At 67.2% G+C, this 57,289-nt stretch carries 50 protein-coding genes and 2 pseudogenes (1 of these 52 cut by a window edge); 22 read left to right on the top strand and 30 right to left on the bottom strand.

Going from position 1 to position 57,289, the window contains the following annotated elements; all coding sequences use genetic code 11:
* On the top strand, positions 1–845 hold the 3' portion of the coding sequence (gene ahpF, locus ACFYWJ_RS20120) for an alkyl hydroperoxide reductase subunit F (protein ID WP_355272896.1). Its footprint begins 775 nt before the window's first position; the window shows 845 of its 1,620 coding nt (coding positions 776–1,620); the start codon falls outside the window, past its left edge; the stop codon is at positions 843–845.
* A gap of 131 nt (positions 846–976) precedes the next feature.
* On the opposite strand, the gene ACFYWJ_RS20115 is transcribed toward ahpF, so the two are convergent.
* On the bottom strand, positions 977–1,975 hold the full coding sequence (locus ACFYWJ_RS20115; protein WP_355272899.1) for an alpha/beta hydrolase family protein: 999 nt from the start codon (positions 1,973–1,975) through the stop codon (positions 977–979).
* Positions 1,976–2,158: 183 nt separating this feature from the next.
* Between ACFYWJ_RS20115 and ACFYWJ_RS20110 the strand changes: the two genes are divergently transcribed.
* On the top strand, positions 2,159–3,094 hold the full coding sequence (locus tag ACFYWJ_RS20110; RefSeq protein WP_355272902.1) for an SDR family NAD(P)-dependent oxidoreductase: 936 nt from the start codon (positions 2,159–2,161) through the stop codon (positions 3,092–3,094).
* Positions 3,095–3,121: 27 nt separating this feature from the next.
* Here the strand turns inward: ACFYWJ_RS20110 and ACFYWJ_RS20105 are convergent, their stop codons facing one another.
* From ACFYWJ_RS20105 to ACFYWJ_RS20050, 12 genes and pseudogenes are all read right to left on the bottom strand, one after another.
* Positions 3,122–3,943 carry a YceI family protein gene (locus ACFYWJ_RS20105; protein WP_355272904.1) on the bottom strand — a complete coding sequence of 274 codons (822 nt, stop codon included), beginning with the start codon at positions 3,941–3,943 and terminating at the stop codon, positions 3,122–3,124.
* Positions 3,943–4,761, bottom strand: coding sequence for a carboxypeptidase-like regulatory domain-containing protein (locus tag ACFYWJ_RS20100; RefSeq protein WP_355273067.1), 819 nt, complete (start codon positions 4,759–4,761; stop codon positions 3,943–3,945). The genes ACFYWJ_RS20105 and ACFYWJ_RS20100 overlap by 1 nt, the downstream gene beginning before the upstream one ends.
* A gap of 198 nt (positions 4,762–4,959) precedes the next feature.
* Positions 4,960–6,474 (bottom strand): annotated as a pseudogene (locus ACFYWJ_RS20095) (MDR family MFS transporter); the annotation flags it as partial.
* Between the two features lie 37 nt (positions 6,475–6,511).
* On the bottom strand, positions 6,512–7,009 hold the full coding sequence (locus ACFYWJ_RS20090) for a MarR family winged helix-turn-helix transcriptional regulator (protein WP_355272906.1): 498 nt from the start codon (positions 7,007–7,009) through the stop codon (positions 6,512–6,514).
* A 109-nt stretch (positions 7,010–7,118) separates the two neighbouring features.
* A complete protein-coding gene (locus tag ACFYWJ_RS20085) occupies positions 7,119–7,805 on the bottom strand; it encodes a TetR/AcrR family transcriptional regulator (RefSeq protein ID WP_355272908.1) in 687 nt (228 codons plus the stop codon).
* Positions 7,806–7,901: 96 nt separating this feature from the next.
* Positions 7,902–8,912, bottom strand: coding sequence for a 4-hydroxy-2-oxovalerate aldolase (gene dmpG, locus ACFYWJ_RS20080; RefSeq protein WP_355272911.1), 1,011 nt, complete (start codon positions 8,910–8,912; stop codon positions 7,902–7,904).
* The gene (locus tag ACFYWJ_RS20075; protein ID WP_355272913.1) at positions 8,909–9,853 is read right to left on the bottom strand and encodes an acetaldehyde dehydrogenase (acetylating); all 945 of its coding nucleotides are present in this window, start codon (positions 9,851–9,853) and stop codon (positions 8,909–8,911) included. Before ACFYWJ_RS20075 ends, dmpG begins: the two co-directional genes overlap by 4 nt.
* A complete protein-coding gene (locus ACFYWJ_RS20070) occupies positions 9,853–10,668 on the bottom strand; it encodes a fumarylacetoacetate hydrolase family protein (protein ID WP_355272916.1) in 816 nt (271 codons plus the stop codon). Before ACFYWJ_RS20070 ends, ACFYWJ_RS20075 begins: the two co-directional genes overlap by 1 nt.
* Positions 10,665–12,419, bottom strand: coding sequence for a bifunctional 3-(3-hydroxy-phenyl)propionate/3-hydroxycinnamic acid hydroxylase (locus ACFYWJ_RS20065; RefSeq protein WP_355272919.1), 1,755 nt, complete (start codon positions 12,417–12,419; stop codon positions 10,665–10,667). The genes ACFYWJ_RS20070 and ACFYWJ_RS20065 overlap by 4 nt, the downstream gene beginning before the upstream one ends.
* Entirely contained in the window at positions 12,416–13,441 is a 1,026-nt protein-coding gene (locus ACFYWJ_RS20060; RefSeq protein WP_355272921.1) for a VOC family protein, read from the bottom strand. Before ACFYWJ_RS20060 ends, ACFYWJ_RS20065 begins: the two co-directional genes overlap by 4 nt.
* On the bottom strand, positions 13,438–14,298 hold the full coding sequence (locus ACFYWJ_RS20055) for an alpha/beta fold hydrolase (RefSeq protein ID WP_355273070.1): 861 nt from the start codon (positions 14,296–14,298) through the stop codon (positions 13,438–13,440). Before ACFYWJ_RS20055 ends, ACFYWJ_RS20060 begins: the two co-directional genes overlap by 4 nt.
* A gap of 106 nt (positions 14,299–14,404) precedes the next feature.
* Positions 14,405–15,274 (bottom strand): lysophospholipid acyltransferase family protein, encoded by an 870-nt coding sequence (locus tag ACFYWJ_RS20050; RefSeq protein ID WP_355272924.1) that lies wholly within the window; start codon positions 15,272–15,274, stop codon positions 14,405–14,407.
* A gap of 231 nt (positions 15,275–15,505) precedes the next feature.
* Between ACFYWJ_RS20050 and ACFYWJ_RS20045 the strand changes: the two genes are divergently transcribed.
* Both ACFYWJ_RS20045 and ACFYWJ_RS20040 read left to right on the top strand, forming a co-directional pair.
* A complete protein-coding gene (locus ACFYWJ_RS20045; RefSeq protein ID WP_355272927.1) occupies positions 15,506–16,714 on the top strand; it encodes a helix-turn-helix domain-containing protein in 1,209 nt (402 codons plus the stop codon).
* A gap of 230 nt (positions 16,715–16,944) precedes the next feature.
* Positions 16,945–18,774, top strand: a complete 1,830-nt coding sequence (locus ACFYWJ_RS20040; RefSeq protein ID WP_355272930.1) for an acyl-CoA dehydrogenase — start codon at positions 16,945–16,947, stop codon at positions 18,772–18,774.
* Positions 18,775–18,830: 56 nt separating this feature from the next.
* Here the strand turns inward: ACFYWJ_RS20040 and ACFYWJ_RS20035 are convergent, their stop codons facing one another.
* The 4 genes from ACFYWJ_RS20035 to ACFYWJ_RS20020 all read right to left on the bottom strand — a co-directional run bounded on the left by ACFYWJ_RS20035 (position 18,831) and on the right by ACFYWJ_RS20020 (position 23,127).
* Entirely contained in the window at positions 18,831–20,117 is a 1,287-nt protein-coding gene (locus ACFYWJ_RS20035; protein ID WP_355272933.1) for a DUF3533 domain-containing protein, read from the bottom strand.
* Between the two features lie 101 nt (positions 20,118–20,218).
* Positions 20,219–20,953 carry a DUF2993 domain-containing protein gene (locus ACFYWJ_RS20030; protein WP_355272936.1) on the bottom strand — a complete coding sequence of 245 codons (735 nt, stop codon included), beginning with the start codon at positions 20,951–20,953 and terminating at the stop codon, positions 20,219–20,221.
* 114 nt (positions 20,954–21,067) lie between these two features.
* Positions 21,068–22,387 (bottom strand): HAMP domain-containing sensor histidine kinase, encoded by a 1,320-nt coding sequence (locus ACFYWJ_RS20025; RefSeq protein WP_355272939.1) that lies wholly within the window; start codon positions 22,385–22,387, stop codon positions 21,068–21,070.
* Positions 22,388–22,392: 5 nt separating this feature from the next.
* Positions 22,393–23,127: a response regulator transcription factor gene (locus ACFYWJ_RS20020; protein WP_355273072.1), complete on the bottom strand. Its 735-nt coding sequence runs from the start codon at positions 23,125–23,127 to the stop codon at positions 22,393–22,395.
* 221 nt (positions 23,128–23,348) lie between these two features.
* Between ACFYWJ_RS20020 and ACFYWJ_RS20015 the strand changes: the two genes are divergently transcribed.
* The 6 genes from ACFYWJ_RS20015 to ACFYWJ_RS19990 all read left to right on the top strand — a co-directional run bounded on the left by ACFYWJ_RS20015 (position 23,349) and on the right by ACFYWJ_RS19990 (position 29,266).
* Positions 23,349–24,260 carry a cutinase family protein gene (locus ACFYWJ_RS20015; protein ID WP_355272942.1) on the top strand — a complete coding sequence of 304 codons (912 nt, stop codon included), beginning with the start codon at positions 23,349–23,351 and terminating at the stop codon, positions 24,258–24,260.
* Between the two features lie 49 nt (positions 24,261–24,309).
* The gene (locus tag ACFYWJ_RS20010) at positions 24,310–25,038 is read left to right on the top strand and encodes a hypothetical protein (RefSeq protein ID WP_355272945.1); all 729 of its coding nucleotides are present in this window, start codon (positions 24,310–24,312) and stop codon (positions 25,036–25,038) included.
* A gap of 255 nt (positions 25,039–25,293) precedes the next feature.
* Positions 25,294–26,454 carry an amidohydrolase family protein gene (locus ACFYWJ_RS20005; RefSeq protein WP_355272947.1) on the top strand — a complete coding sequence of 387 codons (1,161 nt, stop codon included), beginning with the start codon at positions 25,294–25,296 and terminating at the stop codon, positions 26,452–26,454.
* 130 nt (positions 26,455–26,584) lie between these two features.
* Entirely contained in the window at positions 26,585–27,418 is an 834-nt protein-coding gene (locus ACFYWJ_RS20000; protein ID WP_355272950.1) for an SDR family NAD(P)-dependent oxidoreductase, read from the top strand.
* On the top strand, positions 27,415–28,134 hold the full coding sequence (locus ACFYWJ_RS19995) for a response regulator transcription factor (protein ID WP_355272953.1): 720 nt from the start codon (positions 27,415–27,417) through the stop codon (positions 28,132–28,134). The genes ACFYWJ_RS20000 and ACFYWJ_RS19995 overlap by 4 nt, the downstream gene beginning before the upstream one ends.
* A 127-nt stretch (positions 28,135–28,261) precedes the next feature.
* On the top strand, positions 28,262–29,266 hold the full coding sequence (locus ACFYWJ_RS19990) for an alpha/beta hydrolase family protein (protein ID WP_355272955.1): 1,005 nt from the start codon (positions 28,262–28,264) through the stop codon (positions 29,264–29,266).
* Positions 29,267–29,304: 38 nt separating this feature from the next.
* Here the strand turns inward: ACFYWJ_RS19990 and ACFYWJ_RS19985 are convergent, their stop codons facing one another.
* Entirely contained in the window at positions 29,305–29,931 is a 627-nt protein-coding gene (locus ACFYWJ_RS19985; RefSeq protein ID WP_355272958.1) for a TetR/AcrR family transcriptional regulator, read from the bottom strand.
* Between the two features lie 141 nt (positions 29,932–30,072).
* On the opposite strand from ACFYWJ_RS19985, the gene ACFYWJ_RS19980 reads away from it, so the two are divergent.
* From ACFYWJ_RS19980 to ACFYWJ_RS19970, 3 genes are all read left to right on the top strand, one after another.
* A complete protein-coding gene (locus ACFYWJ_RS19980) occupies positions 30,073–31,209 on the top strand; it encodes a VOC family protein (RefSeq protein WP_355272961.1) in 1,137 nt (378 codons plus the stop codon).
* A complete protein-coding gene (locus ACFYWJ_RS19975) occupies positions 31,206–32,144 on the top strand; it encodes a fumarylacetoacetate hydrolase family protein (protein ID WP_355272964.1) in 939 nt (312 codons plus the stop codon). The genes ACFYWJ_RS19980 and ACFYWJ_RS19975 overlap by 4 nt, the downstream gene beginning before the upstream one ends.
* 117 nt (positions 32,145–32,261) lie before the next feature.
* Positions 32,262–32,927: a helix-turn-helix domain-containing protein gene (locus ACFYWJ_RS19970; protein WP_355272966.1), complete on the top strand. Its 666-nt coding sequence runs from the start codon at positions 32,262–32,264 to the stop codon at positions 32,925–32,927.
* A gap of 10 nt (positions 32,928–32,937) precedes the next feature.
* Here ACFYWJ_RS19970 and ACFYWJ_RS19965 read toward each other — a convergent pair whose 3' ends face one another.
* From ACFYWJ_RS19965 to ACFYWJ_RS19950, 4 genes are all read right to left on the bottom strand, one after another.
* Complete coding sequence (locus tag ACFYWJ_RS19965; RefSeq protein WP_355273075.1) at positions 32,938–33,975, bottom strand: amidohydrolase family protein; 1,038 nt, start codon at positions 33,973–33,975, stop codon at positions 32,938–32,940.
* A gap of 34 nt (positions 33,976–34,009) precedes the next feature.
* Complete coding sequence (locus ACFYWJ_RS19960; RefSeq protein ID WP_355272969.1) at positions 34,010–34,360, bottom strand: hypothetical protein; 351 nt, start codon at positions 34,358–34,360, stop codon at positions 34,010–34,012.
* 15 nt (positions 34,361–34,375) lie between these two features.
* Positions 34,376–35,335: a hypothetical protein gene (locus ACFYWJ_RS19955; protein ID WP_355272972.1), complete on the bottom strand. Its 960-nt coding sequence runs from the start codon at positions 35,333–35,335 to the stop codon at positions 34,376–34,378.
* A gap of 63 nt (positions 35,336–35,398) precedes the next feature.
* Positions 35,399–36,946, bottom strand: coding sequence for an MFS transporter (locus ACFYWJ_RS19950; protein WP_355272975.1), 1,548 nt, complete (start codon positions 36,944–36,946; stop codon positions 35,399–35,401).
* Between the two features lie 316 nt (positions 36,947–37,262).
* Between ACFYWJ_RS19950 and ACFYWJ_RS19945 the strand changes: the two genes are divergently transcribed.
* Both ACFYWJ_RS19945 and ACFYWJ_RS19940 read left to right on the top strand, forming a co-directional pair.
* A complete protein-coding gene (locus ACFYWJ_RS19945; protein WP_355272978.1) occupies positions 37,263–38,345 on the top strand; it encodes an MlaD family protein in 1,083 nt (360 codons plus the stop codon).
* A 208-nt stretch (positions 38,346–38,553) separates the two neighbouring features.
* Positions 38,554–39,312 (top strand): SDR family oxidoreductase, encoded by a 759-nt coding sequence (locus ACFYWJ_RS19940; protein ID WP_355272981.1) that lies wholly within the window; start codon positions 38,554–38,556, stop codon positions 39,310–39,312.
* 45 nt (positions 39,313–39,357) lie between these two features.
* Here ACFYWJ_RS19940 and ACFYWJ_RS19935 read toward each other — a convergent pair whose 3' ends face one another.
* Positions 39,358–40,245 (bottom strand): AraC family transcriptional regulator, encoded by an 888-nt coding sequence (locus tag ACFYWJ_RS19935; RefSeq protein ID WP_355272983.1) that lies wholly within the window; start codon positions 40,243–40,245, stop codon positions 39,358–39,360.
* A gap of 183 nt (positions 40,246–40,428) precedes the next feature.
* Here ACFYWJ_RS19935 and ACFYWJ_RS19930 point away from each other — a divergent pair, with 183 nt between their 5' ends.
* Both ACFYWJ_RS19930 and ACFYWJ_RS19925 read left to right on the top strand, forming a co-directional pair.
* Positions 40,429–40,746: an antibiotic biosynthesis monooxygenase gene (locus tag ACFYWJ_RS19930; RefSeq protein WP_355272986.1), complete on the top strand. Its 318-nt coding sequence runs from the start codon at positions 40,429–40,431 to the stop codon at positions 40,744–40,746.
* Positions 40,747–40,777: 31 nt separating this feature from the next.
* Positions 40,778–41,734, top strand: a complete 957-nt coding sequence (locus tag ACFYWJ_RS19925) for an alpha/beta hydrolase (protein ID WP_355272989.1) — start codon at positions 40,778–40,780, stop codon at positions 41,732–41,734.
* 639 nt (positions 41,735–42,373) lie between these two features.
* Here ACFYWJ_RS19925 and ACFYWJ_RS19920 read toward each other — a convergent pair.
* On the bottom strand, positions 42,374–42,928 hold the full coding sequence (locus ACFYWJ_RS19920; protein WP_355272992.1) for a hypothetical protein: 555 nt from the start codon (positions 42,926–42,928) through the stop codon (positions 42,374–42,376).
* 395 nt (positions 42,929–43,323) lie between these two features.
* Between ACFYWJ_RS19920 and ACFYWJ_RS19915 the strand changes: the two genes are divergently transcribed.
* From ACFYWJ_RS19915 to ACFYWJ_RS19900, 4 genes are all read left to right on the top strand, one after another.
* Entirely contained in the window at positions 43,324–45,465 is a 2,142-nt protein-coding gene (locus ACFYWJ_RS19915) for an MMPL family transporter (RefSeq protein WP_355273077.1), read from the top strand.
* Between the two features lie 84 nt (positions 45,466–45,549).
* Positions 45,550–45,819, top strand: coding sequence for a metal-sensitive transcriptional regulator (locus ACFYWJ_RS19910; protein ID WP_355272644.1), 270 nt, complete (start codon positions 45,550–45,552; stop codon positions 45,817–45,819).
* Between the two features lie 42 nt (positions 45,820–45,861).
* Positions 45,862–46,263, top strand: a complete 402-nt coding sequence (locus ACFYWJ_RS19905) for a DUF302 domain-containing protein (protein ID WP_355272994.1) — start codon at positions 45,862–45,864, stop codon at positions 46,261–46,263.
* A 251-nt stretch (positions 46,264–46,514) separates the two neighbouring features.
* Positions 46,515–46,895 (top strand): DoxX family protein, encoded by a 381-nt coding sequence (locus tag ACFYWJ_RS19900; protein ID WP_355272997.1) that lies wholly within the window; start codon positions 46,515–46,517, stop codon positions 46,893–46,895.
* A 350-nt stretch (positions 46,896–47,245) separates the two neighbouring features.
* Here ACFYWJ_RS19900 and ACFYWJ_RS19895 read toward each other — a convergent pair whose 3' ends face one another.
* From ACFYWJ_RS19895 to prpD, 4 genes are all read right to left on the bottom strand, one after another.
* The gene (locus tag ACFYWJ_RS19895) at positions 47,246–50,635 is read right to left on the bottom strand and encodes a pyruvate carboxylase (protein ID WP_387162212.1); all 3,390 of its coding nucleotides are present in this window, start codon (positions 50,633–50,635) and stop codon (positions 47,246–47,248) included.
* A gap of 101 nt (positions 50,636–50,736) precedes the next feature.
* Entirely contained in the window at positions 50,737–51,861 is a 1,125-nt protein-coding gene (locus tag ACFYWJ_RS19890; RefSeq protein WP_355284944.1) for a bifunctional 2-methylcitrate synthase/citrate synthase, read from the bottom strand.
* Positions 51,861–52,775 carry a methylisocitrate lyase gene (gene prpB / locus ACFYWJ_RS19885; RefSeq protein WP_355284947.1) on the bottom strand — a complete coding sequence of 305 codons (915 nt, stop codon included), beginning with the start codon at positions 52,773–52,775 and terminating at the stop codon, positions 51,861–51,863. The genes ACFYWJ_RS19890 and prpB overlap by 1 nt, the downstream gene beginning before the upstream one ends.
* Positions 52,772–54,277, bottom strand: a complete 1,506-nt coding sequence (gene prpD / locus ACFYWJ_RS19880; RefSeq protein ID WP_355284950.1) for a 2-methylcitrate dehydratase PrpD — start codon at positions 54,275–54,277, stop codon at positions 52,772–52,774. The genes prpB and prpD overlap by 4 nt, the downstream gene beginning before the upstream one ends.
* A 155-nt stretch (positions 54,278–54,432) precedes the next feature.
* On the opposite strand from prpD, the gene ACFYWJ_RS19875 reads away from it, so the two are divergent.
* On the top strand, positions 54,433–55,869 hold the full coding sequence (locus ACFYWJ_RS19875; RefSeq protein WP_355284953.1) for a short-chain fatty acyl-CoA regulator family protein: 1,437 nt from the start codon (positions 54,433–54,435) through the stop codon (positions 55,867–55,869).
* Between the two features lie 99 nt (positions 55,870–55,968).
* Here the strand turns inward: ACFYWJ_RS19875 and ACFYWJ_RS19870 are convergent, their stop codons facing one another.
* Positions 55,969–56,892 (bottom strand): methylenetetrahydrofolate reductase, encoded by a 924-nt coding sequence (locus tag ACFYWJ_RS19870; protein WP_355284956.1) that lies wholly within the window; start codon positions 56,890–56,892, stop codon positions 55,969–55,971.
* A 145-nt stretch (positions 56,893–57,037) separates the two neighbouring features.
* Positions 57,038–57,289: pseudogene (locus tag ACFYWJ_RS19865) on the bottom strand (serine hydroxymethyltransferase); the annotation flags it as partial.

The raw sequence follows: 57,289 nt of genomic DNA, 5'->3' as shown, positions 1-57,289 counted from the left end.
CGGTGCCCTACACGGAGGGCCCGCGCTTCGCCGCCGCGTTGGAAGACCACGTCCGCCACTACGACGTCGACATCATCAACGCGCAGAACGCGACGAAGCTGTTCCCAGCCACCGCCGAAGGTGGCTTGGCGGAGGTGGAGCTCGCGAGCGGTGCGAGTCTGCGCTCGCGCAGCGTGATCGTCGCGACCGGTGCGCGGTGGCGGTCGATGAATGTTCCCGGGGAATCCGAATACCGGAACAAGGGTGTCACCTATTGCCCGCATTGCGACGGCCCCCTGTTCAAGGGCAAACGCGTCGCGGTGATCGGTGGCGGCAACTCCGGCGCCGAAGCCGCCATCGATCTCGCCGGGATCGTCGCCCACGTGACCCTGGTCGAATTCGATGCCGAACTGCGTGCCGACGAGGTCCTCCAGCGCAAGCTGCGCAGCCTGCCCAACGTCGAGATCCTGCTCGATGCGATGACGACCGAGGTCGTCGGCGACGGTGCCAAAGTCACCGGCCTCACCTACTCCGACCGCACGACCGAGGCGTGGCATTCACTCGCTGTGGACGGCGTCTTCGTCCAGATCGGCCTGCTGCCCAACACCGAATGGCTCACCGGCACCATCGATCTCACCCCGCGCGGCGAGATCGTCGTCGACGACCACGGGCGAACGTCCGCTCCCGGAGTATTCGCGGCGGGCGACTGCACCACGACCCCGTTCAAACAGATCATCGTTGCCGCCGGAGCCGGAGCGACAGCAGCCCTCGGCGCGTTCGACCATTTGATCCGCACCTCGACGCCGAACGAGGAAACCGAGCTCGGCGAGCATGCTGCCCCGGCCGAGGTCGCCGTTCTGTCGTAGCGCGCACTCGCCGAGCGCCTGGCGGAACCGGCAGGCACCGCACCCGCCCGGGTGAGCCCACTGCCGGTCCCCGCCCTGCGACTGGCGGGGCTGTTCGATCCCGCCGCCCGCGCGATGATCGAACAGCCTCGTCAGATGCCGAGCCCGGTGCGGAGAGTGGGCCACGAATCGTGCAGCGCCTGTTGCCAATACGGCCAGGAGTGGATGCCGAACGCCGTGTACCGCACAGTGGGTCGCAGGCCCGCACCCCGCATCAATCCTTCGACGGTCCGGGTACAGGCGTGCGCGCCTTCCTCCAGACTCATAGCCCCGGCGAGATCGAGCGGGTAGGAGAAACTGGGATCGAAGTCGACATCGGCCGGCCCCTGCCTGCCGCTCCCGACAGACATGAACAACGCGGTATTGCGCAGGGCACCCAGGTGTTTGGTGGGATCGTGCGCTGCCCAACCGGGCGCCAGCGAGCCACCCCACATCTTGTCCGGGTTCCCCCCACGGTGATGCACCGCAGCACGGACCATGGGCTGACCGACACCGCCCGTGAGCAGACAACCACTGAAGACACCGACCGCCCGATAGAGGCCAGGGTTACGAAAGGCAAGTGTGGCCGCGGCCTGCCCACCCATCGACAGCCCCGCGACCGCGTTCACACCGTTCCCGGCGAGCTCCCGATTCAGCAAAGGCGGCAGCTCGTGAGTCAGGAACTGCTCCCACCGGATGTGACCGAGCGCGTCGTCGTCTTCGAGCCAATCGGTGTAGAACGTGCCACCGCCACCGATCGGCATCACCACGTTGACATTCTTGTCCGCGAAGAAGGCAAGCGCATCGGTGCGCATCGTCCAGGTGCTCTGCGCCTGATCATCCCGCGCACCCGTCCCATCGAGCAGATACAGGGTGGGACGCGGTGCCGACCCCCGCGGACGCAGCACGTCCAGGCCGACCACACGGCCCATCGCCGGCGAAGAGACGTAGAGCTGCTCCCAGGTATCGTCGCGCGCGACGCGATGATCGATCGTCGCAGTGGCAGCATGCGCCGGGCCCGGCGCCAATAGCGAGGCGACGACCCCGAGAGCCGCTACCGCGCCGAGGATCCGGCGGTGCCCAGCGGTGAACCGAGAAGGTGACGCTGTCATCAGATCCTCCCGGACCCGGACGGTCGCCGGATCCGACGGGGATACCGTCTATTTGTCGAATTACGTTACGCCACAATCGATTTACGCTCACCAAGGTTGCTCCACGCCGATCGCAGCCATCGCCGGACTGCACGCCAGCGGCGTGCAAGGGCGGTGCAAGGGTCCGCTGTCACAGTCGATGATGTGACGTGGCAGAGCGGCCTATATGCCGAGGGAAAGAACATTCTGGTTACCGGCGCCAACGCAGGCATCGGATACTTCACCACCGAGCAGCTAGCCGCCAACGGCGCGACCGTGGTGCTGGGCTGCCGTGACACCGCCAAGGGCGACCTCGCGATACGCGCGATCCGTGCTCGGGTACCCGGCGCTCGACTGCGGTCCGTGCGTGTGGACCTGGCCGATCTGTCCTCACTGCCGGCGACAGTGGACGCCCTCGATCTCGACAGCCTGGACGCGGTCGTACTCAATGCCGGGATCTTGCTGTCTGGTCCCGATCGCAGCCTGAGTTGTCAGGGACACGAATCGATGTTCGCGACGAACCACCTCGGACACTTCGCACTGGTCGCTCACCTGGCGCCGATACTGACCGCGACAGCGAACAGCCGGGTGATCACGGTCGGCAGCTTCGCCGCACGGTCGGAGCGACTGGATCTCACCGATCTGCAATCCGAGCGCGACTATCGCCCCAAGCGCAGCTACGGACGATCGAAGCTGGCCCAAATGCTGTTCGGTTTCGAACTGGATCGCCGTCTGCGTGCCCACACGACCGACACCGCAAGCATTGTCGTCCATCCCGGCGGCGCCCTGGACTCACTGACACCGTCGCGGCCACCGCTGTTCGTCCGCACCACCGCCCAGCACCTGCGCGGACTACCCGCCGGCCTCGCACTGCACGGTAAACACGCAGCGGCCACAACCATCGTCCGAGCCGTACTGGACCCCGAGATAGGCGGCGGACAACTGTGGGGGCCAAGAGTTTTCGGTCTCCGTGGAAAACCACACCGGGAAACACCACATGCGCACATGACCGACATCGACACCGCCGCTGAACTGTGGGCCGCCAGTTCGGCGCTTTCAGGCGTCGATCCGCTCGTATTTCCGACGCCGGCCCAGCACTGATCCACCCTGCCGGGTCCACCGCACCGTTCAGCGAGGTCGTAGTTGTTCGCCTTGTACGACCTCGATGTCGAGTTCGATTTTGACGGTTGTGCCCACCGCGGCCACTCCCGCGCGTACCACCGCGTTGTAATCGATCGCGAAATCGTTGCGGTGCAACAGTGTTTCGGCGTGGAACGCCGCCCGCACCCCACCCCACGGATCCTGCCCGAAGCCACCGTAGGTCACCACGAGATCGATCGGGCGGCGCTGCCCGTGCAGGGTCAGTTCACCGGGCATCACCCAGGTGTCGGCTGCGGTGCGGCGCAACCCGAGACCGGTAAAGGTGATCGTCGGATAGCTGTCGACATCGAGGAATTCCGGTGAGCGCAGGTGATCGTCACGCATCGAGACGCCGGTATCGATGCCCGCCGCCTCGATCTCGGCGTGCCCGGTGGACCGTTCGAACGGCTCGGCGATATCGAGTCGCCCGCTCACCTGCGCGAATCGGGCCTTGATGCCGGCGATACCCAGGTGACGCGCGGTGGCGAGCACCGTCGAATGTGCCGGATCGATCGTCCACGGCCCCGGCGGCGGCGAGGTCACCGTCGCCGCCGCCGGCGCCAGCACCACCTCACCGAGCGCACCGGTTCCCGTCGCGGAGATCTGTGCGATCCGCGCGACCGGCTCGAACCCGACAGCGGTGAGCACGGCGGTGTGCATCCCAGCGGGCAATGGGTCGGTTCTCACAGACCCGGTCTCGTCGGCCTCCCTGCGGGCGAGCTGACGGCCCGACTTATCCGTCACCGTCAGCACCGCGTTCGGCACCGGCCAGCCCTGGGCCGTGCGGACACGACCGGTCAACCCACTCATCAGCGGTTTCCGGGCTCGTAGCGGAGCCGCACGTCATGAGCGACCTCGGCCCCGGAGACGCTGACCTGATCGGTCACGGGCGGATAGCCACGGGTGATCACGGTGTACTCCCCTTCGAGCAGATCGGCCACGACATAGCGGCCGTTCTCGTCGGTGCGCGCTGTCGCCGTCACCTCCCCCGCGGCGTCGAGGACGCTGACCAGTGCGTCGGGCACGGCCCTGCCGTCGTCGGCCAGGGCGGATCCGGTGAGTACCGACATCGCGGACAACTCGATGTCCTGGCGAAGCACGCCGCTGTCGGGCACAGTCACGGTGATCGCGCTGGGACGCATGTGCTCCGCGGCCGCGACCAAGGTATAGACACCCGAGACCACGCCGTGGCACGCGTATGCGCCGTCGCCACCCGTGACAGCGGCGCCGATCACCTCACCACGCGGGTCGGTCACGGTGACGGTGGCACCCGGCAACGGCGAACCGTGGCCGGCGGTCCGGACGACACCCGTCAGCTCACCGGAGCCGACCAGGCTCAGGTCCACTCGCTGGGGTCGCTCGCCGACCGACACGTTGACGGCGGTCGGCTGGTGTCCCATCGCCGACACGATCAAGACGTAGCCACCCGACGTCGGTGCGCTGATCGCGAAATCACCATCGGCGGCACTGCTCGTCCGCGCGACCTGACGGCCGTTCTGATCGATCAATGTCAGCACCGCACCCGAAAGCGGCTGGCCGTCCTCGCGGCGGACGCGACCGTCCACCACGCCGCCGCCCGTGCCGGGCAACCCGCCGGTCCGCAGCGCGGCGGGCGACGACGTGTCCATCGCGACCGCCCGATGACCGTTCTGTTCGGCTGTCGCGTGTCGACCGCCCGCTGCCGTCGGCACCGGTTCGGCCTCGGACAGCACCCGCTCGGCGCCTTGCCAAACCTGCTTCCCGTCCCAGCCCGACTCCGCGAGCGCGGCCAGTTCGGCATCGAGCGGGTCGGTCGCAGCATCTTGCGACACAGAGTCTTTCGCAGTCGGGTCGAGGGCAGGATCGATGTCGATCGTGTTGCGCAGCGGACGGTTCGGCAGCAGCGCGGTCGCCAGGAGCGCGACAACCGCGGCACCCGCGGCGATGAGGAAGATCCGTCCGGTCGCATCACCGTAGGCGGCGCGCACGACCGTGACGACCGGTGCGGGCAGAGCATGGAGATTCAGGCTGCCGCCACCGCCGGAACCGCCGCTCGTCACGCCGAGCTGGGCGAAACCTTCCGCCGACAGTTCGGTCACCCGGGAGGCCAGGACCGAGCCGAGCGCCGAGACGCCGATCGCGCCGCCGAACGTGCGGAAGAACGCGACGCTGCTGGACGCGGCGCCGATATTGTGCACGCTCACCGTGTTCTGCACGGCCAGTACCAGGTTCTGCATCAGCATGCCGACGCCGAGCCCCACGACGGCGATGTAGATGCCGACGAGCCACAGATCGGTGGCGTGATCGAGTGTCGAGAGCAGCCCGAACCCGGCCACCAGCAACGCGCCGCCGGTGACGACGAACGACTTCCATTTCCCGAACCGGGTGATCAGCTGTCCCGAACCGGTCGACCCGACGAGCATGCCCATCACCAGGGGGATGGTCAGGACGCCGGCCATCGTCGGCGAGTAGCCGCGCGCGGTCTGGAAATACTGGCCGAGGAAGGTGGTCGACCCGAACATGCCGACGCCGACCGCGATCGAGGCGACGATCGCCAGGCCGGTGGTGCGTTCGGTGACGATCGCCAGCGGGATGATCGGTGACTTGACTCGCGATTCGACCACGACGGTCGCGACGAGCAGCAGCACACCCGAACCGACATACAGCGCGGATTCGCGGGAGAACCAGTCGTAGTAGCCTGCCTTCCCGGCGAACGAGACCCAGATGAGCAACACCGACACACCCGCGGTCAGCAAGGCGGCGCCGAACCAGTCGATCGACACGCCCTCCTTGCGTTCGGTGGGCAACCGCAGGGTTCGTTGCAACAGCAGCAGGGCGATGACAGCCAACGGCACGCACACAAAGAAGCACCAGCGCCAGCCGAGCGGGCTGTCGACGATGACGCCACCGAGGATGGGCCCGCCCGACATCGACACCGCCATCACCGCGCCCATGTAGCCGGAATAGCGGCCGCGTTCCCGCGGCGAGACGATGGAACCGATGATCGCGACGACGAGTGCGGTCAGTCCGCCCATGCCGATGCCCTGGACGACTCGTGCCGCCAACAGGATCGGCACGGTGCTCGCGAAACCCGCGATCACCGAACCGACGACGAAGATGACGATGGCCGACTGGACCAGCACCTTCTTGTTGAACAGATCGGCGAACTTGCCCCAGATCGGGGTGGACGCGGCATTGGCCAGCAACGCCGTGGTGATGACCCAGGCGTAGGCGGTCTGCGACCCCTCCAGGTCCCCGATGATCGTGGGCAGCGCGGTCGACACGATCGTGGTGCTGAGCAATGCCGTGAACAGGGCCGCCAGCAGTCCCGTCATCGCCTCCAAGACCTGGCGGTGCGTCATCGCGGCAGGGGCACGCCCGGTCTCGGTCTCGACTGCACTAGACATCCACTTCCTGACTTTCTGTCGATTCCGGTCGGCGCTCACCCACCGCGATGTGAGGCGGAGCGGCCGCCAGTGAATTCCTCAGCTTCTGGACAACCGCGATGGCGTGCTCGGCCTCGACTTCGGTCCAATCGGCCAGCGCGGCTTGCAATCCCCGCGCCCGCGACTCCCGGACGCGCCGCAGCAGATCGCTGCCCTGGTCGGTGATCCGGATGAGGGTGACCCGGCCGTCGAGGGGATCGGCGTGGCGGGCAATATTGCCGGAGCTCACCAGCTCGGCGACATGCCTGCTCAGTGTCGATTGGCTGATGCACAAGTCCGCGGCCAGATCCACCTGCCGAGACGGTCCCCTGGCCTCGAGTGAACCCAGCACGCCGACACCGCCGGGAAGCAGGTCCCCCTCGTCAGGGTGCGCGAGCGCAGCGCGGATCGCTCGGCCCATGTAATAGAGCTCCCTGATCAGGCCTCGAGCCGTATCGGGTGACACTGCCATGCCAACTCCCACCTGCGAATAGTTGCTTGCGCTAACCAACCATATACACAGTACTTGCATTATGCAACTAACTATTGATCGCCTGCGGACCGAGACGGACGATGCGCCCTCACGACGCCGATGTGGCGGAAGGCGAATACTCGGCGGAGGAGTCCGCTGCCGCTGCCCGATTCGCTGCCGCCGTAGCACCTCGCGCGACCAGCAGCATGGTCAGGTCTGTCACCAGCTCGACCACATTCGACAGGGGCAGTTCGGGCTCGCGCGAGAGCCATTCGCGTGCGATGGCGTTCACCGCGGCCGTGAGCAGCGATGCAGTGTCGCCGTCCAGGCGCGTGCCTGTGGTCGCCAGGAAGCTCTGGATGTGCCCCGCCCATTTGTCCGCGTGGGGTTTGCATTCCTGTTCGATGCGTCTACTGACACCTCTGAGTTCGATGACGGCGAAGTCGGCGCGATACGGCGAGCTGTCGATCGAACCGAAATAGGCGGTCAGGCCGACGCGCACGGCCATGATCGGGTCGGCGGACGCGGTCAGGTCGGCGAGCGTTCCTGCCACCGCGACGGCCGCGTCGTCCTGCACCCGGGCATAGGCCGCGATCAGTGCCTCATCGAGAGTTTCGAATTCCTCGTAGAACTGCCGCTTCGACAGGCCCGCGGTCTCGCAGATGTCGATGAGCGAGCAGGAGAGCTGACCTCGCTCGCCGCACACCCGGGTCGCTGCGTCCAGGAACTGGTGGCGCCGTTGCGCTTTTCGCTGCACGACACTGCGGCCGGCATACCGCCTGGTATCGGCGATCATGGCCCACTCGTCTTCTCGTTCGTCGCGACGGCGGTCCCGGCCTCCTTGACAAAGGCCGGGACCGCGTCGCCTTCCGGCCCGCGCAGGCCGGAAGTCTCAGTGACCGCCGACCAGGTCGAGCGCGATGTCGGCGATCATGTCTTCCTGCCCACCGACCAGCCCCCGCCGGCCCGCGATGGTGAGCAGCGTCCGCACGTCGACACCGTAGGTGGCCGAGGCGTTCTCCGCGTGGCGCAGGAAGCTCGAGTAGACGCCGGCGTAACCGAGGGTCAGCGTCTCGCGGTCGACCTGGACAGGCCGATCCATCAGCGGCCGGACCAGGTCGTCGGCCGCGTCGGTCAGCTGATCGAGGTTCGCGCCGTGTTCCCAGCCGGTCAGGTCGGCCACCGCGACGAACGCTTCGAGCGGAGTGTTGCCCGCACCGGCGCCGAGTCCGGCCAGGGACGCGTCGACGCGGGTCACCCCCTCCTCCACGGCGACGACACTGTTCGCCACCGACAACGAGAGGTTCTGGTGGGCGTGGATTCCGATCTGGGTCCCGGGTTCGAGCACATTCCGGTAGGCGCGGACGCGTTCGCGGACACCGTCCATGGTGAGCCGCCCGCCGGAGTCGGTGACATAAACACAGTGCGCGCCATAGGTTTCCATGAGTTTGGCCTGGTCGGCCAAGCCTTCCGGACTGTTCATGTGGCTCATCATCAAGAAGCCGGATACATCCATGCCGAGTTCGCGCGCGTAGGAGATGTGCTGGGCGGCGATGTCCGCCTCGGTGCAGTGCGTGGCCACCCGGACCGAGCGCACGCCGAGATCGAACGCACGGCGCAGGTCCTCGATGGTGCCGATTCCAGGCAGGAGCAGCGTCGTCAGCCGGGCGTACTGCAGCACACTCGCCGCTGCTTCGATCCATTCCCAGTCGGTGTGGCTACCCGGTCCGTAGTTGAGGCTGCCGCCATGGAGTCCGTCGCCGTGGGCGACCTCGATCGCGTCCACGCCGGCGGCGTCGAGCGCGGCGGCGATCCGCGCGACCGTGGCGGGGTCGACGCGGTGCCGCAGCGCGTGCATTCCGTCGCGCAGTGTGACGTCCTGCAGGAAGACTTCGGTGCTCATCGGACACTCTCCTCGGTGGATGCGGCGATCCGCTCGGCGACCTGCACCGCGGCAGAGGTCATGATGTCGAGATTGCCCGCGTAGGCGGGCAGGTAGTGCGCGGCGCCCTCGACCTCGAGGAAGACACTGACCTGATGGGTGACCGGAGCGTCCCCGACGAGCGTGCGCAGTGGAGCTCCGGATTCGACCGGCGTGATCTGCACGTCCTGCTTCAGCCGGTAGCCCGGCACATACGCGGCGACATCGGCCACTATCGCGAGGATCGACTCGGTGATCTTCGCGTGGACCTCGGCGTCGGCGGTGTCGATGAGCGCCAGCACGGTGTCGCGCATGATCAGTGGCGGCTCCGCGGGGTTGAGGACGATGATCGCTCGTCCGCGCCGGGCGCCGCCCACCGCGGCGATCGCGTGGGACGTGGTCTCGGTGAACTCGTCGATGTTGGCGCGGGTGCCGGGGCCCGCGGACCTCGACGCGATCGAGGCGACGATCTCGGCATACGGCACCGGAGTGACCCGGGCGATCGCCGCGACCACCGGAATCGTCGCCTGTCCACCGCAGGTGACCATGTTGACGTTGTCGGCCGCCAGGTGCTGATCCAGATTCACCGCGGGAACGACGAACGGGCCGAGGGCGGCAGGTGTCAGGTCGATCAGGCGTTTGCCGAAGGGCGCGAGAGCCGCGGCATTGGCCTTGTGCGCGCCGGCCGAGGTGGCGTCGAAAACGATCTCGATGTCGTCGAAATCCGGCAGGGCGATCAGCCCCGCGACACCGCGCGCGGTGGTTTGCACCCCCAGTCGGGCCGCGCGTGCGAGCCCGTCGGAGTCTGGGTCGATGCCGACCATGGCGGCCATCTCCAGGGTGTCGGACAGGCGCAACACCTTGATCATCAGGTCGGTGCCGATATTGCCTGATCCGATGACGGCGACCTTGGTGCGGCTCATCACTTCTCCTCCAGTGTGAAGTCGACGGTGCCGAGCGGCCCCGAGCGCTGTGACAATTCGGCGTTGACCCGCGCGCCGGGCACCAGCGGTGCCATCGGCCCCAGCGCACCGGAGAGCACGATCTCTCCCGCGCGCAGCGGATCGCCCAGGGCTTGGGCGGTGCGGGCGAGCCAGGCCAACGCCAGCAGCGGGTCGCCGAGGCAGTCCGCACCCGTTCCGCGCGAGACGATCTCGCCGTCGACGCGCATGACCATCGTGATCCCGCGTGGCTCGAAATCATCGAGCGAGAGCCGCTGTTCCCCGAGCACGAACCAGCCGCTGGAAGCGTTGTCGGCCACCGTGTCGCCGAAGGTGATGTCCCAGCCGGCGATTCGGCTGTCCACGATCTCGAGCGCGGGTGCGGCGTAGTCGACGGCGCCGCGCACGGTGATGGGATCGAGGTCGTCACCGGTCAGATCGGCACCGAGGACGAAGGCGAGTTCGGCCTCGATCTTGGGCTGCAACAGCCTCGGCCGCTCGGACACCGGAGTGGCGTTCGCGTTCATATCGTGAAAGAGCACGCCGAAGTCGGGCCGGTCGACCCCGAGTTGGCGCTGCACGGCCGTGGAGGTCAGGCCGATCTTGCGCCCGACGGCACGGGCGCCCTCGTCGATCCGCCGTCGAGTGCCCAGATTCTGCACCGCGTAGGCCGACTCGACGTCGTCGGCACCGATCAGGTCACGCACCGCTGCCACGGGCACGCCCAGGTCCGTCGCGGTCGCGAGTCGTTCGGCAGCGGCGCGAACAGCGGGCAGGTGCTTCATGGTCGTGGTCATCGTGCTTCCTCCAGGGTGTTCGGCGTTGCCGACGCCACGACGCGCAGGGGGTTGTGATCGGCGGTCAGCATCGCGGGGGTGACGGCGAGGCGGGCCAGCAGTGCGGTGACCAGTTCGGTGGCGTCGGACTTCGCGCTGGTTCCGAAGACGTACTTGTCCGGGCGGAGCAGCACCGTGCCACCTTGGGCGACACCGGCTTTGGCGAACCACCGGGCCAGTTCGCCGGTGTGGTCCTCGACGTCGGCGTAGTCGGTGGCGGCGACGCGTGCGTCGCCCGGCTCGCCCTGCGGGCGGCCACCGGTCGGATACACGGTGACGAACTGGGTTCCGAGGATCTGCAAGGCGTTGCGCTGGGCGACGCCGAGTCCATCGCGCGGATCGACACCGTAGCCGATGACAGCGAAACCGAGGCCGAGGGCGTCGTCGAGGCGCTGGTGGCGTCCGTCGAAGGTGCGGACGTCGGGCTGCGGCGCCAGGGTGCCTTCTACCCCGCGCAGCACATTGCGGGGAAGCCCGAAGTACGCGCCACGCTTGAACCGTGGGGACGGCTTCATCTTGGCTTCCCGGATCCAGGTATTCAGCCCGGGAACCTTCAGCGCGGTGGCCAAGGCGACGTCACGAGCGCCCGCGGCGAACCGGTTGTCGATCGAGACGAGGCTCTTGTTGAAGACCGACAGATCGATCATCGCTTTGGCGTGCGGCCGTCGCTCGGTCTCGTAGGTGTCGAGGAGGTCGAGATCGGCGCCGTGCTGGATGATGGCGCCGAGCTTCCAGGAGAGGTTGTCGGCGTCGCGGACACCGGAGTTCATGCCCTGGCCGATGAATTGCGGGGTCATGTGCGCGGCGTCACCGGCAAGCAGAATGCGTCCCGCGCGCCACTGGTCGGCGACAACGGCATTGAAGGTGTAGACCAGTTTGCGCAGCACCGTCACTTCGTCGGGGTCGACGTAGTGGCCGATGAGATCACGGACCCGGTCGGGGTCCTCCATCTCCTCCTTGCTCTGCTCGTCGTTGAGCATGAACTCGAAACGGTGGTGTCCACCGGGTTGCGGACACGACACCGTCGGCAGCTCGGGATCACAGACGAAGTTGAAGTACGGCAGATGCCGGAAGGCGTCGACGCCGTCGTTGGCGAGCAGGTCGACCACGAGCCAGCGTTCGGGGAAGCTGGTGCCGGTCATGTCGATACCCAGCTGCGTGCGCACCACACTGCGGCCGCCGTCGCAGCCGACGAGGAACTTCGCGCGCACCTCCTCGGCGGTGGCCGGATCGGTGTCGGCGTCGTGTTTGCCGTACCCGGTACCGCGGCATTCGGCATGCCGGACCAGGACACCGTCGGCGTCCTGGTCGAAGCTGAGAACCTCCCGGCCGCGGCGAACCGTCACGTGCGCATAGCGCTCGAGCGCGTTTTCGAGCGTGTTCTCCAGGTAGGGCTGGTACAGGAAGTTGGCCACCGGCCAGCCCAGCGGGCGCGAGGCCTGGTTGAACTGGGCGAGCACCGAGCCGTCGCTGCGTACCCACTGCACGGTGCAGTCGAGGTTCATCTGCGCCGAGGCTTCGTCGGCGACGCCGGCGGTCTGGAAGATCCGCATGCCCTCGTCGTCGGTGTAGACCGCCCGCGCCAGGCCGTAGAACTCCGGCTCCCGCTCGAGCACCAGCACCCGCACGCCGCGACGGCCGAGCAGGTTCGCCAACGTCAGGCCCGTGGGCCCCAGTCCGACGACTACCACGTCGTAGTCGAACGATGTCATCGCGCCATGCCTCCGGTGAGTTGGGGAACAGTGATCTCGGGGGTCCGTAGGGTCCGGACGACCTGCCGGAACTGAGCGAACTTGTCCAGCACGGTCTCACCGACCGGGGTGTGGCCCCAGATACTGATGCCCTGGTAGGTGGTCGGCTCCCAGGTGGATTCGCGTTCCGGACCGAACACGATCGGATTCCAGCCGACCTCGAGTTCGAAGCCCGAGGGCGTGATGCAGTAGAAGGACAGCTCACGATCGTTGGTGTGCTGGCCGACCGACCAGGCCATCCGGAAGCCGAGATCGGTGACCCGCCCGTACGCCGCCAGCACGTCGTCGAGCGAGCCCGACTGGATGTTGATGTGCTGCACCCGGGTTCGGATGGGGTCGATCTTCACGCCGCGGATATTGGCGATGGCGATCGAGTGGTGCCGCTCGTTCACCCGCAGGAACCTGATCTTGAGGGTGAGACCGGAGACGTTCTCGTCGATGTAGTCGCTGAGCCGGGAGTCGAAGACCGTCTGGTAGTAGCCCCGCAGCGCCTCGGGCTCCTTCGACACGATCGCGACATGCCCCATGCCGGCTTCGCCGGTCACCCACCCGGAGCTGAGCATGCGCAGCGGCTCGGGGGTGGTCACCGGGACGGTGAAGATCTCCTGCGCGATCCCCTTGGGACCGGCAAACCGCCACAGTCGCTCCACGCCGCGACGTGCCGCGTCCTCGGCGCTGCCTTCGGTGATCGGCACGCCGCGATCGGACACCCGCGCGATGATCCGGTCGAAGGACTGGTGATCGTCCACCTGCCAGCCGATGGCCGTCACGTCCTCCTGCGGACCGCGCTCCACCAGGAACCGGCAGGCGTGGTCGTCGAGGCGGAAGCGCACCGTGGCAGGGTCCACCTGGTCGGCGTGCATGCCGATCGCGTCGGCACCGAAGCGCCGCCAGTCCGACAGCCGCTGGGACTCCACGACGACGTACCCCAGGTGGACGGCCCCGAAGACCGATCCATCGCCGAAGACGCCTTCGCCGGTCATCGCTCGGCCTTCAGGTAGGCGATCGCGAGGGTATTGAACAGCTCGGCGCGCTCCCACTGCGCCCAGTGGCCGGTACGCGCCACCAGGTACAGATCGCAGTCGGGCATCGTCTCGGCGAGCATCCTGCCCCCGGACGGCCGGTTGACCTTGTCGTCTTCACCCCACACCACCAGCGTGGGGTGCGGCACCTTGCGCAAGCGCGAATCCCGGGTGAGGTCCATCCGGAAGAGCGTGCGCAGGGCGAACACGCCGGAAGGCCGGCGCAGCGGCGGGTGCGCGACGACCTCGGGTTCGATGCTGGCCCGGTAGCGCTCCTCGATCAGTTCGTCCGGCACCGTCGCACCGTCGTACACCAGGTACTCACGGATGAACCGGATGATCTTCTCGCGGCTGGGACCATCGCCCCGGTAGTAGTCGAGAAGCTCCTGCAGGCCCTGGGTAGGCAGCGCGCGGGTGGAACCGACGCCGCCGGGACCCATCAGGACCAGACGACCGACCTTCCCCGGCCGGTCCATCGCCAGTCGCAGCGCCGCGGCACCACCGTAGGAGTTGCCGATCAGGTGCGCCGAGTCGATCTCCAGGACGTCGAGGAACTCGCCGAGCACGCGCGCCAGATAACCGAAGGGGTCGGACTGGTCGACGTACTTCGACGACCGGCCGTAGCCCGGCATGTCCAGCACGAGCACCCGGAAGTGCTCCGCCAGCGCCTCGATGTTGCGCGAGTAGTTCGACAGCCCGGTCGCGCCGGGGCCGCCACCGTGCAGCAGCACGACCGCAGGCCCGGATCCGAACTCGTCGAAGTAGATCTCACAGTTGCCGACCTGCACCGTCCGGCCGGTGTCGACTCCCTTGTCGATGCTTGTCACGATGTACCTCCCAGTGAAGTTGATAATATCATCACATTCGATTGATCCCTCGTCAAGGCATTCTGATGAAACGCTCAGAATTGGACAGTAGGTGGCGTCACCCGAGCAGCGGTATCCGATGGACGGTCTGGCGATCGAGCTCGACCTGCATCGCGCAGTGCACCCGGTCGGCGAACTCGGCGGCCGACTCCCCCAGCCTCGGTCGCATCGCGGGGAGCACCGCGGTCCGGATCTTGGTCGGCAGCGGGATATAGGGCAGCAGCCCCGCGATCCCGACAGTCAGACCCCACGGCAGCGACAGCGTCACCGGCAGACGCTTGAGCCGCAGCACCTTGTCGAGGCGGAGCCGGCGCGCGAGCCCGCGGCCGTCGGACAGGCAGATCAGCGATTCGCCCGCCCCCGACGTGACCACCGGAACAATCGGCACGGCGGCCTCGATGGCCAGCCGCGCGAAACCGGTCCGGCCGTCGAACACGACCCGGTTGCGTTCACCCCACGACTTGAAGGCATCGACATCACCACCCGGGAAGACGAGCACATGCTCGCCACGCCCGAGCGCCCGGCACGCGTTCTCACCCGTCGCGGGCTCGGCACCCAATTTGCTCAGAATCGGGCCGAGCCCGATCACCCAGGCCATGTGATGCGTCAGCGTGATCACGCCCCGCGGATCCCCGATCCGGACATAGGCCGAGCGCGCGGCGAGCACATTGAGGTCGAAGACGCCACCGAAACCGTGGTTGGCCACGAACAGGACCGGCCCGGGGGGTGGCGTCAGCACGCCGCCGACCTCGTGACGGTGATACCAACGGAACACCCACAGCAGGACTCGCACGATGACCGACTCGGACCCCGCCCACCCCCGGTCGTGCGGCGAGTCGTCGAACGGCCCATCGTGGAGCGGCTGAAAACCACTGTCAGGCACTGTTTCTCGCTTCCCTTGCATTGTGTCGCCGCGCGCGGCGGCCACACATTTCGACGATTGACGAGAACTCGGATCCGGCGCCGCTGCCGAACCACCCCATCCCCCTCTTCCCTACGCAACCCACTATATTGATGACTTGATCATTCTTGATGTTCAAGTCATTATATTGTGAGCTGCCCCACCCGGCCGAACAGCAGCCACACCCGCCGCAGGCGGGGCATTCGCGGCAGACGCCGGACCTGGCGGCAGGGCGTCGGTACGCCACACTGGGAGGCGATGAGCACCAGCACCCCGACCGGCCCGCCGATCCGCCGACGCCCCCGCGACCGCCGCGCCAGCATCCTGACCGCGGCCGCCGACGCCTTCTCGCAGGCGGGCTACCACGGCACATCCATGACCGACATCGCCACCGCCGTCGGGATTTCGTCGACTGCGCTGTATCGCCACTTCCGCAACAAACAGGAACTGCTGGGCCACTGCTTGATGTCGGGCCTGGACGCGACGGTCTCCCGACTGGACGCTGCGGCGGCCGGCGACACGAGCGGGCATCGGGTATTCGAAGAACTCGTCGTGATCGCGCTCGAACTGCGCGGACTGCCGAGGCTGTGGCAGCTCGAGTTCCGCAACCTCACCGCCGCACACCGCTATTCGGTGCTGATCCGGGCGGTCCGGTTGACCGGCTATCTGCGCCGAGCGGTCCGTGCGCAGCGCCCGGAGCTCCCCGGCAGGGATGCCGAACTGTTGAGCTGGTGCATCCTCTCGGTCGCGGTCAGCCCGTCGTATCACCGCCAGCAGTTGCCGACGTCAACCTTCACTTCCGTGCTCGATGCCGCGATCCTGCGGCTCCTCACCACCGAATTGCCCCCGGGCGGAGCCGTGCCCCGTGCGCCCCGGCCCCGTGCGGCGCCGCCGCAGGCCGCGGAGTTCGAGCGCGCCGTCCGGCCCGAGCGGCTCATCGGCGCCGCGGCACGGCTGTTCAACTCCCGCGGTTATGCCGCGGTGGGCATCGAGGACATCGGTGCCGCTGTCGGCGTGAGCGGACCCGCGCTGTATCACCATTTCTCGAGCAAGGCCGATCTGCTGAACGAGATCATCGTGCGCAACGAGCAATGGATCGGTCTGTACACCGCCCGCGCACTGGCCGAGGGCCGCGACGCGCGGGAGGCGGTGCACCTGCTGATGGAATCGTTCGTCGGATTCGCGCTCGAGCAACCGGACTTGCTCGGCACCACCGTCAGCGAGGTCGGACACCTGCCCGACCCGCAGGCCACGCGCTACCGCCGGATCCATCGCGACGGCGTCCTGAGCTGGGCCCGGCTGCTGCAGTCGGCGCGTGCCGAATTGACACCGCCGGAGGCTCGAATCCTCATCCAGGCGATCGGCACGGTAGTGATCGACGCCGTGCGCAATCCCCGCGCCCTCGGCCGCCAGAATCTCGAGGGCGCGCTGATAGCCATCGGCGACCGCATCGCGCTGGCCGACTGACGACGTACTGGTATTCACCCAACTTAACCACTATCAACTTAGATGAGGATTTCTAGCAACTGACACCGGTCACCAGACGACATCCACGCACATTTCCTTAGTGGTAAGTAACTTACGGTTGCGTAGCGCCTCGACGCGCAATCACAATGGCCCACGGCGCGTATCGGATCTGCGCTCTCTCCGCCTCACCTTCCGGTCGTATCGACCGGACCACCGAAGGGACTGGGCCCGTGGGCCATTACAAGAGCAACGTCCGAGACCTCGAGTTCAACCTGCTGGAGGTCTTCGACCTGGCGGACGTGCTGCGTTCCGGCGCGTTCGGCGACCTCGACGACGACACCGTGCGCACGATGCTCGTCGAAGCCGCCCGGATCGCCGAGGGGCCGGTGGCGGCCTCGTTCGCCGAAACCGACCGCAATCCACCGGAATTCGATCCATCGACCCACACCGTGCGACTACCCGAGGGGTTCAAGCGCTCGGTCCGGGCATGGCAGGACGCCGAATGGTGGCGCGTCGCGAAGTCCGAGGCCATCGGCGGCATCGCGGCACCGCGCATGCTCGCGTGGGCGATCAACGAACTGCTTCTGGGCGCCCAGCCCGCGGCGTACATGTACCTGACCGGGCCCGGCATGGCCGATATCGTCGAGCGCATCGGTACCGACGAACAACGGCGCTGGGGCAGGATCGCGGTCGAGAAGAAGTGGGGCGCGACCATGGTGCTGACGGAGCCGGACGCCGGTTCCGATGTCGGCGCCGGCCGCACCAAGGCCGTCGAGCAGGAGGATGGCTCCTGGCACATCGAGGGCGTCAAGCGGTTCATCACCTCGGCCGATGCCGACGATCTGTCCGACAATATCCTCCACCAGGTCCTGGCGCGTCCCGAGGGCGCGGGACCGGGGACCAAGGGTTTGAGCCTGTTCCTGGTGCCGAAATTCCATTTCGACTCCGAGACAGGAGAACTCGGTGACCGCAACGGCGTGTTCGTCACCAATGTCGAGCACAAGATGGGCCTGAAGGCCTCGGCCACCTGTGAACTCACCTTCGGCGGCCACGGCGTGCCCGCCAAGGGCTGGCTGGTCGGCGAGGTGCACAACGGCATCGCGCAGATGTTCGAGGTCATCGAGGAAGCGCGGATGATGGTCGGCACCAAGGCCATCGCGACCCTGTCGACCGGTTACCTGAACGCGCTGGAATATGCCAAGGCCCGCGTCCAGGGTTCCGACCTGACCCAGATCGCCGACAAGACCGCTCCGAAGGTGACCATCAGTCACCACCCGGATGTCCGGCGCTCGCTGATGATGCAGAAGGCCTACGCCGAAGGCCTGCGCGCGATCTACCTCTACACCGCCGCCCACCAGGACCCAGCCACCGCGCTGCACATCTCAGGCGCCGATGCCGAACTCGCCGCGCGGGTGAACGACCTGCTGCTCCCGATCGTCAAGGGGGTCGGCTCCGAACGCGCCTACCAGTACCTGACCGACTCGCTGCAGACCTTCGGCGGCTCCGGCTTCCTGCAGGACTACCCGATCGAGCAGTACATCCGCGACGCGAAGATCGACTCCCTCTACGAGGGCACCACCGCCATCCAGGCGCAGGACTTCTTCTTCCGCAAGATCGCCCGCGACCGCGGTGTCGCCCTAGCGCACATCGCCGATCAGGTCCGGGTTTCCGCGCAGCCCGAAGCCGGGACGCCGGAGTTCAAGGTCGAACGCGCTCTACTGCTCACCGCGCTCGAAGACGTGCAGGCGATGACCGCCACGCTCACCCAGCACCTGCTCGCGGCCGCCGACAACGGCCGCGAGCTGTACAAGGTGGGGCTCGAGTCCGTCCGCTTCCTGCTCGCGGTCGGCGATCTGCTGATCGGATGGCGACTGCTGGTGGCCGCGGAAGTCGCCGCGGCGGCCCTGCCCTCCGCCACCAAGGACCGCGACCTCTACCAGGGCAAGATCGCGGTCGCGTCCTACTTCATCAGAACCGTCCTGCCGAGGCTCAGCACCGACCGTGCGGTGATCTCCGACATCGATGTCGCGATCATGGAGCTCGACGTAGCCGCCTTCTGACGCCGAACCGGCGTCGACCATGGCGCGGTCGACGCCGGCCGGCAGCACCGAGCTCCTTACTTTCCGGCCGTCGAGACGGATCGGCGTTCCAGCCCCTTCCGGTCGTAGAAGCTTGTCGCGGCCAGGCCGATGACCAGCCCGATCAGCAGACCGAGCAGGGCCATCCACACCCCTTGTGCCAGACCGGAACTCGCTCGCGCGTCGTAGTAGAGGATCGCCCGGACCGCGAGGAAGATCTGATGCATCGGCTCGAAGGTCGACAGCCACGCCAACGGCCGCGGTGTCGCCTCGATCGGAACGGTGCCGCCCGCGGAAGGCAGGCCGAGGACGATGAACACGATGAGGTTGATGAGCAGGCCGGCCGCGCCGAAGATCGCCAGGATGGACAGCGCGGTCACGCCGACCGCGACAATCGCGAGGATCCCGTAGAGGAACAGCATCGGCGCACGCTGGATCGACATCCCGAGCAGGGTCGCGACGGCCAGGTATATGCCGGACACCACCGGCGCGACGGCCACCAGGATGCCCCATTTGAGCAGCAGGGTCCGCACGCGCGAGATCGGCGTCGGCGGGTAGTGGACATACCAGGGCCCGTATTCGGTCGGCGCGAATCCCAGTGACGAATCCACCATCGAGTGGATGATCATCGCGCCGGTGAAGCCGGCGAGAAGTAGCAGCAGCGTGTAGAAGAACGCCGACAATCCCCCACCGGCGCCGTCGGGCAGGGTGCGGAACGGCACGACCACAACCGAGATGGGTTCGGCCAGACCGAGGCGGCTCACGCCGGAGAGCTGGGTGGCGGGCGCGTCCGAGGCCGGCTGGAGCTCGCCCTGGACCTGATCGAGCAGCTGGGCGCCCACCTCCCGATTGGCCGCGTCTGTCGCCTGGGTGGTGATGCGCAGCAGAATCTGCGTCGCGTAGGCCCCGGCGGCCGGGTTCGTTTCGACGGTGATCACGGGCCGCTCGACATCACCGGGCACGACACTGGCCGCGCCCAGGATCGAGAGACGCTTGGTGAAGTCGCTCGGGATGACGACGGCCCCGTAGATCGTGCCGTTGAGCATCGCCCGCTGCAGCTCCGGCAGGCCCATCTGCCGCAGCTCGACCTTGTCGGCGGGGATCTGCTGCACCATCGAGGCTGCGATCTGATCACCCACGTTGACCTGCTGACCTCCCACCACGTCACCGACGTCGAGGTTGACCAGCCCGACCGGGAAGTCGTGCAGGTTCTTCTCCGGGTCGACGATGTATCCCAGATACATGGTGGCCAGCAATGCCGCGAGCACCGCGAGAACCGCGCTGGGGCGGAGAAACCGTGCCAGGTCCTTACCGGTGATCGCCATGCAACCGCTCCTTCGCTGACAGTTCGGCTACTTCGTCGCTACCCGCTCGCTCGATCATCGGCCACCGCCTGATCGCAGGTCAAGCAATCCTGATGAAACAATCAGCATGTGTCGCCGGACGCCGGGAGAGCAGCGCTGCCACCACGGAGTTCGACCCGGATTCCCGCGTCGGTCACGGTCACGGACTGCGGCCGCAGCCCCAGCGGATAGTCGCGGAGACTCTCCGTCAGCAGGTCGGCGATCTCCGCCGCGAGCTGCGGCGGGACACCACGGGAGGAGACGATCTCGACGCGGATCACGCCGTTGTCGACGTAGGGGCGCAGCCGCACCGACACCACGCCGGCGACCCCCGTGACATCGACCGTGCCGTCGGCGGCCGACGTCCTGACGTCGCCGGCCAGTCCGTGCAGCGTTCGCTCGATCGCACCGGTGCTCCAGTCCACCCGTGCCTCGGAGCTGGCCACAGTGGCCGAGCCGTCACCCTCCGCCATCGAGACGTCATGCAGCGTGGCATGGACCGCCATATCGACAGCGGGACCGAACTGCGCGTCGTCGCTGTCGACCGTCAGCTCCGGGATCCGCCGGTCGATCAGGCTCAGCACGACGGGGCGCGGACCGAGGTCCACATCCACCGAGGAGCCGAGGTCGTCGCGCAGACCGGCAGTCAGGCAGCTCTCGATGCGGTTCCGCAGATACAACTCGGTGGACGCGATCCCGATCGTCGCCAGCACGAGCGCGACGACGAGTCCGATCGCGGCGCCACGCGCGACTCGTCGCCGCACACTCCGAACAGGGGCGTGCTCATGATCGACGGGATCCAGCTCTCGCAGCTTCATACATCCTTCTCCATACTCCCCTGGCGAATCCCGGGGAACGACATGCCCTCCCGAACGTGTTTGACGACATCATCATAATTGACTATTTCTACCAACATTGGTGATGTCGCCCACCTACCTACCGGAATCAGGGCAGGCGATCTCGACAGCGAGCCGCAGGCCACCGAGACCACCGGGAACCAGCTGTGCCCGGCCGCCGTGCAGTTCGGCCTGTTGCGCGACCAGCGAGAGCCCCAGACCCGACCCTTCCCGCGCGGCGCCGGTGCCACGCCGGAACCGGGCGAACACCGCTGCCAGCTCGTCCTCGGGCAGTCCGGAACCGTTGTCGTCGACCGCCAGCACCACCCGCTGCCCGGCCCGCCGCACCGAGATCTCGATCCGGGTGGCCCGACCGTGGCGGACCGCATTGGTGATCGCATTGTCGAGGATCAGCCGGACCCCGGCCGGCGAGCAGCGGCAGTCCACTCGTTCGTCACCGGTGACGACCAGTTGGATCTCCGGATGCAGACGTGCCGCATCCGCGACCGCCAGGTAGGCGAGCTCGACGAGGTCGGCCGGTTCGTTCGCGTGCTCGGAGGTGAGCTCACCAGCGGCCAGCAGTTCCAATGCCACCAGCGTCGATTCCACCCGGCGGTGCTTTCGCAGCGCGTCGCCGAGGATCTCCGCGCGCGCATCGGGTCCCATCTCGACCCCACGCGCGATCTCGATGTCGGTGCGGATCGCGGTGAGCGGGGTGCGCAGCTCATGGGCAGCCGAGTTCGCGAAGTTCCTCGCGGTCTCGAGCGCCGACATCGTCCGCCGTTGCGAGGAATCGATGCGCGCGAGCATCGACCGGACAGCGGCGGTGAGTTGTTCGGCTTCCCGGATCCGGAACCACCCACCCGCCTCGGGGAGCCGCTCACCCGCATCGAGCCGGCGGGTCAGCTCGACCAGCGGCCTGATCGCCCGGCCACCGAGTATCCAGCCCAGACCCGATGCCACGGCGATCGCCGCCGCGCCGGCGAGCAGCACATGCCGACGCTGCTCACGGGTCACCGATTCCGCCGCGGACAACGGCGCGGCGACCGACACCGAGTGCGGGCCGATGGCCGACCGCTCCACCACCATCGTCTTGACGCGGTATCCGGCATCGGCCATGACCACTGTCCGATGCCCCGCGGGGAGCCGCGGAAGCTCGGTGGAGGTGCTCGCCAGCACGGTGCCGTCGTGACGGAGGGTGATCGCGGCGACGCCACCGTCACTCAACCGGCCGATGAACAGCTGGGCTGTACCGACATTGGCTTCGACCAACCCGGTCATGAGGTCCAGCTGTTCGTCGACATGCCGGATGTTGTTCCGCTCGATGGCGACGAACAGGAAGACCGCCAGCACTCCGACGACCAGGGTGGTCCCCGTCGCGGCGGCCACCGCCACTCGCGTTCGCAGCGAGAGCATCGCGTTCACGCCCCTTCTTCCCGGAGGACGAACCCGACCGCACGCACCGTGTGCAGGAGGCGAGGCGCGCCGTCGGCCTCGAGCTTGCGGCGAAGATGACCGACGACGACGTCCACGACATTCGTCTGCGGCCGAAAGTCATAGCCCCACACCGTCTCCAGCAACCGGTCGCGCGTCACGACCGAGCCGCGGTGGACGGCCAGCATGCTGATCACATCGAATTCCCGGCGGGTCAGCGGGACTTCCCGGCCGTGCACCGATACCTGCCGTGCCGGAAAGTCGATGCGCAGCGCACCCACGGTGACCGATTCCTGCGCGGCACTCCACCCGCTGCCGCGGCGGCGGAGCAGGGCATGCAACCGTGCGGTCAGTTCGGCGAAGTCGAACGGCTTGGTCAGGTAGTCGTCGGCGCCGAGCTCCAGACCCTCGACTCGATCGGTCACCCGGGAGCGGCCGCTCAGCACACAGATGGGGATATCGCTGCCCAGTGCGCGCAGCGCGGTGATGAAGGCCAAACCGTCCAGGCCCGGCATCTCGATGTCGAGTACCACGACGTCGGGCAGGTACGTCCGGGTCGCCGACAACGCTGCCGCGCCCTCGGCCGCGACGCGCACCCCGAATCCGTGGAGCCGCAGGCCGCGTGCCAGCGATTCCCGCACATCGACGTCGTCGTCGACGATCAGCACTGTCCCGCGCGCACCGGCCTCCGCGCTGATCTCGTCGGCGTTCGCCTCGCGCATCGGCGTCGTGGTCGCCATGTTCATCCGAAGCCCTTTCTCTGCTGGTCGGACAGGTTTCCTGTCGGAGGTCTACCGATTGCTTGAGAGTTCTCTGACGACGATTGACTGATCAGATCATCATGCGTGACGGTTTATACCAGCAGTGAGCGTCACCGCCGATGACGCCGGTCACGCTCCTGCCACGACCAGCCACCGATGCAGACCGACGAAGGAGCAGACAGGTGCGGATCAACGTGCACGCCGCGGCCATCGCGGCGACCGCCGGTACAGCCATAGCGCTCACCACCGGCACCGCCCTCCCCGGCACGACCGCGAGCAGCGCCGGCGCCGACCCCGGCTGCCCCGCCGTCTACGTCGTCGCGATACCGGGCACGTGGGAAACCGGAACGACACGGCACACGAGCGGTCCCGGCATGCTCGCCGGTGTCACCGACGGTCTACCCGTGAGCGAACAGGTCGCTTACGTCGACTACCCCGCGACCGCCTTTCCCTGGGAGGGCAAGGTGTACGGCGCATCACAGAAGACCGCCGTCGACACCGCACGGGAGATGGTGCGCACCACCGCGGAGCGCTGCGCGAACACGACCTTCGCCCTGGTCGGATACAGCCAGGGCGCCGACGCCGCCGGTGACCTGGCCGCGGAAATCGGGCGGGGTCGCGGCGTGGTGTCGCCGGATCGGCTGTCAGCGGTCGGCTTGCTCTCCGATCCACAGCGGTCCCAGGCCGATACCCAGGTAGGCCCGCTCGCCGTCGGCGTCGGCGTGCGCGGCGCCAGGCCGGGCGGGTTCGGGTCGATCGCTTCCCGAGTGCGCACGATCTGCGCGGTCGGCGACCTCTACTGCTCCACCGACGACGAGGACTTCATCACCGTCGTCGCCGCCGAATTGGCCGCCGTCTCCGACGATCACCCCGACGACCTCCCGCTCTACCGAGCCAGAGCAGCCGACATGCTGGCCGCCCTGCGATCCGCCGACGAGCAAGGCGAGCTCAGCGAACAGACCCGCAACGAACGGGCACGTCAGCTCGCGCACTTCTACGGATCCGGAACGCACATGTCCTACGGGAGCTATCCGGTAGGCGGCGGTCAGACCGCCGTGTCGTGGCTCCACCACTGGCTCGCCGCTCTCGGCTGAGCCGCCGCCCAGACCCGCTCGGGAATCTCCCTCACCAGAAAGAGCACCAATGCGCATCACACACCTGACAGCCGTTTCCGCGGTCCTCATCGGCGCGCTCGCCGCCGGCACCGGCACCGCCCATGCCGCTCCGCCCGAAGAACTCGGCGTCGTGCACTACACGACGACCACGACCGACACGAACACCCTCATCCAGATCGACGCGGGCTCCCTGGTCGTCGAGGACGGCGCCCTGAAGGTGAAGGCGCCGGACGGCAAAGTCCTCGCGGGCACCGAACTGCGGTTCCGCGTCGACGAATTCGTCTTCCCCATCGAGGCCGAGATCACGGAGCGGACCGCCACCCTGACTCCGCAGTTCACCCTCGACAAGGCCCAGTATCAGCCGGTCGCGCTGCCTTACGAGGACCAGGCCACCTGGAAGAACGACTACGACCGCGAGAAGGACGCGTGGAGCCGGATGACCAGCACCATCGGACTCGGCGCCTCGATCGGGGCGATGGTCGGCGGCATCGGCGGCGCGGCCGTCGGCTGCGTGATCGGTGGCGCGACCGGCGCTTCCCTGACCGGCGCGCTCGCCACCATGTTCAGCGGACTTCCCGCCGACGTTCAGGGCTGCATCGCGGGCGTCGCGGCAGGCGGCTTCCTCGGCGTGCTGGCGGGCCAGCTCCTGATCGCCGCACCGGTGGCGATCTTCGCAGCGGCTCAGTACTTCACCACGATCAACCAGCCGTCGGTCCAGAGCGGACAGCAGCAGAAGAGCGAGCCGCAGGCGAAGTAGCGACCCGAAGCCCGGGCTGCCGGGCCGACCCGGTCGTCGGCCCGGCAGCCCGAACCAGACCCATGATCACCGGTTCGATGAATAGATAGATCGCATCTGATATTTTCATCAGCGATTGGCGCATCGCTTCGCTCGATCGGCTCGATCGAGCACTCCCCACCACGTGGCGCCGTCCGCCGCGGATTCCGTTCGTGCCGACCCGGCCGGGTGTGGATCCGCGATGCGACCGAACCGATCGAAAGGAAGAACGTACTCGTGAAGGAATCCGACACCCCGTCGCGCGCCGGTGTGAGCCGCCGCCGCATGCTCGGTGGCGCCGTCGCAGGCACCCTCGGAGTAGCCGCGGCGACAGCGCTCCCCCTCGGCTCGTCGACGCAGTTCGGCGCCGCGGGAACGGCCCGCGCCCAGCAGCCCGCGCCGAGCGGCACCTACCGCATCGACCTGCACTCCCACGTACTGCCGCCGGACTATCGATCGGCACTGCTGTCGCACGGGCACTACACCATCGGCGGCTACCCCACACCCGAGTGGTCGCCCGAGTCCGCGCTGGCGTTCATGGACTACTACGGCATTCAGGCCCAGGCCCTGTCGGTCTCCGACCCGGGCGTCGGGTTCCTGCCCCCGGGCAAGGAAGCCAACGACATGGCTCGCTACTGCAACGACTATGTCGCCGGACTCGCCAAGCAGTACCCCACGAGGTTCGGCTCGTTCGCGGTCCTCCCGATGCCGGACATCGCCGCGTCGGTCGCCGAGGCGATCCACGCCCTCGACGTCCTGCACGCCGACGGCATCGTCCTGCTGTCCGCCTACAACGGCGTCTACCTGGGCGATCCCTCCTACGAGCCGTTGATGATCGCGCTCAACGAGCGCAAGGCCTACGTTTTCGTGCACCCCGCCGCGATCCCGGACGACGCGAAGCCGACCCTGCCGCTGCCCGACTTCCTCGAAGAGTTCACCTTCGACACGACCCGGGCCGCGACGATGATGATGCTGACCGGCGTCACCCAGCGGTACCCCAACATCCGCTTCCAGCTCTCCCACGCGGGCGGCACCCTGCCCTTCCTGTCCTGGCGGATCGGCGTCGCCTCGGAGACCGCGATCGGGGAGAACTGGCCGCAGGGCCTGGGCAAGCCGTCGCTGCTCGACGCGAAGACGCAGATCTCACGTTTCTTCTACGACACCGCGCTCAGCGCGTCCAACGCCGCGATGTCGGCAGTGTCGGCAGTGACCAGTCGCGATCACATCGTCTTCGGCTCGGACTGGCCCTTCAGCGCGACCACCCTGCCGCAGACCGGAACCCACGACCCCGCGCCGGGCCTCAGCGACATCTTCGACGCCGACCAGCGCATGGAAGTCGAGCATCACGCCCCGCTGCGCCAGCTTCCCAGACTGGCCGCGGCGATCAACGCGGGCTGACTCGGTGATCCGCCGGGCGCACGCGATTCAGCGCGCCCGGCGGTTTCCGAGCCGATGTTGGCGTCGCCGTTCCAGAAGCGCATGTCACAGAGGAAAACTCCATCACCATCGATTCGTTCGCGGAGGGGTCGTGCCGACAATTCTCATCACCGGCGCAACATCAGGTATCGGCCTGGAATGCGCCACCCAACTCGCTCCCGGCGCGCATCTTGTGCTGGTCGGCCGCGACCGGCACCGCCTCGAGGCCGCGTCAGCGCAAGTCCGCGCGGCGGGCGCTGCCCGAACAGACGTGCTCCAAGCCGATTTCATGTCGCTGACGTCCGTGCGATCACTCGCGGCGACCGTCCGCAGCCGGTATGACACCCTCGATGTCCTGATCAACAACGCGGGCGCGGTCTTCGCCACGCGCACCCTGACCGAAGACGGCCACGAAGCCACCCTCGCTGTCAATCACCTCGCCCCCTACCTCTTCACGGAGTCGGTGAAACCACTGCTGCTGTCCGCGGGTTCGGCCCGAATCGTGATCACGGCCTCCACCGCGCACTACCGCGGCGAGATCGACTTCGACGATCTCTCGCACCGGCACGGATACTCGATCATGACGGCGTATGCGCGATCCAAGCTCGCCAACGTCATGTACGCCCGCAGCCTCGCCGCGGAACTCGAAGAGTCCGGGGTGACCGTCAATGCCGTGCACCCGGGAATGGTGGCCACCGGCATTTGGAACACAGCGCCCTGGTTCGCCAGACCGATCGTGGCAGTTGTCAAGCGCGTCCACATGATCCCCGCCGCCGACGGGGCCCGCCGGCTCACCGAACTGGCCACCGATCCCGCCTTCGCCGGCGTGACAGGAGGCTACTTCGAGGACGGCGAGCTACGTCTGCCCTCGGCGGCGGCGCAGGACCCGTCTCTGGGGCAACGTCTGCGCACGGCCAGTGACCGGCTGGTCGGCCTGGCCTCGTGACGGAGTCCCGCGCAGCGGTGACAGCTTCGGAACCGATTCTCGTCGTCGACGACGACGAGAACATTCGCGAGTCGCTCGAACGCGGGCTGACGCTTCTCGGCTTCGAGGTGCGGACGGCAGCCGACGGGGTCGAGGCGATGCACGCATGCAGAATCCACCGGCCCGCTGCGATCGTCCTCGACCTGCAGATGCCGAAACTCGACGGCCTGGGGGTGATCCGCGCGCTGCGTGCGCTCGGCAGTGACGTGCCCATCTGTATTCTCAGCGCGCGAACCAGCCTCACCGACCGGGTGGCGGGCCTCGAGGCCGGCGCGGACGACTACCTCGTGAAACCGTTCGTCCTCGAGGAACTCACCGCGCGCCTGCGCGCGGTACTGCGACGTACCCGCGGTCCACACGCCGCCGACACGCCCGCTGTCGAGATCGGCCCGCTGCGGATCAGCGACTCGGCTCGACGCGTCACGATCGCGGGCAGGGAAATCACACTGACCCGGCGTGAGTACGACCTGCTCCATATTCTCGCGCGGCACCACGGTCGGATCTTGAGCCGGGAACAGCTCCTCGAACTGGTGTGGGGATACGATTTCCCCACCCAGAGCAACGTGGTCGAGGTTTTCATCTCGCACCTCCGGCGGAAACTGGAATTCGGCGACCACGGTCGGCTGATCCACACCGTCCATGGCGCCGGATACGTTCTGAGAAACAACCTGGATTAAATTTGCCTCAGAATCCGACGAGAAGAATATTCATATCTCCGCCGTAGGATCCGATTCGAGCCGGGCGTCGCCCGGCCGATCGGTCCTGCGACTGTATCGATCACTCCTCATGAAAAGAGACGAAGCGTTGATCGCGCTCGCCCGAATGACATTTTGGCTGTCCCTGTTCTCTTCGCTCGCAGTGCTTCTCGTCCACACGACGGTGCCTCGGGCGAACGCCGCCTTCGATCCGGCCGGCGTCGACTTCTGGGTCGACTCCGACATGGGCCCCGTCAAGAGCCGGGTATTTCGCGCCGCGGACGGAAATACGCAGCGCGTGGTATACGCCCTCGACGGAATGTGGGCGCGCGAGGACCTCAACGGGTGGGAAATCGAGACGGATATCGCTCGCACGCTGACCGCGCACAATATCAACGTGGTGCTACCGATCGGCGGGCAGTCCAGCTTCTACATGGATTGGGACCGCCCCTCGGATCTTCCGGAAACCTCGCCGTCCGACATCGCGGACAAGTCCGCCTCCGTCCTGGAGACCGGACCCGGCAAGTCGTACACCTACACCTGGGAAACTCTGCTGACCCGGGTGCTGCCGGCCGCGCTCGACGAACGCCTCGGCCTGTCCCCGGTCCGCAACGGCGTGGTGGGACTCTCGATGGGCGGCAGCGCCGCGCTCGCGCTCGCGGCCCATCACCCCAACCAGTTCAGCTACGCCGCATCGCTGTCCGGATATCTCACCCCGTCGGCGCCCGGCATGCGCGGCGCCATCGCCGCCGCGATGGCCAAGGCCGGCGGATACAACATCGCCTGCATGATCAGTTCGCCGACCTCGGACAAATGGGAACGGATGGATCCCATGTTCTCGGCTCCCGACTTGATCAAAAACGGAACCCGGCTCTGGGTGTCGGCCGCGACCGGAGTGCCGACCGAGGCGGGCGAACCGAGCAAGGCGGCCGCGGAAGGATCCGCGCTCGAGACTCTCTCCCTGAGCAACTCGCGATCGTTCCAGGCGCGAATGACGACGCTGGGAGCGTCCACCGTGACCTACGACTTCCCGCCCGCCGGCGTCCACGCCTGGCCGTACTGGGAAGCCCAGGTGGGCAAGATGCTCCCAACCCTGTCCGGCGCCATCGGCTGAGCCGCTTCTTCTTCCACACGCCGGTGAGGCTGTCCGATTCAGATCTCGGGCAGGGCGCGGCGGCTGATGTCGTGTGCGTCGTCAGCACTCAATCCGAGCATCCGCAGCAGGTCTTCGGCAACCTGGTCGACCGCCACCGAGTCGTCACGAGCCGGCTGTTCGTGCAGCAACTGCCCGAGACACAGCGCGGCACCTGACACGATCACCAGCGCGAGTTCCGCGTCGCGGACCACGAAACGACCCGCGCGCACCCCTGATTCGATGTCGCGGCGCGCTCGCGCGGCCACGCCCTTGTCCGAACCCGCGTAGACGAGCCCCTCCGCGAGCAGAACCTTGCTCGCGGTGGGCTCACGCCGATGGAACCGACCCGCCAGGCGGAAGCTCTGCGCGAAGACATGCGCCGGATCATCGATCCCGGCCGTCAGCTCATCCAGCACACCGCCGAGCCGGTCGAGAACCTCGCCCACCGCGACCTGCAGCAGCTCCTCCCGGCTGGAGAAATGGTTGTAGAACGATCCCATGCCGACGTCGGCCGCCTGAGTGATCTCCAAGATGGGAGCGTTCAGCCGACCCTGGGCAATGAAGACCTGTGCCGCCGCTACGAGCGCGGCGCGGGTTCGCGCTTTTCGCCGCTCCAGACGATTGGTACCCGCAGCGTCATCCATCGCGCCCTCCACATCCGATCCGTCGACGCAGACCTCGCATCAATGATGGCTATCTCATACTTGACGCTATCATCCAATCGGTCTTGACTGATCACTACGTCTTGAATGATGATATCGTCAGTTAAGCGTTAGGAGTCACGGATGCACGGCCATCGCGACGCACACGCGGGAGTCCACAGCGAACTCGGCGCACTGCCCGGCGAACACCCCGGCCGACACCGGAATCCCGTCATCAAGGTCCTCGACCTCGCCTGGCTGGAATTCGAGAAGCCCGACCTCGAACGCGCCGAGACCTTCGCCCACGCCTTCGGCTTCGGCACCGCGTATCGGGACCAGCACGAACTGCAACTTCGAGGCGCCCACACCGGGGCTCCGTGCGTCCGGATCCGCCGCAGCGGCACCTCACGGTTCACCGGCCTCGCCTTTCACGCAGCCGATCCCGCCGATCTCGAGCGCCTGGCAACAGCCCTCGACACCAGACCGTTCCCGCTATCTGAATCACTCGGTGGCCGGGCGGTCGCCACGACGGACCCCAGCGGGCTCCGGGTGCGCGTGGTCACCGAAACACATCCGCTCGATCCTCTACCGACCCCTGCCCCACTGGACTGGAACCGAGGAGACGAGGCGACACGAATCAACCGGCCACAGCGGCCGCCACGCGAGCCGGCGCCGATCCAGCGACTCGGGCACGTCGTCGTGCAGACCACGCGATTCCGGCAGACCCTCGACTGGTACCTCCACTACCTGGGCCTCATCGTCAGCGATTTCCTCTACTACGCCGGGCAACGCGACCGTGGCCCGGTCATGAGCTTCATCCGCTGCGACCGCGGGCCGGTGCCGACCGATCACCACACCCTCGCCCTGACCCTCGGACCGAGCAATCGGTACGTACATTCGGCCTTCCAGGTCCCCGACCTCGACACCCTCGCGGCGGGCGGCGCCTATCTGCACGACCATGGCTATCACCATTCCTGGGGCATCGGCCGACACGTCCAGGGCAGTCAGATCTTCGACTACTGGCGCGATCCGGACGGGTTCATGGTGGAGCATTTCAGCGACGGCGACCTGTTCGACAACACCGAGGCACCCGGCTGGGCGCCGATGACCGCCTCGGGTCTCGCGCAGTGGGGACCACCGGCCACAGCCGACTTCCTGGGCATCGCACCCGGTCGGCCCGCCGCGGCAGAACTCGGCGCGATATTCGGCGCACTCCGGGACGAGAACAACGAATTCGACCTCCGCCGCCTCGCCGGCCTGATGAAAGTAGCTCGCTCATGACCCACACCGTTCTCCGGACGATCGACGGCTGGTGGCTGCGCACCGACGCGGGCGCGCTCCGCATCGAGACCGGCGCCACCACCACCGCGGAGCTACTCGCCGACCGGGGCGCGATCGCCGATGCCGCCGACAACACCGACCTGGTCCCGGTCCACGAACTCGTACCGCTGTCGCCGGTGACGGCACCGTGCCGCGTGGTCGCCCAGATGACGAACTTCGCTTCCCACGTGCGGGATTCCGGTGGCGATCCCGATTCGGTGCCACTCACCTTCTTCCGCAAGGCATCGGGATCGATCAGCGGGCCCCACGACGACGTCGTTCGTCCGAGCCATGTGCGGCTGCTGGACTACGAGGTCGAGATCGGGCTGGTGTTCGGCAGAGAACTGCCCGTCGGCACCGAGGTCGACGCCGGCAATCTCGCGGACTACATCGCGGGGCTCGTCGTCACCAACGACATCTCCGCGCGCGACGTGCAATTGCCGCAGACCCAGTACTACGAGGGCAAGTCGTATCCGACCTTCACCCCGACGGGACCCGCGCTGGTTCTCCTGGAAGACGGCGAGCTCGATCGATTCGCCGACCTGCGGCTGCGGCTGTGGGTCAACGGCGACAAGCGCCAGGACATGACCGTCGCCGACATGATCTACCGGCCGCTCGAGACCGTGCGGGCGCTGTCCCGGTTCCAGCGAATGGACGCCGGCGACCTGCTGCTCACCGGTACACCCGTGGGGACCGCGATCAGCGCGCCGGCCAGGCCGGTGGAGATCATCGGCGCGATGCTCCCGCCCAAGCTCAAGTGGAAGCTGTTCTTCGACCGCCAGGCCAAGAATCCGAGGTATCTCCAGGACGGTGACGTCATCGAAGCGACGATCGGCACCGACGACGGAACCATCGACCTCGGCAGGCAACGTACCGCCGTGCGATACGCGCAATAGTCAGGCACCTCGGCGACAGGTCCCCGTCGTGGCTACCACCGTCATACATCTGCGTACGAATCGGTACTGAACCTACGATCAGTTATGATTCTTGCGGCAACTCGAGGTGGAGGGCAGATGACAGCCGAACAGATCGCACCCACGCGTACCGATCGCCGCAGGGAACGCACGCGCAACGCGTTGCTCGGCGCCGCGCGGAAGTTCCTGTCCGAAGGCCAGTCGGCGGTGAGCATCAAGGAGATCACCGATGCCGCGGACGTCGGTTTCGGCTCCTTCTACAACCATTTCGATTCCAAGGAACAGCTCTTCGACGAGGCTGTGCAGTCCGCGCTGAAGGTCTACAACGAGATGCGCGACCACATCGTGGCGCGCTACGACGACCCCGCGGAGATCTTCGCGGTCAGCTTCCGGCTGACCGGTCGGCTGCAACGCCAGCTCCCGGAGATGGTGCGCGTCGTCCTGCACTCCGGCATGGGAGTGATGCTGCGCGATCAAGGGCTCGCGCCCAGCGCGCGCCAGGACATCATCGCCGCGCAGGAGGCCGGGCGCTTCGAACCGATGGATCCCGATCTGGCCATCATGGCGGCGGGCGGGGCACTGCTCGGACTGCTCCAGCTGCTCGACGCCACACCCGACGCGGACGCCGCCGCACTCGCCGACGAGATGACCTATCGAGCCCTGCGCATGTTCGGCATGAACAAGCGGTCCGCGCAACGCCTCAGCTCCGCCCCGCTGCCCGAACTGCCCACCAACCCCGACCTGCCCCTGCAGACCGGGACATAGGCCGCCGAGGTCAGGCCCGCCGGGAGGCCGCCCGCGCGATCGCCCCGAAGGCGCGCCTGCGCAGCTCACGGCGCGTCCGCGTCAGCAACGGAGCCGTCGGCACGGCGGCCGGCGCTCCGCCGAAGCGGGGAAACAGCGCGGCGGCGTTGCCGTGACGGATCGCGTCCCGAGCGTCTCCGCTGATCCCGTCGAACTCCCCCAGGCCGGCATCGAACCAGGCCACCGCGGCCTGTGGCGCGAACGGCCAGTCACTGCCGTAGAGCACGTGACCGGGATCGGCGAAAGCCAGCAAGCTCGGCAGCGCCGCCGCGCTCGAGGACAGCGCGGTGTCGAAGTAGAAGCTCGCGAACTCCTCGAGCACCTCGATGGGACTGCGCCCGGTCTCACTGAAGATCGCCAACGCCATCCGGTGCGCGGCATACGGCACGAACCCGCCGCCGTGGCTGAGGATGAACCGGATATTGGGATAGCGTCGGCGAATCTCGTTGCGGACGAGCAGATACGCGGCGCGACTCGTGTCGAGCAGGAAGTCGGTGGCGAAGGGCGGGACTCCGTCGACGGTCGGCCCCGGCACATCCGCCGGATGCACGAACACCACGGCCGCACGCTCGTCGAGCACCCGGAACAGCGCGTCCTGGCCCGGCTGCCCGACGTACACGCCGCGCGCGTTGCTCAGCAGCACCACACCGTCGGCGTCGAGGGTGTCCAGTGCCCGCGTCGCCTCCGCGGCAGCCGCATCCACGTCCGGCCACGGCACCGTCGCGAAGAAGCCGAAGCGGTCGGGCTCCTGGTCGGCGACGGCCGCGGAGAAGTCGTTCACGGCACGGGCGAGGGCCGCGGCATCGCCCGGATCGGCCAGAAAGCTGGTTCCCGGCGTCGACACCGACAGCACCGCCGCACCGATCCCGGATTCGTTCATCATCTCCCGGGCGGAGTCCACCGACCAGGCCGGTACCTCGCGTCCACCCGCGGCGCTGATCCCCTGACCGAGCAGCGCCTCCCGATACACGGGCGGTATCAGGTGCTGATGTACGTCGATCCGATCCATGAACAGCAGCTTCCTCTCGTCGCCCAGGCGTACGTCACGTGGCATAGCCCTCAGCATGTGCTGATAGCTTCATCATATATGAGTGATTGGTCATACGCACCCTCCTGTTGCGGATTTCCGCAGACGGTCCGGCGGTGGTGCTCCAGTCGACGGTCCCCGCCGCGGTGGCGAATCCGTCGGCGATCCGGTCCTCCGATACCTCGACCGGGGAAGATCCAGCGGGCAGTTCGCTCGACGTCAGCAGCGGCTGGTCCCGAGCTTCGCCGGAGCCCGCTCGGCTGCCCGAGGTGAGCCCGTCGGCACCGGCGGCGCCGCCCCCGACCAGCAACGCGGCGCAGACCACCGCGCCGGCCCGCCAGCGCTCAGTCCGTCGTCGTGCAATCACGGTGTCCACTCCTTGTCACCGGTTGGGGTCGAATTCTTCGGTTCCGAGCACGAGGCGCAGTCCGGAGATCCCGGAATGCGCTCGTGCGTAGGCGAGTTCACGACTGATGTCGCCGATGTTGTTGACGATGGGGAGCCCGATCCCCAGCGTCGACAGCGTGCCGACGGCCCGTCCTTCGCTGTCGAGGAAGGCGGCCCCGCTGTCGCCGGGGATGCCGGGGGTCGGCGATTTCAGCGCGTGGGACCACCCGCCGAGAGAGCCGTCATCGGCGAAGCTCTCACCCCGCTGGGGCGACAGAGCCGCGAGTCCGGCGCGCAAGCTGGAGTTCCCATAGCTGTACACGCGGTCCCCCGCGGGCGTGCCGGTGGTGTTGAGCCCGGTGGGGCCACCCCAGTAGGGCAGGCTCGGGTTGACCTGATCGACGAGTGCGGGGTCGATCTCGATCAGCGCGAAGTCGTTGTACGCACACGCGTTTCGATCCGCCTCACCGAGTTGCTGCATGGTCAGCCAGCTGCTGTAGGCCAGCCGGCCGGTACCGATGGTGGTGCCGGCGCCGCGGAGTGAGCTATGGCGAGTGAACTGCACCGCGGTGTCGAGCGGCTGACTCGTGGCCTGACATCCGTCGGTTTCGGTGGACTCACCCAGGGAGGCGCAATGCGCGGCCTGCCCGAGATAGACCCCACCGGTGTCGTCGACGAAGACATAGTTCGTCGTGCACTGCCCAGCTCCCTGCGTATTCGCCTGGATGCCGGGCGTCAAGACGGCGGCGCCGGCAGCCGCCCATCGATGTCCGGCGTCGCCGGGCGCGACCGCCTCCACCGGAACGGCACTCGACGTGTCGTGCGGCGTTGCGGCCGTTGAACCTCCGTCGCCATGATGCGTCCCGCCGGGGACGGCGCACCCGGCGGCCAACAGCGCGGCGGAGAGCACGACCCCGATCACGGGCACGGTGACGAGGCGGCGCAGATTCGACATCCCCAACCGTTCCTTTCTGAATCGATTCCCTCGATCCGGCGCGTCCACAGACGTTCGCCGCAGCTATTCCGGAGTGGGCTGCTGGTGCGGCGCGAACAGCAGCGCGCCGATTCCCGCGACGGCGACGATGACGCCCACCGCGATCAACGACGCCGTGAGCCCGTCGATGAAAGCCGACCGCACCGCGTCGGCCAGCGCCGGGCCTTGCGGACCGATCAGACCCGCGACATGGATACCGGCCGCGGGCGAGGACTCCACCGCATGCGCGGCTTCCGGCGGCAACTGGTCGATCGACGGCAATCCCGACTTGTAGTGACTCGCGAAGACCGAGCCCATCAGCGCGATGCCGACCGCGGAGCCGACTTCGCGAGTCGCGTCGTTCATCGCCGAGGCGACACCCTGCTGCTCGGTTCGCAATGATCCGACGATGACCGCGGTGCCGACGGTGCTGGTCAGGCCGACGCCGAGTCCGGACACGAGCAGGCCGCCGAAGAACGGGAGATAGCCGGAGTCGACCTCCAGGAACGACAGCGCGAGCATCCCGGCGGCCAGCAGCAACAGCCCGACGCCCATCACCGCCTTGATTCCGGCCAGGCGCGTCAGCCGCGGGGTGAGAACGCTGGTCGGCAGGACCACCACCGCGATCGGAACCAGCGCCAGGGCACTCTTCAGCGGGCTGTAGCCCAGGATCAGCTGCAGGTACTGCAGTCCGACGAAGAAGAACCCGAAAACGGCCATGAACTGGACCAGGATCGTGATCGCGCCGGCCCGGAATCCGGGGATACCGAACAGCCGGGGATCGAGCAAGGGGTGATTGTTGCGCAGCCCGAGAACCGCGTACAGCGCCAACGCGACCGCGGACACCGCGAGGCTCGCGACCACAGGCCAGCTGGTCCAGCCCGCCTCGCTGCCCTCGATGATTCCGTAGACAAGGGCGCCGATCGCCACCGCGCTGGTCCATGCCCCCGGATGGTCGAGTGGATGCCGTTCCGCGTCCTTGGTGTCGGGCGCCAGGATCAGTGCCAGCAGCCCACCGAGCACGGCGACCACGGCACCGGCGACGAAGATCGAGCGCCAACTCCACTGCTCGAGCAGGAGTCCCGCGCCGAGCAGACCGATGATCGCGCCCGCTGCCGCGAATCCCGACCAGACCGCGACACCGCGATCCCGGCGGTCGGCGGGAAAGGCCGCCGTGATGGTCGACAGCGTTCCGGGCATGATCATGGCGGCACCGACGCCCATCACCGCGCGCCATCCGATGAGCAGTTCGGTCGTGTCCACCGAGGCGGCGGCCAGGGACCCGACCGCGAAGACGATCGTGCCCCCGATCAGGATGTTCCGCCGGCCGAATCGGTCGCCGAGCGCACCGATCGGCAGGACGAGTGCGGCCAGAGCGACGGTGTAGGCGTCCGCGATCCAGGTCAACGACGTCGTGGACGCCGACAGATCGACGGCCAGGTCCGGCATCGCCAGGTTGAGCGCCGACACCGAGGCGACGACCAGCACCAGGCAGGTGCACATCGCGACGAGAACACCCGCTGTGCCCGCGCGTCCGGCAACCGAAGCGCCGGATTCCGCCGTGGGCGGTGACGCGGCTCGTTCGTACTCCATCTCTCCTCCTGACAGGGGGTGACAACCTCGAAGCAGGACGCGTGGTCGTCTCCGGAAAGCGGTTCGCTGAACAGGGTGTCCGGTCACCGATCCACCGAGCTCGCACCATCGGATTCGATGTGACTATTTCATCAATACTGACCCACTCGTTCACGAGATGCAACAACGCGACAGGCGCGAGTGGCGCGAATCATCCCCGCGGCGCCCCACCAGGCGAGTTCGCAGTCAAATTTGATGAAGTCATCACCATGTCGCCACCGGGTACCTATCATTTGTGATCATCTCATCACTTCTCGTGCTCGAAGGGGGCCCGCTCATGGTGGCCAGAAACAGGACCGGGTTCCGATGGCTGTGCGTCGCGGTCGGACTGACCGTTGGTGCGCTCACCGGCTGTTCGCCTGTGCCGACTCCTGCCACCGAGATCACTGCGGATTTCGAGAACATCGCAGGCATGTACGAGGGCAACGACGTCATGGTCCTGGGCCTAGCGGTCGGCAAGGTCGACAAGATCATCCCCAAGGGCACCTACGTCGAGGTCCACATGACCATCGACGGCGGCGTGAAGATCCCCAAGGAAGCGATCGCCGCGATCATCTCGCCGTCGATCGTGACCGACCGCCACATCGAGATCACCCCGCCCTTCACCGGCGGTGAGTCGATGAAGTCCGGTGAGCACCTGCCCAAGGCACGCACCAGGACCCCGGTCGAGCTGGACACGATGATCAAGACAATCGACCAGTTCTCCGCCTCGCTCAAGCCGGAACCCGGTCAGGAAGGACTCGGCCCGCTCTCTGGCCGGGTGCTCTACCCGGTCCTCAACGGCAACGGCCAGAAGATCCGCGAAACCCTCGACGCCCTGTCTTCGGCGTTGAAGATCGGTGTCGACAACAAGGACGCCATCTCCAACATCATCATCAAGCTCAACGAGCTGACGACGATGCTGGCCGACAACGACCAGTCGGTGCGCGACTTCAGCAACCGGGTCACCGCCATGTCGGGCCTGCTGGCCGAACAGGCCCCCGGCCTGCAAGCCACCCTGGATCAGCTGAACGCGTTCCTGGCCAACACCTCCACGATGTTCGGCGAGCACGCCGACGAACTGTCGACTTCGCTGACGGGGCTGACCAACGTCACCAACCAACTACGCGCCAACTCCGGCGCACTGATCGAGATCGTCGACCTCACACCGCTCCTGATGGAGAACATCGATCGCACAATGGACAAGGACGGAAGGTACTTTCGCCAGAACATCCGAATCGGATCTGCCCTGTCGGGCGAAATCATCAGTGTGTTCTGCGAGCGGATCCAGATGAGGGCCGATGGATGCCGCTCCGGGAACATGCAGGAGTTCGGCCCCGACTACGGACTCACCGCCGCCCTCCTCGGACTCACGAAATAGGTCCGGCTCAGCAGCAAAGCAATTGTCCCCGTTCGGTTCGAGGTGAGCCACGCATCCACGGCAGAGATCGTGGCGACCACGTTCTGCGGCAACTGTAGAGGAATAGGCAAGTCGCTGATGGTTTCCGTCTACGACGGAAGCACCATGTCGCATTGAATAGGAGCAGTTAACTAGCAGTTAACAACCTCACAACAAGGCGGTTCACCACATGAAGATCGCACTCATCACCGGAGGCAGCGCCAGTATCGGGCAAGCTACCGCGCGTCTGCTTGCCCGCCGGGGAATCGGAGTCGTCACCACCTTCCGGTCGCACCCCGGCGATGCCGAACAGACCGTCGCCGACATCGAGGCCGAGGGCGGCGCAGCGATCGCGCTGCCCCTGAATCTGGCCCGAATCGATGGCATCGACGACTTCGTCAACCGGTTGCAGATCGAGATGGAATCCCGGTGGGGCACCAGCACACTCGACTATCTGGTCAACAACGCCGGCATCGGCGGCCCGGCGATGTTCGCCGATATCACCGAGGAAACCTTCGATACCTTTCACAACGTGCTGTTCAAGGGCCCGTATTTCTTGACCCAGAAGCTACTTCCGGTACTCGCCGACGGCGCGGCGATCGTCAACACCGGCAGCACCTCCGCCCTGCCCTCCCGCACGACTCCCGGATACTCCGCCTACGCGGCGTACAAGAGTGCCATGCACACCGTGACGGCATTCTGGGCGAAAGAGCTCGCGCACCGCGGAATCCGAGTCAACGCGGTGGCGCCCGGAACGACGCGGACGAGAATCGCCGACGACGCCTTCACCAGGATGCCCGAGCTGGTCCCGGCCATCGCCGAGGCGATCGCGCTGGGCCGCATCGGGGAACCCGACGACGTGGCCCAGGCCATCGCGTTCCTGCTCAGCGACGCCGCAGCGTGGGTCACCGGACAGGTACTCGAAGTCTCCGGTGGCGAGCGGCTCTGAAGCGACCCACCGGTCGAGGTTCCACCGCGCGGCGCGGGCCGAACGCTATCCGGCAGCAATCGGTCGAGGTTCCGCGGCCGCGCGACTGGGCGCGGTGCCGAACAGGCGACGATACTCCCGGCTGAACTGTGACGCGCTGTCGTAGCCGACACGATGGGCCACTCCGGTGACGTCGCGGGAGTTCGAGGCCAACAGCAGTCTGGCCTGCTGGAGCCGGATGTGCTTCTGGAACTGGATCGGGCTCTGCGCGGTGACGATCTGGAAATTACGATAGAACGCCGAGGAACTCATCCCGGACAGACGAGCCAGGTCGTCGACACGGAACGGCTCGTCATAGTGATCTCGGATCCAGCGCACGGCCCGGCCGATGTGGTGCAAGCCGCTCTCGGCCAGCCCGAGCTGACGCACAGCCTCGCCTTGCTCGCCGGTGATCAGCCGCCACAAGATCTCCCGTTTGATCAATGGCGCCAAGGCCGCCTGATCGCGCGGGTGGTCCAGCAACCGAACGAGGCGGATCAGCGCATCGAGGAGTTCGGCGGTCAGGCCGCCGACCGCGACCGCGGGCACAGTCCTGCGCTGCGGGCGCGGCAGCTCGCCCGTGCCCGCGGCCAGAAGCAGATCGGCGATCGCGATCGGGTCCAGGACCAACGCGAGCCCGAGCGCAGGCGTCTCCGGGCTCGCACCGATGAACGAGCCGGTGACCGGCAGGTCCAGCGAGGTGATGAGGTAATCGCCCGGTCGATACTCGAACATCTCCGCACCGACCGCCAGACGCTTGGCGCCCTGAGCCAGCACAGCCAGCACGGTCCCCGGCATCTGCGTCTCCGGCGGGCCCGACCGCTGCACGGCCGCGATGTGCAGACCCTCGATCGCGGTGGTCTCATCAGCGCGCACATGCCTGGACAGCAGCGCGCCGAGTTCGTCGATGCTCATGCATCGATGACACCACGCCGCTGTATCAGTCCTCCAGAAGATCGGAGTATCAGGCAAATCTCCAGGATGATCTTCCTACCGTTCAAGCATGTCCAACAGCTTGAATTAGAACATCACTTCCTCCCGACACCACACATGAACGACACAGATCGGGAGGATCGCACAAGAACTGAAGGAGTCGAAGTGAACATCGGATACGGATTCAATGCCCTGCTGACCGCCAAGCCGGGAATGGCCGACCGGTTGGTCGAGGTGCTGCTGACCGGTCTCGACGACGGCAATCCCGGCGCCAGCGAGCACTGCCTGGTGTATCTGGTCTGCCGTTCGGCGTCGGACCCCGATCTGGTGCACGTCACCGAGGGCTGGACCAGCGAGGAACACCATCACCGGCTCTTCGCCGGCGCGGCAGCCCAAGCGTTGGTCGCCGAAGTCGGCGAACTCGTCGCAGCGGAAGGCCCCTATACCGACTACGTCCCCGTCGGCGGCAAAGCCGCCTGCTGATCCCGATCACCCACCACCACAAAGGATTCCGATGAAATCACCGGCCCGCCCCGCCCTCGACCCCGAACTCGGTGCCCTGATCACCGACATGCCGCTCATCCCCGAGATCACCTCCGAGATCCTGACGCAGCTACGGCAGATTCCCGCCACACCGCTCGAGACCCTGCTGGCAGACCGTCAGATCCATCGCCGCGAGGTCCTCGTGCCAGGCACCGACGGCTACGACATCCCGATGACCGTCCTGACACCCCACACCACCACCGAAACCCCACCGTGCGTGTACTGGATGCACGGTGGCGGCATGATCATGGGCGACCGGTTCGCCCAACTGGACATCCCACTGGAGTGGCTCGACGCGATCGGCGCCGTTGTGGTCACCGTCGACTACCGCCTCGCCCCCGAATACGGCGGCATCATCCCCGTGCGGGACTGCTACGACGGGCTGCGGTGGATCGCCGACCATGCCGACGAACTCGGCATCGACCCGCACCGCATCGTCACAGCGGGCACCAGCGCCGGGGGCGGACTCGCTGCCGGGACCACCCTCATGGCCCGCGATCTCGGCGGCCCACCCATCGCCGCGCAGATCCTCAGCTGCCCGATGCTCGACCACCGCAACACCAGCACCTCCAGCCGGCAGTACTCGGGCGAGCCCACCGTCTGGACCCACGAAACCAACACCTTCGCCTGGAACGCCCTGCTGGCCGCGCTCCCCGATGATCAGGTCCCCGCCTACATCTCCCCCGCCCTAGCCGACGGCCTCTACGGCCTACCACCCACCTATATCGACGCGGGATCAGCCGAAGTCTTCCGCGACGAGGACGTCGAATTCGCCAGCCGCATCTGGGCATCGGGCGGCCAGGCCGAACTCCATATCTGGGCGGGCGGATTCCACGGATTCGACGCGCTCTTCCCCGCAGCCGGCCTGTCCGCGGCCGCCCGCCGAACTCGCACCGAATGGTTGCGCCGCACCGTACCGGGCGCGTAAGCAACAACGATGGGTCCCTCGGTAGCACCGGGCGTCCTGTCGGCCGTCGGGCGGGGCAGAAATTGTCGTCGAAACCTCACCGCGGTTGCGCGGGCGTGTTCTCGAATAGGCTCGTTGTGTGGAGTACGAGGCGGTCTACTCGCATAGGTATCGCGCGGTGAACGAGGGCAGTGATGACCCGGACAACCCGTATACCGGTGTGCGATTCGTCAAGGAGGAGGGCGAACCGCTCGCACACGCTGCGGCTCCGCCCCGACGTGTTCCCGCTTGCGGAACGACCAGACGATTCATCGTTCCGGGTATGCCATGGTCGGATCCTGTGTGGGGTGACTACAAGCGTTGCCCGGAGTGTGAAGTGCTGTGCCCGTTGTAGCAGCGTTGCAGAACCTTCCGTCTACGATCGGCGGGTGCATCCAGGTGCCACAGCCTGGTTCAAGTCGTCGGCCACTGAAATGATCTCTCGCATAGACGGTTACACGGCGATTCTGGACGCGCACGGGGTGAGGTGGGCTCGCTTGCGCTCCGGAAGTCCGGGCGACATCCTCTACGAGGACATCCATCAAGTCATCGCGAAACCCGCCTGTTCGAGCTGATGACTGCGGCAGGGCAGCGAGATGCCCCCACGCACGCAGTCGAGCACTAGTCACGTTCGGTCGACCGTTCGGCGACCCGCATCGCCCACTCGTACAGCAAGGCCGGATCACCCAACGTCGCCCTGGCCGCGCGACGAGCCCCTGTACCACCCGCGGCGGACAGCAGATCGTAGAGTCCGAGGTGCACCCATTCCCACAGCATGCTGTCGAAGTTGTACGACATCATCGCCCGTTCGACCCGACCGCGAATCTCGATGATCTCCGTCGGGGACAAACCCACACGGTGCAGCCGGTCCTCGGTGGACCGTTCGGCGTCGGCATCGAGTGCGGTGTCGAGAAAAGGTTCGAGCAGATCAGCCCAGATGTCGGGACGGCTGCGGACCGGGAGTGCGTTGCGCGAGCAGAACTCCGCCAGCGCGGACCGATCCGCGGCGCTGACGAACAACGTCTCGCCGCTGACGGTACGGACTTCCGGCGGCAACGCGGCCGGGTCGACATCTCGGATCTGCCCGACCGCGACCGTCCCGTGCGGATACACCGACGCCCCCGCGAACGGGTAGTCGGTGAACCGGATCTCGGCCTCGGCGATGAACACCTGCATCCGTTCATTGTGACCGCCGGAGTGGCACCCCGAACGGGCATGTGACCAACCACGGACCAGACGTACAGAGCCTGAGGTAATCGACGGCAAGCACGGTGCGATTCGGTTCGAGTTCGCGGAATTGCTGCGGTATATGCCGATCGGGGGTCGGCTCCCACTACCGAGGTGAACGCGACTGACCTGGCCTTTCGTGATGAAACGTCCCCGAGATGGAGCCAGGAGTAGCGGCGGCCCTAGACGCCGAGCACTGGTAGGCCTACACCGTCCTCGCCGCCGAACTCACGCGTGTGCCACATGCCACCCTTCCCGTTGGATACCCCCTGGGGTATCTTGGACCTCGGCAATCGATATACCCCCGGGGGTATGAAAGGAATGTGATGAGCGACTCGCTGACGATGTCCCCAGCCCGAAGCCCGGAACCGCAGGGCATATCAGGTGGGGCACTGGGCCGACTCGGCGCGACGATGGCCGGGCGGTCCAGGCTTGTGGTCGGAGTCTGGCTCGTGCTGCTGGTCACCCTCGGCGCCGCCGCACCGAGCGTGTTCGACTCGCTCGCCGGGGCGGGCTGGCAGGCGAACGGTTCGGAATCGGTGCGCGTGCGCGAGCTGGCGCAGCAGCACTTCGGCGGAAACTCCTCGGCCGCCGTGCAGGTCGTCGTCCATTCCGACATCCACACCCTCGACAGTCCGCAGGCTCAGCAGGCACTCGACGAGATCGGTGACGTGTTCGAGGGCGATTCACGCTTCGGCGAGGTGATCGCACCACAGCCCGGGATGTCGATCAGCCCGGACGGACACACCGGCATCCTCATCGCCGGCGCGAATGCCTCCACCGACGACATGGTCAAAGCCGTCGACGAGCACAAGGAAGCGCTCACCGCGGTGTCGGGGGACGGGATCGATGTCTACCCGACCGGCGCCTCAGCGCTGTGGAGCGACTTCAACAAGGCCAACCATGACGCCATGATCAAGGCCGAGTTGTTCTCGTGGCCGGTCACATTGGCGATCATGGTGCTGGCCTTCGGGTCGATGGTCGCCGCCGGGCTGCCGCTCCTGCTGACCCTGGCAGGGCTGATCGCCTCCGCGGGTGGGTTGGTTCTGCTGAACCAGGTCACACCGATCTCGGTGTGGGCGATGAACTTCGCCATGATGTTCGCCCTCGCGTTGGGCATCGACTACGCACTGTTCATCGTTGCCCGTTTCCGTGACGCGCTCACCACCGCACCGAATTCCCGAGCAGCTGTCGCCGAGACCATGGACACGGCCGGGAAGGCCGTTGTGCTGTCCGGACTCACCGTCCTGGTCAGCCTGTCGGCCGTGCTGATCGTGCCGGCACCAGCCGTGCGCACCATGGCGGTCGGCATCATGTTCGCGGTCACATTCGTGCTGCTCGCCACCATGACACTGCTGCCGGCGGCACTGGGAGCCCTGGGCAGCAAAGTCAACGCGGGCGCACTGCCCTACGCAAAGCGCCAGCAGCATCGTTCGCCGCGGTTCGAGGCGTGGGGCAAGTTGCTGCACGACAAGCCGTGGCCGTTCGCCATCGGCGCGCTGCTCGTGTTGCTCGCACTGTCGGTCCCCGTCATCGGCCTGAAAGTGGCGATGCCCTCGATCCAGGTCGTGCCCACCGACGCACCGGTCCGGCAGGGCTACGAACTCGTCCAAGCGCAAATGGGCAAGGGCGCGCCGGGCATGATTCAGATCATCGCCCCGGCCGCCGAGGCCCCACGGGTCGCTGAGGCCGCAGGGAGCGTCGACGGCATCACCATGGTCACCCCCGCTCAGCCCGCGGCCGACGGCAGCGGCCTGGTCATGATGCAGGCACTGCCCGATGTCGACCCTTCGGACGAACGGATGGGCGACATTCTCGACGACCTGCGCGCGACCATGCCGGCCGGAGCCCTGGCAGGTGGCGCACCCGCCGAGAATCTGGATCTGCAGCACGCCCTGGACAAGTACCTGCCGATCATCGTCGGAATCATCCTGGTGCTGGGCTTCGCGCTGTTGCTGATCGCACTCCAGGCGCCGCTGATCGCCGTGCTGGGTACCGTGGTCAGCCTGCTGTCGACCGCCGCGGCGTTCGGGGTCGCACGCCTGATCTTCCAGGACGGCCATGGCGCGGGGCTGCTCGGATTCACCCCGCAGGGCTTCCTCGACGGCTGGGGACCGGTGTTCTTCTTCGCGATGATCTTCGCCATCGCGATGGACTACACGGTGTTCCTGCTGGCAACCGCCAAAGAGCACTACGAACGCTCCGGCGACCCCGAGGTCGCGCAGATCGACGGAATGGCGCATTCCGGCCGCGTGATCTTCGCCGCCGCGGCGGTCATGGTCGCGGTGTTCTTCACCTTCGCCTTTGCCGAGCCGCTGCCGCCCAAGGAGATGGGAATCATCCTCGGCGTGGCGGTGCTGCTCGACGCCTTCGCGGTCCGACTGGTACTTCTGCCCGTCCTGCTGCGCTTGACCGGCCATGCTGCCTGGTGGTCGCCCGCCTGGCTGCGCAAGGCCCTCCCCTCGATCAGCTTCGCCCACCACTGAGATCACTTCCGCGGGCTCGCGGCTTGCGAGCCCGCTGATACCCCCAGGGGTATACTTGGGTGAACTGCGCAGAAAGGTACAACCATGGTCGGCAACGAAGAAACCATCGCTCAGGTCCTCAACCGCCTGCGGCGCGCGAACGGACAGCTCGCCGGGGTCATCTCGATGATCGAACAGGGTCGCGACTGCAAGGAGGTCGTCACCCAGCTCGCCGCCGTCTCCCGCGCTCTCGATCGCGCCGGATTCAAGATCGTCGCGACCGGCCTTCGCGAATGCCTCACCGGCGACACCGCCGACGGCTCGGAACCGATGACCGAAGCCGAACTGGAAAAGCTCTTCCTCGCACTCGCCTGACCACTCGAGCCACAGGCGAGCATCACAGAAAGGACCGCGACCATGAGCCTCGCATTGTCCACCACCGTCCACACGACCTTCGACGAAGCGATCGAACTCACCCGAGCCGCCCTGTCCGAGCAAGGATTCGGCATCCTCACCGACATCGACATGAAAGCCACCCTGAAGGCCAAGATCGGCGAGGACATCGAGGACTACCGCATCCTCGGCGCCTGCAACCCACCGCTCGCCCACCGCGCCGTCAGCACCGATCGGCAGATCGGGCTCCTGCTCCCGTGCAACGTCGTTGTTCGTCGTGACCCGACGAACGAGGAGGATGTGATCATCGAGGCCATGAACCCCGACCTCATGGTCGAGGTCACCGGCGAAGCCGACCTCGTCCCGGTCGCCGCCGAGGCCGCGACGAGACTGCGTGCGGCGATCGAATCACTGAGCGCCCACTGACACGGCTGTCGCAGGCCGATCGTGATGTCCTGCGCCACTGGGCGCGGGAGACATTCAGGCAGACCCGACGGTTGGGCCGCCTGCTCGACAGTCCGACTCGAACAGTAATCCGAGTCGCTGATCCACCGTGCTGAACCGCTCGACCGGCAGAATGGCAGATAACTCCCGAGCAGCGGCGCCTGATGGTCGACTGCACCGAAAAAGCAACCCTGGTCCGCACACGGTATCCGCCATGAGAAAGAGGTGCTTTCATGAACATCGCACTGTGGATCGTCGCCGCGTTCCTGGCCGCCGTGTTCACCATGTCGGGCGTGCTGAAACTCGCGCAGTCCAAAAGCAAGCTCGCCGAGTCCGGCATGGGCTGGGTCGAGAACTTCGAACCGGGAACCATCAAAGCGATCGGAGCGCTGGAACTCCTCGGTGCCGTGGGGCTCATCGTGCCCGCAGCACTCGGCATCGCCACCGTCCTCACGCCGCTGGCCGCGGTCGGCCTGATCCTCGTGATGGCGGGCGCGATCGTGGTTCATCAGCGGCGACAGGAATATCCGTTCGTCGCGGTGAACATCGTCTTGCTCGTCCTGGCCGCCTTCGTGGCCTGGGGCCGGTTCGGTCCCTACTCCTTCGGGGAATAGCACACGAGCACACGCCGTTTCGCGCGTCGCATCGATGGCCTGGCCCTGATCGTTGTGATGGCCGCGCCGGTGGTGAATGTCGTCGCCAGGAGGGCGTTCGGGCACCGGCACCGGACGCGTGCGTTCACGATCAGCTAGATCGGAGGAGAAGGCCGCGTGTGCTCGGTTCCTTCCTCCATCCCCTGCAACCGTAGCCGGGCAGGCAGGCCACAGTCGACCTCGATGGTCGACGCCGCAAGGCACCGATGCCGCCAACGCGGTGGCGGCATCGGACGCTCAGAAGTCGTTGGGGCGCGGGAGGATCCGGTCACCGAGTGTCGGTACCGCCGGTGACCGGATCCGATGCCGGGCTATTCGGTCGCGATCACCAGCAGCAGGTCACCGCCGTCGACCTGCTGGACCTGCTTGATCGCGACCCGGTCGATCACGCCGTCTCGCGGAGCGGTGATCGTGGCCTCCATCTTCATCGCTTCGATCGTGGCGACGGTGTCACCCGCGGCGACTCGCTCGCCTACCCCGGCAGCGAGGGTGACCACCCCGGAGAACGGTGCTCCCAGCTGTGCGGGGTCGGTCGGATCGGCCTTCTCCGCGGCGGCGACCTGATCGGCGACCGACCGGTCTCGCACCGCCACTTGCCGTAGCTGGCCGTTGAGCTGGCACAGCACCGAGCGCATCCCACGCTCGTCGGGTTCGGAGATCGCCTGGAGCCGGATGAGCAACGTGACGCCCTTGTCGAGGACGACGTTGTGCTCCTCGTCGGGACGCAGGCCGTAGAAGAACTGGTTGGCCGACAACCGCGAAATATCGCCGTACTTCTCCCGGTGCGCCTGGAACTCCGCGGTCGGGCCGGGGAACAGCAGGCGGTTGAGGGTGTGGCGGCGTTCGGCCGAGGTGCCGTCGAGCCCGGCCTGATCGGCCGCGGTCAGCGGGGTCTCCGGCTTGGGCTCGTTGCGCCCGGCCAGCGCCTTGCTGCGGAACGGCTCGGGCCAGCCACCGGCGGGCTCGCCCAGCTCGCCGCGCAGGAAGCCGATCACCGAGTCGGGGATGTCGTAGCGGCCCGGATCGGCGGCGAAGTCCTCGATGTCGACGCCGGTGCCGACCAGCGCCAGCGCCAGGTCACCGACGACCTTCGACGACGGGGTCACCTTGATCAGGCGGCCCAGCAGCCGGTCGGCCGCGGCGTACTTGGCCTCGACCTCCTCGAACCGGTCGCCCAGGCCGAGCGCGATCGCCTGCTGACGCAGGTTCGACAGCTGACCGCCCGGGATCTCGTGGGTGTACACGCGCCCGGTCGGCGCGGGCAGACCCGACTCGAACGGCGCGTACACCTTGCGCAGCGCCTCCCAGTACGGCTCCAGATCGCAGACGTTCTGCAGGTTCAGGCCGGTGTCCTGGGGCGAATTCGCCGCGGCGGCAACGATCGCCGACAAGGCGGGCTGGGAGGTATTGCCCGCCATCGGCGCCGAGGCACCGTCGACCGCATCCGCCCCGGCCTGCCACGCGGCCAGGTAGGTCGCCAGCTGCCCGCCCGGGGTGTCGTGGGTGTGCACGTGCACCGGCAGATCGAAGTTGGCGCGCAGCGCGGCGACGAGAGTGGCCGCGGCGGGTGGCCGCAACAGCCCCGCCATGTCCTTGATCGCCAGGACGTGGGCACCGGCGTCGGCGATCTGCTCGGCCAGCTTCAGGTAGTAGTCGAGCGTGTAGAGGTCCTCGCGCGGATCGGAGAGGTCGCCGGTGTAGGACAGCGCGACTTCGGCCAGGACCGTGCCGGTTTCGCGCACCGCGTCGATGGCCGGGCGCATCTGGTCGACGTTGTTGAGCGCGTCGAAGATCCGGAAGATATCGATTCCGGTCGCGGTGGCCTCGGCGACGAAAGCGCGGGTGACCTTGTCCGGGAACGGGGTGTAGCCGACGGTGTTACGGCCACGCAGCAGCATCTGCAGGTTGATGTTCGGGACCGCCTCGCGCAGCGCGGCCAGCCGCTCCCACGGGTCCTCGTACAGGAAGCGCAGCGCCACATCGTAGGTCGCGCCACCCCACGCCTCGATCGAGAGCAGTTCGGGGGTCAGCCGCGCCACGTGCCCGGCGACCGCGAGTAGGCCGCTGGTGCGTACCCGGGTCGCCAGCAGCGACTGGTGCGCGTCGCGGAAGGTGGTGTCGGTGACCGCGAGGGCCTTCTGCTCGCGCAGGGCGCGGGCGAAACCGTCCGGGCCGAGGGCGAGCAGCCGCTGCCGCGATCCCGAGGGCGGGGGTGTCCCCAGGTCGAGAGTGGGCAGTTTGTCGTGGGGGTAGACGGTGGTGGGCCGGGCGCCGTAGGGCTTGTTGACGGTGACCTCGGCGAGGTATTCGAGGATCTTGGAGGCGCGGTCGGCCGAGGTGTGGCGGGTGAGCAGTTCGGGGCGTTCGTCGATGAACGAGGTGGTGGCGCGACCTGCGCGGAAGTCCGGGTCGTCCAGGACTGCCTGCAGGAACGGGATGTTGGTGGCCAGGCCACGGATGCGGAACTCGGTCACCGCCCGCCGGGCGCGGGCGATCGCGGTCGGAAAATCGCGGCCCCGGCAGGTGAGTTTGACCAGCATGGAGTCGAAGTGGGCGCTGACCTCGGCCCCCACATCGGCGCCGCCGTCCAAGCGCACACCAGCACCGCCGGGCGAGCGGTAGCCGGTGATGCGACCGGTGTCGGGCCGGAATCCGGCGGTCGGGTCCTCGGTGGTGATCCGGCATTGCAGTGCGGCACCGCGCACGGTGATCGATTCCTGGCTCAATCCCAGCTCGGCCAGACTCTGTCCCGCCGCGATGCGGATCTGGGCCTGCACCAGGTCGACGTCGGTGATCTCCTCGGTGACCGTGTGCTCGACCTGGATGCGCGGGTTCATCTCGATGAAGACGTGGTTGCCGCGCTCGTCGAGCAGGAACTCCACCGTGCCCGCGCAGGTGAAGCCGATCCGGCGGGCGAAGGCCACGGCGTCGGCGCAGATCCGTTCGCGCAGTGCGGGATCCAGGTTCGGCGCGGGCGCGAGCTCGATCACCTTCTGGTGGCGGCGCTGCAGCGAGCAGTCGCGCTCGAACAGGTGGATCACGTTACCGTGCTGGTCGGCCAGGATCTGCACCTCGATGTGGCGCGGGTTCACCACGGCCTGCTCGAGGAACACCGTCGGATCGCCGAAGGCTGCTTCGGCTTCGCGGGCGGCGGCTTCGATCGCGGACCGCAGGTGCGCTCGGTCCTCGACCCGGCGCATTCCGCGGCCGCCGCCGCCGGCGACCGCTTTGACGAACACCGGAAATCCGATGCCGGCTGCCGCGGTGAGCAGTTCGTCGACATCGGTCGACGGCGCCGAGGAGGCCAGCACGGGCAGCCCGGCCGCCTTGGCCGCGGCGATGGCGCGGGCCTTGTTGCCGGTCAGCTCGAGCACCTCAGGTGCCGGACCGATGAAGGTGATGTCGGCGGCCGCGCACGCCGCGGCCAGACCGGGGTTCTCCGAGAGAAACCCGTATCCGGGGTAGACCGCGTCGGCGCCGCAGGTGCGTGCGGTGGCGATGATCTCGCCGATGGACAGGTAGGCCCGTACCGGGTGTCCGGGTTCACCGATCTGGTAGGCCTCGTCGGCTTTGAGCCGGTGCGGGGAGTTGCGGTCTTCGTGGGGGAACACCGCGACGGTGTTCGCGCCGAGTTCGTAGGCGGCGCGGAACGCGCGGATGGCGATCTCACCGCGGTTGGCAACCAGGACTTTGGAGAACATGTCGGTTCGACCTTGTCGGATCGGGGCGCGAAGGTGGTGCGCCGGAACGAGATCGGCGGCCCGCACGGGTTGTGCGAGCCGCCGATGGAGCTGTCTGCGGGTCAGGCGACGACCGCGCGTTGCGGTACGCCGACGTACTCGCTCAGGGGCCGGATCAAGGCGTTGGCCTCGCCCTGCTCGATGATGTGCGCGGTCCAGCCGGTGATCCGGCTCATCACGAAGATCGGGGTGAACACCTCGATATCGAAGCCGAGCAGGTAGTAGGCCGGGCCGGTCGGGAAGTCGAGGTTGGGCTTGATGCCGGTGGCCTCGTTCATGGTGGCCTCGAGGATCTCGTACATCTGGACCCACTTGCCGCCGTCGGTCGCCGCCGCGATGTCGAGGAACGCGCTCTTCATGGTGGGCACCCGGGAGTCACCGTTCTTGTAGACCCGGTGACCGAAGCCCATCACCTTTTCCTTCTCGGCCAGCTTGTTGCGCATCCACTGCTCGGCCAGCGCCGGGTCACCGATCTCGAGCATGTCGTGCATGACCGCCTCATTGGCGCCACCGTGCAACGGGCCCTTCAGCGCGCCGATGGCGGCGGTAACCGCGCTGTAGATATCGGACAGCGTCGAGGTGACCACCCGTGCGGCGAAGGTGGAGGCGTTGAAGCTGTGCTCGGCGTACAGGATCAGCGAGACCTCGAACGCTTTCACCAGTTCCGGCGCGGGCACTGTCCCGAAGCACATGTTCAGGAAGTTCTCCGCATAGCCCAGGTGCGAGTGCGGTTCGATCGGGTCCAGGCCGCGGCGGCGTCGGTGATCGGCAGCCACGATCGTGGGCAGCACGGCCAGCATCCGCAGCGACTTGGCCAGGTTGGCCTTGGAGGAATTGTCGTCCTCGGCAGGGTCCTCGGCGCCCAGATAGCTGATCGCGGTGCGCACGACATCCATCGGATGGCAGTTGTCGGGCAGCTTGGCGATCAGTGCCAGCAGTGACCGGTTGGCCCGGCGCGAGGCCCGCTCGCGCTGGGCGAACAGTGCCAACTGGGCATCGCTGGGCAGTTCACCGTGCCAGAGCAGGTAGGCGACTTGTTCGAAGCTGCAGTTGGCGGCCAGGTCCTGCACGGCATAGCCGCGGTAGGTCAGCGAGTTCGTCTCGGGAACCACCTTGGAGATCGAGGTGGTGTCGACGACGACGCCGGCAAGGCCTTTGTAGATGGTGGGCACAGCGATGTCGGTCATCACTGATTCCTTCCGAGGGTGAAATTGAAGATGGCGGAGTCGAATTCGTTGTAGCGCTCGTACTGCAGCACCTCGTACAGGCGGCTGCGGTGCTGCATCCGATCCAGCAGACCGGACTGGGTGCCCTGCTCGAAGATCTCCCGCAGACCGGCCTCGGCGGCGAACATCGCCAACCGCAGCGTCGAGACCGGGTAGATCACGGCGTTGTAGCCGATCTTCTCCAGCGTGGCGGCCGGGATCAGTTCGGACTTACCGAACTCGGTCATGTTCGCCAGCAGCGGGATGTCCACCGCGGCGCGGAACTTCTCGAAGTCGGCCGGGGTGTGCAGGGCTTCGGTGAAGATCAGATCCGCACCCGCCTCGGCGTAGGCCTTCGCTCGGTCGATCGCCGCGTCGATACCTTCGATGCCCGCGGCGTCCGTGCGGGCGCAGATGACGAAGTTCGGGTCGCGCCGCGCCGCGACCGCGGCCCGCAGGCGCCGCACCATCTCCTCGACGGGGACCACGGCCTTGCCGTCGAGGTGTCCACACCGCTTCGGGTTGACCTGGTCCTCGAAGTGGGCACCGGCGATGCCTGCGTCTTCGAGGAAGGTGACGGTGCGGGCCGCGCTCATCGGTTCGCCGAAGCCGGTGTCGGCGTCGATGAGGACCGGCAGGTCGGTGACGCGGGCGATCTGGCGGCCGCGCTCGGTGACCTCGCTCAGCGTGGTGAGCCCGATATCGGGCAGGGCGAGGTCGGCGGAGACCACGGCGCCGGAGACGTAGACGCCTTCGAAGCCGATCTCCTGGATCAGCTTGGCCACCAACGGATTGAACGCGCCGGGGATCCGCTGGATCCGGTCCGAAGCCAACCCGGCCCGAAACGCGCTGCGTTTGTCGGTGGCCGAGGTCGACGCTGCCAGTAGCCCGCTCATGAGAACAGCCCCTTGGGCAGCTTCGGCGCGCGGGCGAGGACCTCGTCGGAGACGGTGAAGTTCAGCTGGCCCAGTTCGTCGGCAGACAACTCCGGGGTGCGCTGGGCGACATCGAGGAAACGATCCTGCTCGGCCGGGTCGATGACACCCTCGGCCAGCGTGCGGAACTTCGCGATGTACTGCTCACGGGCGAACGGGCGGGCACCCAGCGGATGCGCGTCGGCGACAGCCAGCTCGTCGACGATGACTTCGCCGCTCTTCAAAGTGATTTCGGCGCGAGCACCGAAGGCCTTCTCGTTCGGGTCGGTGGAGTGGTAGCGCCGCGTCCATTCCGGGTCCTCGGCGGTGGAGATCTTGCGCCACAGCTCGACGGTGTCGGGCCGCTGGGCACGCTCGGGGGCGTAGGAACGCTCGTGGTGCCAGGTGCCGTCCTGCAGGGCGACGGCGAAGATGTACATGATCGAGTGATCGAGGGTCTCGCGCGAGGCCTGGGGATCGAACTTCTGCGGATCGTTCGAGCCGGTGCCGATCACGTAGTGCGTGTGGTGGCTGGTGTGCAGCACGACGGTCGCGATCTGGTCCAGATCACCGACCCGCTCGCGCAGCCGGAACGCCAGGTCGATCGGTGCCTGACTCTGGTACTCGGCCGAGTGCTCCTTGGTGTAGGTGTCGAGGATGCCCCGCTTGGCCTCCCCCGGTGCCGGCAACGGCACCGAGTACTCGGCATTCGGGCCGCCGAGCAGCCAGGCGATGACACCGTCTTCGCCCTCCCAGATCGGTGAGGGGGCGCCTTCGCCGCGCATCGCGCGATCGACCGCCTCGACGGCCATCTTCCCGGCGAAGGCCGGTGCGTAGGCCTTCCAGCTCGAGATCTCGCCCTTGCGGGACTGGCGGGTGGCGGTCGTGGTGTGCAGGGCCTGACCGATCGCCTGGTAGATGGTCTCGGTATCGAGGCCGAGCAGGGTGCCGATGCCGGCGGCGGCCGAGGGGCCGAGGTGGGCGACGTGGTCGATCTTGTATTCGTGCAGGCAGATCGCGCGCACCAGGTCGACCTGGATCTCGTAACCGGTTGCCAGGCCGCGAATCAGGTCGGCGCCGCTGCGGCCGGTGTGCTGAGCGGCGGCCAGGATCGAGGGGATGTTGTCGCCCGGGTGCGAGTACTCCGCGGCCAGGAACGTGTCGTGGAAGTCCAGTTCTCGCACCGCGACCCCGTTGGCCCAGGCGGCCCACTCCGGCGAGAACCGGCCGGGCACGCCGAACACGGTCGCGCCCGGACCATAGGCGTGGGCCAGGGCTTGGGCGCGGGCGTTGGCGACCGGTCGGCGGGTGATCGAGGCCGCGGCGACCGAGGCGTTGTCGATGATGCGGTTGACGATCATCTCCTCGGTGTCGGCCGGAACCTCCACCGCATCGGTGGCTACCTCGGCGATCCGCCACGCCAGGTGCTCCTCACGAGGGAAGTCCTCGGCGGAGCGGTGGGTACGGACGAGATGGTGCTTCACAGCAGTGGCCTCCCAGGCGTCGAATATTCACCGATACATTTCGCACGTTACACAGTTCGATATGCAGGGAAAATGCCTCACAGATGCCGAAATTTGTGGAAACCGACCTGCAAATCTGTGAAAGTTGCGAAAGGTGTGGGTGCTAGATTCTGGTCATGCAGAAAATGTTCGCGGGCGCACGGCTGCGCATACTGCGCGACCAGCGTGGGCTGTCGCAGACCGCGATGGCGAAACTGCTGGGGCTATCGGTGAGCTATGTCAATCAGCTCGAGAACGATCAGCGCCCGCTGACCGTGCAGGTGCTGCTCAAACTCAATGCCACGTTCGATCTGGACATGGGATTCTTCGCCGCCGACACCGACGCAAGGCTGCTGGCCGACCTGCATGACGTGTTCGTCGAGGATCCCGATGCCGCGGGGATCAGCAATGCCGAGCTCGAGGACCTCACCGCGCGGGTCCCGGCCGCCGCGCATCTGCTGGTGAACCTGCACCGCAAGCTGCGCAGCGCGACGCAGCAGCTCGAGCAGATCTCCGCTGGTCTCGAGGCTCCGGCCGCGAGTGCCGCGGCGGTGACTCCGTACGAGGACGTGCGCGACTTCTTCTACGACCGCCGCAACCACATTCCCGAGCTCGATTCGGCCGCGGAATCGCTGTTTCGGGACAACCGGCTCAGCATCGGCGGGTTGGACCTGCAGCTGACCCGGCTGTTGCACGAGCGCCACGGCATCACCGTCACGATCCGCTCCGACAACCCGACCGATCCCGGCCCCAAACGGGTCTACGATCCCGTGGCGCGTCACATCGCGCTCGCGCGCAGACTCTCAGCCGGTCAGCGCGCTTTCCAGCTCGCGACCCAGCTGGCATTCCTGACGCACAACCACACCATCGACGCGATCACCGCCACGGTGAACATGCCCACCGAATCACGCGACCTGTTGCGCATCGGTCTGGCCAACTATTTCGCCGGAGCACTCATCTTGCCCTACAACAGGTTCCGCAATGCCGCCGAGGAACTGCGCTACGACATCGAGTTGCTGTCGTCGATGTTCGAGGTCGGTTTCGAGACCGTCTGTCACCGGTTGTCGACGTTGCAGCGGACCGGGCAGCGCGGTGTGCCGTTCTTCTTCGTGCGTATCGACCGGGCGGGCAACATCTCCAAACGCCAGTCCGCCACCGCGTTCCACTTCTCGCGGGTCGGCGGCAGCTGCCCGCTGTGGGTCGTCCACGACGCCTTCGCGACCCCGGGGCGCATCCGCACCCAGATCGCCCAGATGCCCGACGGCCGCAAGTACCTGTGGCTGGCCCGCACCACCGACGAGAGCACTCCCGGATTCCTCTCCGCCAAGCGCGATTTCGCGATCGGACTCGGCTGCGACATCGCCTACGCCGAGAAACTGGTGTACTCCCAAGGACTCCCGCTCCACGACGACACCACCGCGGTCCCGATCGGCGCGGGCTGCAAGGTGTGTGAGCGCCCGAACTGCGCACAACGGGCCTTCCCACAGCTCGGGCGGGCCATCCGGGTCGACGACAACCGCGCCGCGAATATTCCCTACACCCCCGCCGACTCACCCACCGACACCCGGCACTGACCGTCCGCCCGATCACCGTGCACGACAAGGTGTGTGGCCATCGGCGCGGAGTCGCCGATGGCCACACACCGTTGCGCGCGATCTGTGGTGTGGAGTCGATCACCGCACCGGCAACGGTGCCTCCCGGACGCCGTAGCCCAGGTTGGTCAGCACTTCACCGGTCGCTTTGGCGAAATTGAGGGTGATGAAATGCAGGCACGGCGCGCCTTCGCTGATCAGGCGTTGCGCCATTTCCGTCGCGATCGCGATGCCCTCGGCGCGCACCGCGGACCGGTCCTCCGCACGACCGGTCCCGGCGGCCCGGCGCAACCGGGCCATGACGGGTCCGGGCAGCGGCCGCCCGCACAGTTCCTCGGCACGAGCCACCGTGCGCAACGAGGTGATCGGCATCAGCTCGGGAATGATCGGCTTGCTCGCTTCGGCGGCGTCCATCGCGGCGACCCGATCACGCAACCGCAGGTAGTGCTCGACGTCGAAGAACATCTGCGTGATCGAATACTCCGCGCCCGCGCGGAGTTTGGCCACCAGGAACCTGGTGTCGTGGTCCAGATCGGGCGAGCGATGATGGCCTTGCGGGAACGAGGCGACACCGACATGGAAATCACCGAGGTCCCGCACGATCCGCACCAGTTCCTCGGCGTAGCCCACCCCCTGGGGGTGTCGGGTCCACGGTCCCAGCGGATCCCCCGGCGGGTCACCACGTAGCACCAGCAGATTCCGGATCCCGGAATCGGCGTAGGAGCCGACCAGAGAACGCAACTCGGCGACGCTGTGGCCCACCGCGGTCAGATGCGCCACCGGCAGCAGCGTCGTCTCCCGCGCCAGGTCCCCGGTGATGCGCACGGTGCGGTCCTTGGTCGAACCTCCCGCACCGTAGGTCATGGACACGAACGCCGGGTGCATCCGTTCGAACTCGCGCACCGCCCGCCACAACCGTGCTTCGCCCGCCGCGTCGCGCGGCGGATTGAACTCCACCGAGAACGGCACCCGTGCACCGGCATGGGTGCGCAGGCTCCGCGCCACCGAATGCCCTGCGCTGCCGATCGATTCACCGCAATCGGGTCGTCCCGAACCATTCATTGTCACCGCAGAGCTCCCAACCCAGACATCGAACCCGCGCCCCCGGTGGACACCCGCACGCGGCGAACATCCATCGGCCGACCGGCGCTCAGCCGAGGTTCCAATCTTCGAGGCCCTGGTAGAGCGGGACGCTCTGGGCCAGCTCGGCGACGCGGGCGCGCAGCGACTCGGTGTCGGAGGTACCCGCCAGGGCGGCGGCGATGATGTCGGCGACCTCGGTGAACTCGGCGTCGCCGAAGCCACGGGTGGCCAGGGCGGCGGTGCCGATACGCAGGCCGGAGGTGACCATCGGCGGGCGCGGGTCGAACGGGACCGCGTTGCGGTTGACCGTGATACCGAC

It is taken from the genome of Nocardia sp. NPDC003269, assembly GCF_042888005.1.
Taxonomy (GTDB): domain Bacteria; phylum Actinomycetota; class Actinomycetes; order Mycobacteriales; family Mycobacteriaceae; genus Nocardia.
The sequence above is the reverse complement of the archived record's forward strand: the minus strand, read 5'-3'. Positions and strand labels throughout refer to the sequence as shown.

What these genes read in the sequence shown, in the direction of transcription:
- ACFYWJ_RS20115 (WP_355272899.1), bottom strand. Translation starts at nt 1,975, where the DNA reads ATGACAGCGTCACCTTCTCGGTTCACCGCTGGGCACCGCCGGATCCTC.
- ACFYWJ_RS20105 (WP_355272904.1), bottom strand. Translation starts at nt 3,943, where the DNA reads ATGAGTGGGTTGACCGGTCGTGTCCGCACGGCCCAGGGCTGGCCGGTG.
- ACFYWJ_RS20100 (WP_355273067.1), bottom strand. Translation starts at nt 4,761, where the DNA reads ATGGACACGTCGTCGCCCGCCGCGCTGCGGACCGGCGGGTTGCCCGGC.
- ACFYWJ_RS20090 (WP_355272906.1), bottom strand. Translation starts at nt 7,009, where the DNA reads ATGGCAGTGTCACCCGATACGGCTCGAGGCCTGATCAGGGAGCTCTAT.
- ACFYWJ_RS20085 (WP_355272908.1), bottom strand. Translation starts at nt 7,805, where the DNA reads ATGATCGCCGATACCAGGCGGTATGCCGGCCGCAGTGTCGTGCAGCGA.
- dmpG (WP_355272911.1), bottom strand. Translation starts at nt 8,912, where the DNA reads ATGAGCACCGAAGTCTTCCTGCAGGACGTCACACTGCGCGACGGAATG.
- ACFYWJ_RS20075 (WP_355272913.1), bottom strand. Translation starts at nt 9,853, where the DNA reads ATGAGCCGCACCAAGGTCGCCGTCATCGGATCAGGCAATATCGGCACC.
- ACFYWJ_RS20070 (WP_355272916.1), bottom strand. Translation starts at nt 10,668, where the DNA reads ATGACCACGACCATGAAGCACCTGCCCGCTGTTCGCGCCGCTGCCGAA.
- ACFYWJ_RS20065 (WP_355272919.1), bottom strand. Translation starts at nt 12,419, where the DNA reads ATGACATCGTTCGACTACGACGTGGTAGTCGTCGGACTGGGGCCCACG.
- ACFYWJ_RS20060 (WP_355272921.1), bottom strand. Translation starts at nt 13,441, where the DNA reads ATGACCGGCGAAGGCGTCTTCGGCGATGGATCGGTCTTCGGGGCCGTC.
- ACFYWJ_RS20045 (WP_355272927.1), top strand. Translation starts at nt 15,506, where the DNA reads ATGAGCACCAGCACCCCGACCGGCCCGCCGATCCGCCGACGCCCCCGC.
- ACFYWJ_RS20035 (WP_355272933.1), bottom strand. Translation starts at nt 20,117, where the DNA reads ATGGCGATCACCGGTAAGGACCTGGCACGGTTTCTCCGCCCCAGCGCG.
- ACFYWJ_RS20030 (WP_355272936.1), bottom strand. Translation starts at nt 20,953, where the DNA reads ATGAAGCTGCGAGAGCTGGATCCCGTCGATCATGAGCACGCCCCTGTT.
- ACFYWJ_RS20025 (WP_355272939.1), bottom strand. Translation starts at nt 22,387, where the DNA reads ATGCTCTCGCTGCGAACGCGAGTGGCGGTGGCCGCCGCGACGGGGACC.
- ACFYWJ_RS20020 (WP_355273072.1), bottom strand. Translation starts at nt 23,127, where the DNA reads ATGCGCGAGGCGAACGCCGACGAGATCAGCGCGGAGGCCGGTGCGCGC.
- ACFYWJ_RS20010 (WP_355272945.1), top strand. Translation starts at nt 24,310, where the DNA reads ATGCGCATCACACACCTGACAGCCGTTTCCGCGGTCCTCATCGGCGCG.
- ACFYWJ_RS19985 (WP_355272958.1), bottom strand. Translation starts at nt 29,931, where the DNA reads ATGGATGACGCTGCGGGTACCAATCGTCTGGAGCGGCGAAAAGCGCGA.
- ACFYWJ_RS19980 (WP_355272961.1), top strand. Translation starts at nt 30,073, where the DNA reads ATGCACGGCCATCGCGACGCACACGCGGGAGTCCACAGCGAACTCGGC.
- ACFYWJ_RS19975 (WP_355272964.1), top strand. Translation starts at nt 31,206, where the DNA reads ATGACCCACACCGTTCTCCGGACGATCGACGGCTGGTGGCTGCGCACC.
- ACFYWJ_RS19970 (WP_355272966.1), top strand. Translation starts at nt 32,262, where the DNA reads ATGACAGCCGAACAGATCGCACCCACGCGTACCGATCGCCGCAGGGAA.
- ACFYWJ_RS19965 (WP_355273075.1), bottom strand. Translation starts at nt 33,975, where the DNA reads ATGGATCGGATCGACGTACATCAGCACCTGATACCGCCCGTGTATCGG.
- ACFYWJ_RS19955 (WP_355272972.1), bottom strand. Translation starts at nt 35,335, where the DNA reads ATGTCGAATCTGCGCCGCCTCGTCACCGTGCCCGTGATCGGGGTCGTG.
- ACFYWJ_RS19950 (WP_355272975.1), bottom strand. Translation starts at nt 36,946, where the DNA reads ATGGAGTACGAACGAGCCGCGTCACCGCCCACGGCGGAATCCGGCGCT.
- ACFYWJ_RS19945 (WP_355272978.1), top strand. Translation starts at nt 37,263, where the DNA reads ATGGTGGCCAGAAACAGGACCGGGTTCCGATGGCTGTGCGTCGCGGTC.
- ACFYWJ_RS19940 (WP_355272981.1), top strand. Translation starts at nt 38,554, where the DNA reads ATGAAGATCGCACTCATCACCGGAGGCAGCGCCAGTATCGGGCAAGCT.
- ACFYWJ_RS19935 (WP_355272983.1), bottom strand. Translation starts at nt 40,245, where the DNA reads ATGAGCATCGACGAACTCGGCGCGCTGCTGTCCAGGCATGTGCGCGCT.
- ACFYWJ_RS19925 (WP_355272989.1), top strand. Translation starts at nt 40,778, where the DNA reads ATGAAATCACCGGCCCGCCCCGCCCTCGACCCCGAACTCGGTGCCCTG.
- ACFYWJ_RS19920 (WP_355272992.1), bottom strand. Translation starts at nt 42,928, where the DNA reads ATGCAGGTGTTCATCGCCGAGGCCGAGATCCGGTTCACCGACTACCCG.
- ACFYWJ_RS19915 (WP_355273077.1), top strand. Translation starts at nt 43,324, where the DNA reads ATGTCCCCAGCCCGAAGCCCGGAACCGCAGGGCATATCAGGTGGGGCA.
- ACFYWJ_RS19910 (WP_355272644.1), top strand. Translation starts at nt 45,550, where the DNA reads ATGGTCGGCAACGAAGAAACCATCGCTCAGGTCCTCAACCGCCTGCGG.
- ACFYWJ_RS19905 (WP_355272994.1), top strand. Translation starts at nt 45,862, where the DNA reads ATGAGCCTCGCATTGTCCACCACCGTCCACACGACCTTCGACGAAGCG.
- ACFYWJ_RS19900 (WP_355272997.1), top strand. Translation starts at nt 46,515, where the DNA reads ATGAACATCGCACTGTGGATCGTCGCCGCGTTCCTGGCCGCCGTGTTC.
- ACFYWJ_RS19895 (WP_387162212.1), bottom strand. Translation starts at nt 50,635, where the DNA reads ATGTTCTCCAAAGTCCTGGTTGCCAACCGCGGTGAGATCGCCATCCGC.
- ACFYWJ_RS19890 (WP_355284944.1), bottom strand. Translation starts at nt 51,861, where the DNA reads ATGACCGACATCGCTGTGCCCACCATCTACAAAGGCCTTGCCGGCGTC.
- prpB (WP_355284947.1), bottom strand. Translation starts at nt 52,775, where the DNA reads ATGAGCGGGCTACTGGCAGCGTCGACCTCGGCCACCGACAAACGCAGC.
- ACFYWJ_RS19875 (WP_355284953.1), top strand. Translation starts at nt 54,433, where the DNA reads ATGCAGAAAATGTTCGCGGGCGCACGGCTGCGCATACTGCGCGACCAG.